At 57.4% G+C, this 46412-nt stretch carries 43 protein-coding genes, 1 tRNA gene and 1 pseudogene (1 of these 45 cut by a window edge); 19 read left to right on the top strand and 26 right to left on the bottom strand.

Annotated features, from left to right (window positions below; genetic code table 11):
• Window positions 1-158: the 5' end (the start) of a transcription initiation factor IIB gene (locus tag K6T50_RS16365; RefSeq protein WP_137685093.1), read on the bottom strand. It extends 802 nt beyond the left edge of the window; 158 of the gene's 960 nt are visible here — the first part of the coding sequence; its start codon is at window positions 156-158; the stop codon falls past the left edge of the window.
• A gap of 202 nt (window positions 159-360) precedes the next feature.
• On the opposite strand from K6T50_RS16365, the gene K6T50_RS16370 reads away from it, so the two are divergent.
• The 4 genes from K6T50_RS16370 (at window position 361) to K6T50_RS16385 (ending at window position 3185) form a co-directional block, all read left to right on the top strand.
• Window positions 361-846, top strand: coding sequence for a COX15/CtaA family protein (locus K6T50_RS16370; protein ID WP_225935435.1), 486 nt, complete (start codon window positions 361-363; stop codon window positions 844-846).
• A 104-nt stretch (window positions 847-950) separates the two neighbouring features.
• Window positions 951-1937: a thioredoxin domain-containing protein gene (locus K6T50_RS16375; RefSeq protein WP_137685091.1), complete on the top strand. Its 987-nt coding sequence runs from the start codon at window positions 951-953 to the stop codon at window positions 1935-1937.
• Window positions 1918-2361: a disulfide bond formation protein B gene (locus tag K6T50_RS16380; protein ID WP_137685090.1), complete on the top strand. Its 444-nt coding sequence runs from the start codon at window positions 1918-1920 to the stop codon at window positions 2359-2361. The genes K6T50_RS16375 and K6T50_RS16380 overlap by 20 nt, the downstream gene beginning before the upstream one ends.
• Window positions 2362-2612: 251 nt before the next feature.
• The gene (locus tag K6T50_RS16385; protein WP_225935436.1) at window positions 2613-3185 is read left to right on the top strand and encodes a CPBP family intramembrane glutamic endopeptidase; all 573 of its coding nucleotides are present in this window, start codon (window positions 2613-2615) and stop codon (window positions 3183-3185) included.
• A gap of 109 nt (window positions 3186-3294) precedes the next feature.
• Here the strand turns inward: K6T50_RS16385 and K6T50_RS16390 are convergent, their stop codons facing one another.
• The 3 genes from K6T50_RS16390 to K6T50_RS16400 form a co-directional block, all read right to left on the bottom strand.
• A complete protein-coding gene (locus K6T50_RS16390) occupies window positions 3295-3480 on the bottom strand; it encodes a DUF7333 family protein (protein WP_137685088.1) in 186 nt (61 codons plus the stop codon).
• Window positions 3481-3763: 283 nt separating this feature from the next.
• Window positions 3764-4516: a DUF7260 family protein gene (locus K6T50_RS16395; protein WP_137685087.1), complete on the bottom strand. Its 753-nt coding sequence runs from the start codon at window positions 4514-4516 to the stop codon at window positions 3764-3766.
• Window positions 4517-4619: 103 nt separating this feature from the next.
• Entirely contained in the window at window positions 4620-5204 is a 585-nt protein-coding gene (locus tag K6T50_RS16400) for a plastocyanin/azurin family copper-binding protein (protein WP_137685086.1), read from the bottom strand.
• A gap of 187 nt (window positions 5205-5391) precedes the next feature.
• On the opposite strand from K6T50_RS16400, the gene K6T50_RS16405 reads away from it, so the two are divergent.
• From K6T50_RS16405 to K6T50_RS16430, 6 genes and pseudogenes are all read left to right on the top strand, one after another.
• A complete protein-coding gene (locus tag K6T50_RS16405) occupies window positions 5392-6816 on the top strand; it encodes a cytochrome ubiquinol oxidase subunit I (protein ID WP_137685085.1) in 1425 nt (474 codons plus the stop codon).
• Complete coding sequence (gene cydB / locus K6T50_RS16410; protein ID WP_222609012.1) at window positions 6809-7813, top strand: cytochrome d ubiquinol oxidase subunit II; 1005 nt, start codon at window positions 6809-6811, stop codon at window positions 7811-7813. The genes K6T50_RS16405 and cydB overlap by 8 nt, the downstream gene beginning before the upstream one ends.
• A gap of 394 nt (window positions 7814-8207) precedes the next feature.
• Window positions 8208-8282, top strand: a tRNA-Glu gene (locus K6T50_RS16415).
• Between the two features lie 821 nt (window positions 8283-9103).
• Window positions 9104-9838 carry a ZIP family metal transporter gene (locus K6T50_RS16420; RefSeq protein ID WP_225935437.1) on the top strand — a complete coding sequence of 245 codons (735 nt, stop codon included), beginning with the start codon at window positions 9104-9106 and terminating at the stop codon, window positions 9836-9838.
• A gap of 95 nt (window positions 9839-9933) precedes the next feature.
• Window positions 9934-10583: pseudogene (locus tag K6T50_RS16425) on the top strand (IS6 family transposase).
• Window positions 10584-10675: 92 nt separating this feature from the next.
• Window positions 10676-11260 (top strand): plastocyanin/azurin family copper-binding protein, encoded by a 585-nt coding sequence (locus tag K6T50_RS16430; protein ID WP_137685081.1) that lies wholly within the window; start codon window positions 10676-10678, stop codon window positions 11258-11260.
• Between the two features lie 151 nt (window positions 11261-11411).
• On the opposite strand, the gene K6T50_RS16435 is transcribed toward K6T50_RS16430, so the two are convergent.
• On the bottom strand, window positions 11412-12485 hold the full coding sequence (locus tag K6T50_RS16435) for a sodium:calcium antiporter (RefSeq protein ID WP_321170125.1): 1074 nt from the start codon (window positions 12483-12485) through the stop codon (window positions 11412-11414).
• Between the two features lie 392 nt (window positions 12486-12877).
• Here K6T50_RS16435 and K6T50_RS16440 point away from each other — a divergent pair, with 392 nt between their 5' ends.
• Entirely contained in the window at window positions 12878-13909 is a 1032-nt protein-coding gene (locus K6T50_RS16440) for a hypothetical protein (RefSeq protein ID WP_225935438.1), read from the top strand.
• A gap of 292 nt (window positions 13910-14201) precedes the next feature.
• Here K6T50_RS16440 and K6T50_RS16445 read toward each other — a convergent pair whose 3' ends face one another.
• Window positions 14202-16736: a heavy metal translocating P-type ATPase gene (locus tag K6T50_RS16445; RefSeq protein WP_222609013.1), complete on the bottom strand. Its 2535-nt coding sequence runs from the start codon at window positions 16734-16736 to the stop codon at window positions 14202-14204.
• Between the two features lie 325 nt (window positions 16737-17061).
• On the opposite strand from K6T50_RS16445, the gene K6T50_RS16450 reads away from it, so the two are divergent.
• The gene (locus tag K6T50_RS16450) at window positions 17062-17970 is read left to right on the top strand and encodes a cation diffusion facilitator family transporter (RefSeq protein ID WP_137685078.1); all 909 of its coding nucleotides are present in this window, start codon (window positions 17062-17064) and stop codon (window positions 17968-17970) included.
• Window positions 17971-18282: 312 nt separating this feature from the next.
• Here the strand turns inward: K6T50_RS16450 and K6T50_RS16455 are convergent, their stop codons facing one another.
• Window positions 18283-18684 (bottom strand): CopG family ribbon-helix-helix protein, encoded by a 402-nt coding sequence (locus K6T50_RS16455; RefSeq protein ID WP_137685077.1) that lies wholly within the window; start codon window positions 18682-18684, stop codon window positions 18283-18285.
• 101 nt (window positions 18685-18785) lie between these two features.
• On the opposite strand from K6T50_RS16455, the gene K6T50_RS16460 reads away from it, so the two are divergent.
• The gene (locus K6T50_RS16460; protein ID WP_137685076.1) at window positions 18786-19577 is read left to right on the top strand and encodes a HoxN/HupN/NixA family nickel/cobalt transporter; all 792 of its coding nucleotides are present in this window, start codon (window positions 18786-18788) and stop codon (window positions 19575-19577) included.
• A gap of 82 nt (window positions 19578-19659) precedes the next feature.
• Here the strand turns inward: K6T50_RS16460 and K6T50_RS16465 are convergent, their stop codons facing one another.
• The 5 genes from K6T50_RS16465 to K6T50_RS16485 form a co-directional block, all read right to left on the bottom strand.
• Window positions 19660-21984 carry a heavy metal translocating P-type ATPase gene (locus K6T50_RS16465; protein WP_222609014.1) on the bottom strand — a complete coding sequence of 775 codons (2325 nt, stop codon included), beginning with the start codon at window positions 21982-21984 and terminating at the stop codon, window positions 19660-19662.
• 146 nt (window positions 21985-22130) lie between these two features.
• Complete coding sequence (locus K6T50_RS16470; RefSeq protein ID WP_222609015.1) at window positions 22131-22328, bottom strand: heavy-metal-associated domain-containing protein; 198 nt, start codon at window positions 22326-22328, stop codon at window positions 22131-22133.
• Between the two features lie 862 nt (window positions 22329-23190).
• Window positions 23191-23802, bottom strand: a complete 612-nt coding sequence (gene sod, locus K6T50_RS16475) for a superoxide dismutase (protein ID WP_222609016.1) — start codon at window positions 23800-23802, stop codon at window positions 23191-23193.
• Window positions 23803-23867: 65 nt separating this feature from the next.
• Window positions 23868-24095 carry a hypothetical protein gene (locus tag K6T50_RS16480; protein ID WP_222609017.1) on the bottom strand — a complete coding sequence of 76 codons (228 nt, stop codon included), beginning with the start codon at window positions 24093-24095 and terminating at the stop codon, window positions 23868-23870.
• Window positions 24096-24302: 207 nt separating this feature from the next.
• Complete coding sequence (locus tag K6T50_RS16485) at window positions 24303-25766, bottom strand: HPP family protein (protein ID WP_222609018.1); 1464 nt, start codon at window positions 25764-25766, stop codon at window positions 24303-24305.
• Between the two features lie 113 nt (window positions 25767-25879).
• Here K6T50_RS16485 and K6T50_RS16490 point away from each other — a divergent pair, with 113 nt between their 5' ends.
• Complete coding sequence (locus K6T50_RS16490; RefSeq protein ID WP_225935439.1) at window positions 25880-28360, top strand: amino acid permease; 2481 nt, start codon at window positions 25880-25882, stop codon at window positions 28358-28360.
• Here K6T50_RS16490 and K6T50_RS16495 read toward each other — a convergent pair.
• Window positions 28357-28713 (bottom strand): hypothetical protein, encoded by a 357-nt coding sequence (locus K6T50_RS16495; protein ID WP_222609019.1) that lies wholly within the window; start codon window positions 28711-28713, stop codon window positions 28357-28359. The genes K6T50_RS16490 and K6T50_RS16495 overlap by 4 nt on opposite strands.
• A gap of 1014 nt (window positions 28714-29727) precedes the next feature.
• On the opposite strand from K6T50_RS16495, the gene K6T50_RS16500 reads away from it, so the two are divergent.
• Window positions 29728-30033, top strand: coding sequence for a helix-turn-helix transcriptional regulator (locus K6T50_RS16500; RefSeq protein ID WP_222609020.1), 306 nt, complete (start codon window positions 29728-29730; stop codon window positions 30031-30033).
• A gap of 62 nt (window positions 30034-30095) precedes the next feature.
• On the opposite strand, the gene K6T50_RS16505 is transcribed toward K6T50_RS16500, so the two are convergent.
• From K6T50_RS16505 to K6T50_RS16525, 5 genes are all read right to left on the bottom strand, one after another.
• Complete coding sequence (locus K6T50_RS16505; RefSeq protein WP_222609021.1) at window positions 30096-30992, bottom strand: DUF106 domain-containing protein; 897 nt, start codon at window positions 30990-30992, stop codon at window positions 30096-30098.
• Window positions 30993-31079: 87 nt separating this feature from the next.
• Complete coding sequence (locus tag K6T50_RS16510; protein WP_222609022.1) at window positions 31080-31298, bottom strand: hypothetical protein; 219 nt, start codon at window positions 31296-31298, stop codon at window positions 31080-31082.
• A 75-nt stretch (window positions 31299-31373) separates the two neighbouring features.
• Window positions 31374-33161 carry an archaea-specific SMC-related protein gene (locus K6T50_RS16515; RefSeq protein WP_222609023.1) on the bottom strand — a complete coding sequence of 596 codons (1788 nt, stop codon included), beginning with the start codon at window positions 33159-33161 and terminating at the stop codon, window positions 31374-31376.
• Between the two features lie 2 nt (window positions 33162-33163).
• The gene (rdfA, locus tag K6T50_RS16520; protein WP_222609024.1) at window positions 33164-33913 is read right to left on the bottom strand and encodes a rod-determining factor RdfA; all 750 of its coding nucleotides are present in this window, start codon (window positions 33911-33913) and stop codon (window positions 33164-33166) included.
• Between the two features lie 135 nt (window positions 33914-34048).
• On the bottom strand, window positions 34049-34597 hold the full coding sequence (locus K6T50_RS16525) for a COX15/CtaA family protein (protein ID WP_222609025.1): 549 nt from the start codon (window positions 34595-34597) through the stop codon (window positions 34049-34051).
• A gap of 411 nt (window positions 34598-35008) precedes the next feature.
• Between K6T50_RS16525 and K6T50_RS16530 the strand changes: the two genes are divergently transcribed.
• Entirely contained in the window at window positions 35009-35332 is a 324-nt protein-coding gene (locus K6T50_RS16530; protein ID WP_222609026.1) for a hypothetical protein, read from the top strand.
• On the opposite strand, the gene K6T50_RS16535 is transcribed toward K6T50_RS16530, so the two are convergent.
• The 4 genes from K6T50_RS16535 to K6T50_RS16550 all read right to left on the bottom strand — a co-directional run bounded on the left by K6T50_RS16535 (window position 35333) and on the right by K6T50_RS16550 (window position 38166).
• Window positions 35333-36550: an inorganic phosphate transporter gene (locus tag K6T50_RS16535; RefSeq protein ID WP_222609027.1), complete on the bottom strand. Its 1218-nt coding sequence runs from the start codon at window positions 36548-36550 to the stop codon at window positions 35333-35335.
• Window positions 36551-36787: 237 nt separating this feature from the next.
• Window positions 36788-37321, bottom strand: a complete 534-nt coding sequence (locus K6T50_RS16540; protein ID WP_222609028.1) for a plastocyanin/azurin family copper-binding protein — start codon at window positions 37319-37321, stop codon at window positions 36788-36790.
• A 71-nt stretch (window positions 37322-37392) separates the two neighbouring features.
• Window positions 37393-37905: a winged helix-turn-helix transcriptional regulator gene (locus tag K6T50_RS16545; RefSeq protein ID WP_222609029.1), complete on the bottom strand. Its 513-nt coding sequence runs from the start codon at window positions 37903-37905 to the stop codon at window positions 37393-37395.
• A 9-nt stretch (window positions 37906-37914) separates the two neighbouring features.
• Complete coding sequence (locus tag K6T50_RS16550; protein ID WP_222609030.1) at window positions 37915-38166, bottom strand: DUF8151 family protein; 252 nt, start codon at window positions 38164-38166, stop codon at window positions 37915-37917.
• Between the two features lie 82 nt (window positions 38167-38248).
• Here K6T50_RS16550 and K6T50_RS16555 point away from each other — a divergent pair, with 82 nt between their 5' ends.
• Window positions 38249-38479: a DUF7860 family protein gene (locus tag K6T50_RS16555; protein WP_222609031.1), complete on the top strand. Its 231-nt coding sequence runs from the start codon at window positions 38249-38251 to the stop codon at window positions 38477-38479.
• Window positions 38480-38744: 265 nt separating this feature from the next.
• The gene (locus tag K6T50_RS16560) at window positions 38745-40103 is read left to right on the top strand and encodes an APC family permease (RefSeq protein WP_222609032.1); all 1359 of its coding nucleotides are present in this window, start codon (window positions 38745-38747) and stop codon (window positions 40101-40103) included.
• Between the two features lie 109 nt (window positions 40104-40212).
• Here K6T50_RS16560 and K6T50_RS16565 read toward each other — a convergent pair whose 3' ends face one another.
• The 3 genes from K6T50_RS16565 to K6T50_RS16575 form a co-directional block, all read right to left on the bottom strand.
• Window positions 40213-41463, bottom strand: a complete 1251-nt coding sequence (locus K6T50_RS16565) for a phage integrase SAM-like domain-containing protein (RefSeq protein WP_222609033.1) — start codon at window positions 41461-41463, stop codon at window positions 40213-40215.
• A 440-nt stretch (window positions 41464-41903) separates the two neighbouring features.
• The gene (locus K6T50_RS16570; protein ID WP_222609034.1) at window positions 41904-43580 is read right to left on the bottom strand and encodes a transposase; all 1677 of its coding nucleotides are present in this window, start codon (window positions 43578-43580) and stop codon (window positions 41904-41906) included.
• Between the two features lie 230 nt (window positions 43581-43810).
• Entirely contained in the window at window positions 43811-44200 is a 390-nt protein-coding gene (locus K6T50_RS16575) for a CopG family ribbon-helix-helix protein (RefSeq protein WP_222609035.1), read from the bottom strand.
• Between the two features lie 101 nt (window positions 44201-44301).
• Here K6T50_RS16575 and K6T50_RS16580 point away from each other — a divergent pair, with 101 nt between their 5' ends.
• On the top strand, window positions 44302-45156 hold the full coding sequence (locus K6T50_RS16580; protein ID WP_222609036.1) for a sulfite exporter TauE/SafE family protein: 855 nt from the start codon (window positions 44302-44304) through the stop codon (window positions 45154-45156).
• Window positions 45157-45224: 68 nt separating this feature from the next.
• Here the strand turns inward: K6T50_RS16580 and K6T50_RS16585 are convergent, their stop codons facing one another.
• Window positions 45225-46133 carry a cation diffusion facilitator family transporter gene (locus K6T50_RS16585; protein ID WP_222609037.1) on the bottom strand — a complete coding sequence of 303 codons (909 nt, stop codon included), beginning with the start codon at window positions 46131-46133 and terminating at the stop codon, window positions 45225-45227.
• Window positions 46134-46412: the final 279 nt, after the last annotated feature.

Consider the following 46412-nt stretch of genomic DNA (forward strand, 5'->3'; position numbering starts at 1 on the left):
TCTTCAAAAACCAACCCACAGCTTTCGCAGGTCGCCTCGCCGCTGTCGCTGTTCCGGGTAACACGGCCCTGACACTCGGGACAGGTGTTGTCGTTAGCAGACTTCACCTCACGGTCGCGTTCAATTGATCGTTCCTGGGTATGTTCTTGAGCCATCATACTATCGGCGTATAGGGGGTTTCCCTACAAACCGTGGGTCTTCTTAACAGTGCCGTGGGACGGCTCCTCAATGAATAGCAGGCGGTGTCCCACTCGCTGGGAATCCGGCCTAACACTTTGTCTCCAAGACATCAACTCGTCACACCGCCAGTCAGCGTCCCTACCCAATATTATGTCTCAAGCCCGACTCCGCTGGCACGACGTGCGAACCACGATTTCACAGATTCCGGTCGAGTACAGGCATATCGCCGGGTTCACGCTACTAGTGACGTATATCGTGATGCTTCTCGGCGCCTACACTAGTGCAATCGGTGCTGGACTTTCCTGTCCCGATTGGCCGACCTGCTACGGGACGTGGGTTCCCTTCCTTCAACCCGAGATCATTACTAACTCGCCATACTCTGCACTCCAAATCTTCGCTGAGTGGGCTCACCGTGGACTGGCGATGACGGCCGGGGTTCTGATCGTCGGCACGACCGTTGGAGCATGGGTGACACACCGGAATACACCGATTGTCAAATGGTCGGCCACGGCCGCTCTCGTCCTCCTTCCGTTACAGGTTATCCTCGGAGGATTGACCGTCACGGAAGATCTCCAACCGATCATCGTGACGACCCATCTCGGCGTGGCAATTCTCATTCTCCTCTGTCTCCTGACGACCTTCCTCGTCGCATATCTCCGCCGCTGATGACAGCGAGTCATAAAACAATGCCACAGATACCGACAATACAGCTCACTATGAGAGCACAACACGATGCCTATGAAATCTGCTACCTGGAGTAGTGATCACGAATGACTGCCCATACCTGCCCGATCTGTACAGATCAATTCGAAACAGCTGGAGCAGCGCGTGACCACACATGGAACGTTCACAGCGCCTGCCATTATTGTGGTGAACAACTCGGTGACGAGACTGACGAGCAGCTCTACAGACATTGGCTCGCCGCTCATCCCGACGACCTCTCACGTGTGGACTACAAACGGGCGGACGCAGCCGTCGATTCACGCACGTTCTCAGAGCGGCTCTCCGAGGGAGGTGTCGGAGCTGCTGTCGGAGGACTGACCCGCCGACAGCTTCTCCTCGCCGGCGGTGGTGCCGCCACTGCCGGTCTCGTGATCGGCGCCACCGCTCTCTCTAACAATACGAGTACTGAACCGGAGGGCGGTGCGAATGCTGGAGGTGATACGGGCGCCGTCGCCACTGCCCCGATTCCCGACTCGCCTAGCGAATCCCGGTATGCGACGATGGGGTCTGCTGATGCCGATGTCACGGTCACATACTTCGGGAGCTGGAAGTGTCCGTACTGCGCCCAGTTCAGTACGGAGATGCTTTCACAACTCGTGACGGACTACGTGGAACCAGGAACGATCGCGCTCAAGTTCCGCAATCTCGCATATATCGGTGGCGACCCATTTCTGGGCCCCGATGCACCCGCAGCCGGCCAAGCCGGGTTAGCTGTCTGGAACACCGAGCCAGCCTCGTACTGGGCGTTCCACGAATACGTGTTCCGGAATCAGCCACCCGAGAGCGACCAGTGGGCGACCGCCGAGAGACTGGTCGAGTTTGCTCAGGCCGCAGGCGTCTCCGAGACGGCGTCGATCCGCACGGCGATCCAAGAAAACCAGTACGACGACGTGCTGCGGGCGACTGACAGGGCTGCGAGCGATACCGGTGTCGACGCCACACCCACGCTCCTCATCGATGGCACGACGGTCAATCCACTCGGAAACGAAGAGCGAACAAGACAGTTGATCGAAGATGCAGCTGGATCAAACTGAGTCATGGATGTCCGACGGACGATTCTGGCTTGCAGGCGGGGCAGGCGTCGCGGCAGTTGCGACCCTGGGAAGCCTCTGGTTCAGTCTCGGCCTCGGTCTCGTTCCGTGTACCCTCTGCTGGTATCAACGTATCCTCATGTATCCGCTTGTCGTCGTTCTTGGCGTTGCCGCTCTCGAGAGCCACAACACAATCTGGCGAACGGTCGTGCCACTATCCGTGGTGGGAGCTTCAATCGCGGGATATCACTCCGTACTCCAAGCAACGACGGCCTCATGCACCTTTGCTGGTCCCTGTGCAGTCGTCCAGTGGCAGGCTCCGGTGCTCGGACTCACGATTCCGAATCTCTCACTGATCGCGTTCGTGCTCGTTACAATTACAGTCCTCGCTGGATCGAACCTCGTTGAACCTGAACGTCAGCTATGAATAAAATCACTACCGCGGGATGTCTTGGAATGAACAGCGCCGGAATCGACCTATCGAAGCCAGCTTGTAGGGTGGAGCCCTACGCTCACATCTGATTAATGTCGTCGATATCTCGCTTCCGTTCTGTCGCCTCGGCGATTGGTCTCACATATGGGTCATACGTCGCGGGGGCTATCGTAATCCTTGCCGTCGGGACGGTCGTCGGGTTGTTCGGAGTCGACCTCACGTCACGTCCAGCCCTCAGACTGGTTGTGAGCACGTTCTTCCTCCAAGGAGTGACGTTTGGGGGCATCGCCGTCCTCTATCTCAAAGGCCGTGATCTCGGATTGCGATTCGTCCCAGTTCGTCTCCCTGACAAGCGTGATGGGGCGGTGATTGTCGGGGGGAGTATAGCGATCCTGGGGTTGCTCTTTGTGGCGTCCTCAGTAATCACGGCCCTCGGTCTGAACTCGGCTCAGAATCAGATCGTCGAAGTCGGGCGACAAAATCCGAGTGTATTCCTTCTTCTCATCCCGCTCCAATTCCTATTGGTCGGTCCGGGAGAAGAACTGTTGTTCCGGGGCCTCGTACAGGGTACCCTACGTGAAAGTCTCCATCCGGCTCGTGCAATTATCCTCGCAAGCGCTCTGTTCGCATCGATCCATCTCTTCTCGTTGTCAGGGGAAGGCAAACTGGTGTACATCGGTATCGCATTCGTCCTAGCCTTAGTACTGGGAGCAGCGTACGAGTATACGGACAACCTCACAGTGCCGGCTGTGATTCACGGGACGTATAACGCGGTGCAGTTCGCAGGGGCCTATCTGACGGCGACGGGCGGACTCTAAAACAGCCGTCGCTAGGACTGCGTACCGGTCATCGAAATAATCTGAATCAACACAGCTGGCGGCTAGCATGGATCGCAACCCCGCGGATTTCGGCTACTGGGTCGGCCTGTTATGGACTGGCGCGGAACTCGCCATGTTTCATTCCCAGGAAGAACGCGATGACCGAGAAGATAATCATTGAGGGCAGAACCATCATGAAGACTGTCGAGGAAGTCATCACGGTCGTGAGCGCAATCGCCGCGACGGCGACAATAACGACGAGGGGAGCCACCGAGCGCACGAAGTCGAATTCCATATGTACTGTTGTGACCGGATAGACAAAACCGTTAACAAAGTAGATTTGCTGGAAACCGGAACTAACACGGTGTAAGCGGAAGCCCACCCCTTCACAGTAATTGCTGGGGTCGATTATCTAATATGTTCGACACCCACTCACGCCGATTCTGAAAGCCGTGCACCCGGTGCACGGGGTCCTTCGATTCCAGCGCCCAGTTTGCCAGCACTAATCGCAGCCAAATCAGCAACTACTGTTCAGCCATGGGAGGACATCAAGACTGAGTAGGAGGTGAAAGAGAGAACTACTCATATTGGGAGATGATCTCCAAGAGATCGACAAACATCGCCAACACCGGATAATCAACCTCCAGACCCTCATAGAGATACGAACAGAGGTCAGTGTAGGCATCCACGTCTGCCGACCGATCGATTCGATGAGCGTGGATTACCTCCTGCCGTTGCTGGATCCAACTCTTACATTCATCAGTCAACGTGTGAAGCGTGTCGTATCGATCGGTCAGTTCAGTATCTGAGATTCCCTGTGATTCCGTAGAATCAAGTTCTGCTATCGCCTCTCGAATCTCTTGAACTGTAGATTGCGCGTCTTTGAGCGTAGTGAATTCAGCCTTGAGCGTCTCCAGAAAGACCCGGCGGTTGTCAATACACTGCTGTGCGGCCTCGAGGAGTCGTTGTTTGATGAGCGGTGAGAACGTAGTCGCTTCTGAAATGAGAACCAGCACATCGACCCCGAACTCGGCACTGAGGCTCGCCTCGAACGAATCACCGTACACGTCGCCGTAGTGGTCGACCGCCATCACAGTATCATAATACCACGGCTCGATAGTATCACGGATCGACTTCTCTTCGGATGTCAGGCTCTGATCCACTCCAACAACGGACCGTTCGAACCGAGGAGTCTGTGTGTCGGCAGTCTGAATACGCTGGCGAAACCGTTGGAAAGCTTGACACTCGCGCTCGACCTCGCGTCGTTCCTGCCGAACACTATCGAGGGCAGCATCCGTGTATGTCGGCCACGAGCCTTGTGCGAGCGTCATCGGCAGCGTGTGTCTCCATACTGTAGGTCCGAAGCACAGTCGATGTCGGCCATATAGTGTACAAGTGATTCCGGAGCGCACAGCTCGCAGTGTACGCGGCCGCCTACCCGGAGAACGAGCTGTACGAGACGCTGCCTTGATCGACGATGGTCTGGCTTTCGGGAACGTCTCCGTCCGGCGGCATACTCCCCTCCGCGGGACCGCCGGGTTCGCCAACGACAATCCGACCAACCATCCCCAGGGACTTGTGCGGGATACAGAAATAATCGTACGTGCCCGTGGTCTCGAACGTATGCTCGTACGTTGCGCCTTGTTCACTCAGAACCTCGCTGTTGAACGCTTCCGCTCCGTCGGGAATCCGCGTCACCTCTGCTGAACTCGTTCCTTGTTTGTAGGCAGTTGCTGAGTGACTCCCACTCTGGATTTCGAACGTGACTGTCTCCCCGGATTCGACGAACAGACCGATGGGATCGAAATAGTACTCGCTCCCTTCGGTGACCATCATAACCGTGTTCGATCCCCCCGCGCCACCGGCCGTTTCTCCTCCCGAACCGCCGGTCGTCTCCTCAGTCTCGGTCGTAGTCGGCTCACCGCTACCATCACCGTTTCCAGAACTACAACCTGCGAGACTGGTTACGCCACCTGTTGCGAGAATTCCGGCTGTCTTGAGGACCTGTCGACGCTCCATACTCACTAATCAAATCCCCCAGTATAAGGGTCGAAGGCGGATTCCCAATACATAGGACACCGCCTTCATTTGACGTACCGAAGTCGCAAAGTCGGAGTGATGGCATTCTATCCGACAGGGGTCCATTTTTTACCCGATCTGCGAATCATCGTTCAGACCAATAACGACATCTGTCGAGGTGAGACCGGTGGTTGATCCCGTTCTTGCGAGCCGACTCCAGTTTGCGCTCACCACGATCGTTCACATCATCTTCCCAGTGATGAGTATGGGCCTTGCACCGTTTCTCATCTATTTCACATGGAAAGAGATTCGGACCAAACAGCCGGTGTACGAACAGCTTCGTCGGTTCTGGACACGAATATTTGCGGTCAGCTTCGTCGTTGGAACGGTAACCGGACTCGTCCTCGAGTTCGAATTCGGAACGAACTTCGCCGCGTTCTCAACGACCGCGGGGGAGCTGTTTGGCGGCCCGCTCGCCCTGGAGGGAATGATGGCATTCATGCTTGAAGCCACGTTCCTCGGTATCTTCGTCTTTGGACGGGACCGGGTGTCTGACCGGCTGTACTTCCTGTCGAGTATCGCTGTCGGGCTCGGCACCTGGCTCTCAGCCGTCTGGATCCTCATCGCGAACTCGTGGATGCAGACGCCGCGTGGGTTCGAAATTGTCGTAGAGAACGGCAATCGAATTGTGAAGCTTACCGATCCGCTCGCGGCCTATCTCAACCCACGATTCCCTTATATGTTCATCCATATGCAGAACGCTGCTGTCGAGTCGGTCGCGCTCTTCATGGCCGGCGTTGCCGCCTACTACGTGTTCCGTCACCACGTCTGGGGGTATCCGATTAAACACATCGATTTCTGGGAGAAGACGCTCAAAATCGCACTCGCTGTCCTGCTCATCACGGCCCCACTGCAAGTGATTCAGGGTGATGAGTATGCCCGCCACGTCTCCGAAACCCAACCACAGAAATTCGCCGCGATGGAAGCCGTTTGGGAAACTGACTCCTACGTCCCCGAGTATATCGTCGCGTTCCCCACGGACGTTAATGACCTGCTGAACCCCCGTACAAAAGATCTCTTTGGCATCGGCATCCCGGGTGGCGCATCCTGGCTCGCGAGTGGAGGAAACCCACAGGCAACGATACGCGGCCTCGAATCCTTCTCAACGAAAGCTCCACCAGTGGCGATCGTCTTCTGGGCGTTCCGGATTATGGTGGCGCTCGGCTTCTGGTTCATTCTGCTGGCCGTCTGGGGCGTCTATCGATGGTGGCGTGGCGAACTCTTCGAGGATGACCTGCTGCATAAGGCGTTGATGGCGTCGTCTCTCTTGGGATTCGTCGCCGTAGAGGTCGGATGGATCGTCACCGAAGTCGGGCGACAACCGTGGGTCATTCAGGGGGTAATGAGGACGAGTGCCGGCGTCTCTCCGAGCCTCACAGGCGCCGAAGCAACGTTCACGCTCCTCGGATTCGTTGCTGGGTACATCCTGTTATTGAGCCTCTACACATACGTCGTCGGTCGTATCATCCGAGCGGGACCACCACCCCGGGACGAACTCACGCAGAGTGATGCTGCCCACATCCAAGAGTCAGAGGTGACGTCCGGTGACTAATGTCGAATCGCTGGCTACGAAGCCCTTATTCGGATTGCCGCTCGCCGAACTCTGGTTCGCGCTGCTGTTTTTCATCTTTGGGATGTTCCTCTTTCTCGACGGCTTCGACTTCGGCGTAGGCGTCCTGTTTGCGACCCGTAACGACGATCACGAGAAAGAACAGCTGTTGGCGGCTGTCGGGCCGTTCTGGGACGGGAACGAGGTCTGGCTCGTCGTCTTCGGTGGGGCACTATTCGCGGCGTTTCCGTCCGTCTACGCGAATCTCTTCAGCCGGTACTATCTGTTGATGTTCGCGATTCTAGCCGCACTCGGTCTCCGAGGGCTTGCTCCAGAGATGTACGAGGAGCGTGAAGACGACCGCTGGCGGACACTCTGGGGCTATTCGTTCGTCATCGGGAGTACCGTGACACCGTTTCTGCTGGGGCTGTTCGTGATGAACTGGCTGGTCGGAGCGACCGGCCTCATCACCCCAGTGGGGGTCCTCGGTGGTGTCACAGTCCTTGTCCTCACGATTGTCGATGGTGCGGCGTTCCTCGGCCTGAAAACCCGTGGCGCTCTGCGAGATGAGATGCGAGACTACGGTATCCGAGCTGCCGTGGGCTATCTTGGTATCGCGATCATTACTCTCGGAGTGATATATGTCACTGAGCCAGGGCTGCGCTCCTCGTTCCGTTCGATCACCGTCGTCGCACTTGTGATGCTCACTGCTACCCTGACGGGAATCTATACCGTCGCGCTCCGTAGACGTCGGTACTACGCCGCGTTCGCGGCGACAGCCACACTCGTCTTCGGACTCGTGGGGCTTGTCGCAACCCTTCTGTTTCCCTTCGTGGATCGGACCGCAGGACTCACCGTCCGAGAGGCGATTATCTCTACGCTTCCACTCAATATTATGTCGATCATGGCGAGCGTGCTGCTCCCGATCGTCCTCGGCTACTTTGTCATGCTCTATTCAGCGTTCAGTGGTCCCGTCGATACCGAGGAAACCTACGGATGAGACGTATAATCAGCCAACGGCGTATCGTTGAGTTGCGTGGACAGAGTGAAACAGAAAATCAACATCGCGTCCTAAATATGGTACTCTGAACCGATGACATCGACACAGCCCAATTCGGAACCCCGATTGCTGTCTCGGATCGTAGTGACGTGGATCGAACTCACGGTCATCGGGTTTGGAGGAGGTGCAATCGGTACATCGATCGGTGGCCCACCAGGATTGATTATTTATTTCGTCACGACCCTCCTCTCAGTTGGTATCCTCTTCTACAACGTAAACGAACTCATCAAACATTGGGTGGTTTCCTCTGCAGACACCAGATAGTCGTCTGCGTCGTCGGATTCGATGTCGTGAAGTGAGTGGGTTTAACTGGATTGGCCAGTGAGCTCAAAATGCTCCATTGGTGTAGCTCGGCCAATCATCTCGGCATCTCACGCCGAGGACCGAGGTTCAAATCCTCGACGGAGTATTCTCGACCGGTCACCGACGAGGAGAAGAAAAGTCTCCCAAGAACGAAGTGAAATGGTTGGTTGACCGATGTACAGATTTGGGTCAAGAATATGCTAACTTCTTTGCGAACTAACCTTACTCGATGCACCGTTGTCGAACTCGTCGTTATCATGTTTCCGGTCGGAGCCGGTCTGGTGTTGGGAGTCAGCTTGTTTTCACTCCCGATAGTGCTCCTTGGGTGGTTTGGGAGTGGATTGGCCGGACTCATAATTGCACTCAGCGCGAGTCGAACATCGAAGAGTGATTACAGTCTCGTACAGTGGCCACGGCCACAGACACCGGGAGACATTCTGATTAATGGAATCGCGTACAATAGCGTGGTACTGCTTGGTACGGTTCTCGCACAGGTGGTGTGGCTCGCCTCGAATAGCCCACTCTTTGGCGTCGGGATCGGCGTGATATTACCGCTCTGGTTTCTCAAGCATATTCATCTCCTGGTGTTTCTGGGCGAGTCGTAATTGGTTCAGAGTATCCTGGTTGCACCAAGATACGCGCCGCCGAACTGAACAGCGTTGTACACTCCGTAATAAGTGACGGAACGGCCAAATTGTCCGTCAACTCGTAGGTTCCGTCGAGTACAAGGGGGCAAGTACAAACACGATTTCTTACGGAGATCCGTTTGCACTCTTCCGAGAGTGACCGCAGATAGACCAGGGGTCTGGAGGAGTCCTCACGGAGAGAGGGTAGATTTTCGCGCTACGGGACGGGATACTGCTAAAATCCTCGATAGCGGAGTAAGGGCTTTCCGAGTCAAACCCGAATTATGGGTAGGTCAATAGCGTGGCCACCAGCTATCTGACAGCGCTCCTATTGAGTTCGATGCCGGCCCTTGGGAACATCTCCGGTGGGCTCGTCGCCGAACGGTTCGAGATCTCCGGCGATACACTCAGCTTAGCGCTCCACGTTGCGGCGGGCATTATCCTCGCTGTCGTCGGTATCGAGCTGCTTCCGACGACGTTGGAAGCCGACCCGCCGTGGCTCGTGCTCGTCGTTTTCCTCGCGGGAGGATTCTTCTCGATCGGTCTTGACAGTCTCACAGACCTCATCGCCGCTCGAACCGGCGGGGGACGTGCAAAGTCAGGTGCCTGGGGTATTTTCGCCGGCGTCGCCGTCGATCTCTTTAGCGACGGCGTGATGATCGGAGCCGGGTCGACGATTTCGCTAGGTCTTGGACTCCTCCTCGCACTCGGTCAGGTTCCTGCCGACATTCCAGAGGGCTTCGCCACGATTGCCACCTTCAAATCGAAGGGCATCCCGCGGCGAACACGGCTACTGTTATCCCTCTCGTTCGCACTTCCAATCTTTCTCGGTGTCACCGTCGGGTACTGGCTCGTCCGTGGTCAACCTGCGATCGTCAAGTTCGGACTGCTCGCCTTTACGGCCGGAATCCTGCTCACGGTTGCCGTCGAGGAGATCATTCCCGAGGCACACAATGAAGGTGAGGCCCGTCTGGCTGCCGTCGCACTCGTGGGAGGATTCGCCCTGTTTACGCTCATCTCTATCTATTTGGAGTAGTCTCGACCTTCAGTTCTTCAGATATTTACTGAATTCGTCACTGTCTAATTAAGCCAGTTTGAGAAGTGAGCAGGTCGTTGAGTTAGTTGGTCAAGATGCTCGCAGACCCGCTCAGCGAATGCTTTGCGGCGGATTTAGAAGAAACTCGGGAGTGTTCGCCGTCCGGCTTCACTCGACCGGTTGTTCACTTAGAGAGACAACAATGATTCTCTCTGAATTAGGTGTTGAACGCTCTAATAAAGCTGTTTGGCAGTGGGTACATAGGCTGGCTGACAGCGTTCCCGACCCGCCTGAGGCGCAGCCGAAGCGGGTCGCCGTCGACAAAACCGCTGTCAAAATTAACGGTGAGTGGTCTTGATTATACGCTGCAATAGACCTCGACACGAAACTCATTCTTGACGTGGCGTTGTTCGGACGCCATGGCACCGATCCAGCGGCTGCGTTCCTGTCTGGACTTCGTGAGAAACGCGATTTCTCAGACACGACGTTTCTCGTTGATCAGTTCGGATATCGGACTGCCCTTGTTCGAATAGGATTGAACAGTCAGGTGGACTATACCGACCGAAAACTCATCGAAAAATGGTTCCACACGCTGAAAATGCGCCTCGACTATTTCCATACTTCGTGGGTGGGCAGTCGGCGGAGCGTTCGACAATAGATTGCTCTGTTTGCACATTATTATAACCATCTCAGACCGCACCAATCGCTTGCTGATCGAACATCGGTCGAGGAGGTCCTAAACTAGACAGTGCCACGTTCACATTGAAGTAAGGCTGAAACACGGATTTCGACGTATGTACCACATTCACTATTGACGCATCGTGCGTAGTGGTGTCTATGACCGAGGAGCAGGAGAACCATCCTGTATCACGGCGGGGGGTACTTCGGGCAGCTGTTGGGGGAACTGCAACGGTAACGGCGGCTTCAACCGAAGCTGCCGCCCAGGAAACAACGATTGACATGAACGACAACCTCGAATTCGTCCCCGCCGAGGCGCAGGTCGATCCGGGGACGACAGTCACTTGGGAGAATGTTGGATCCATCGAACATAGTGTCACGGCCTATGAAGACGAAATTCCCGACGACGCGGAGTATTTTGCGAGCGGTGACTTTGACAGCGAATCATCAGCTCGTGATGCGTATCCGGATGGCAGTATTGGAGGTGATGGAACGTACGAGCATACGTTCGAGACGGAAGGAGAATACGGGTATTTCTGCATTCCCCACGAATCTGCGGGCATGACGGGGACAGTAACTGTCGGCGGGGGCGGTGGCGGTGATGGTGGTGGCGGTGGTGGTGCACCCACTCTCCCGGATAGCGCAAAGACGCTCGGAATCGTCGCAGCGGGTGCGATGAGCGCAGTGCTCGGCCTTGCTTACTTCTTTATCAAATACGGAGGAGACTACGGTGAGTTTGAGTGAAGAGATGCGGGACAGCCGACACCAGGCGTACATACGTAGAACGAAGCGGAATACGGCAAAACAAACGTCGCCAATTTCCAGTATTTGGGGACCGAATCGGAACTCCACCGTATCTTCTGGAGATTAACGATTTCGGGATGACAAGCAAGTACTAGAAGAGATTTAATACACTGAGGGCCATCACGCCGATACATAGGAAGTAAAAGGCATCGAACAGCAAGACCTGCCAGTGTGTGAACCCGTGTTCGGTCGCTCCCCAGTGGGTCAGCCCCGCGTACACGGCCGGCATCAGCGCCACGAATAACAGATTCACCCAATAGAGTTGAAAGTCCTCGATCGGAACCGTGACGAGTGCGAGCGGCACGAACGCTACGGTCATCGTGACCGCGTTGTCACCGATAACGCTCGTCGTCCCGGCGGTGACCTGACCGCTTCTGACGACGCTCCACGTCGCGAACATCTCGGGGATCGCTGTTACGATCGCCGTCACGAATAACCCGCCCACGAGCCTCGAGATCCCGAGTGCAGCCACGATGTTCTCCGTCGAGAGAACGATACCGTACGCTCCCGACGCGAGGACGACCAGCCCGGCACCGGCGAGGCCGAGTTCTTTCTTGGTCCACTGCACGTCCTCCGACTCGGAGCGACCCCTGAAGAACGCCTGGCCCAGATATGCGAGGTAGGCTGCCCCCATAATCCACCCATCGATGGGCTGGAGTCCCCGCCCGGATTCCGGCAGCGTGAGGACGGCGACCAGACCGAGGATGCCGAGATACGGCAGTATCAGGACGGTAACGGCCTCCTTCTGAATCCGAAGGAGATTCTCCTGGCGGTGGCGACCGTGCGTCGCTGTTTGACCGCCAGACGACGTGCTTCCCTGTCCACCGTCGCGACGTGTATCTTGCCCCTCCGTTTCGCCGCCGAGGTCTCGCTTCCGCGAGGCGACGTAGGCGATAGTAACGATGAGTGGAATGGAGACGATGTTCGACCCGAGCATCATTCCCAGCCCGATGTCGGAGACACCGCGATAGGCACTCGTGACGTTGATGCCGATTTCGGAGCCGGCGGCAGCGATCCCGACGAGGGCACCACCTGCGACCGCGGTCAATCCCAACTGTCGGCGGAGCTTCTTAATTGGATGCGAAAGTTGTTCGGCACCCCAGTGAGCAGCGAAGACCCCGACGACCAGAATGACCGCCCACAGCCACGGACTCAGCTGGACCATACCTGTCGAACGGAGATACGTGCCGGGGATCCATAGTAGGTGGGTCGGACTAGTGGTAGAACGTGACGACGGTATAGCATCCGGTGGCGTATGTTTCTCATGGGGCTCCACAGAAGTGGCACACCGTCGTCTATGGGGTGACGCATATCTCTCCGAGTGGCTCTCTCGAATCAGTCAGGTAGAAGTGGCTCCCTGTCCAAGACCGAATAATGTCACCGGAAGAGCCTCAACCACGGGAGGGTTCCTCCCGTGGACAGACCCCTCAAATCGGAGGGTCTGTTCGGCCACTCTCTATACTTCTCGCCGCGATTGTTACGCTCACTCAGATTCCCGTCGCATCCGCCCACGGTACAACCGGAAGCGGTGGACTCTCGCAAGGACACGGACTCATCTTGGCACTGGTCGGTGCCGCCATCCTCGGCGGGTTTATCCTTCTCAAACGGACAGATCGTATCACGCCGACAACCGCTCTGTACGGCGTATTCGTCGGGATAGCTATCACTGCGCTTGGAGCCGTTCTCTTCGAGGGGCTCTCCCCGGATCCGACGTACACTGCGAGTTCGATGCCGTTCCCCCGAGCGTGGTATCAGCCACTGGCCCTGCTGAGTGGCTTGGGCATCATGGTCGCGAGCTTCGTCATTGGGTGGCTGCGCTGGCCATCCCGCCCACGGTACACGTTCCTCGGCATCCTCATGGGATTGTGGATCTCGTACCCCTACCTTCTCCCAGAATTGGCAAGGGATACACATCCACTTGGGTACGCTATCGTCCTCGGCACGCCAATTCTGATCGGCTATGTCATCTGGAAGGACGCAGGGGGTGTCATTCGCGCAGTTATGCGTGATCCGGTTGCGCGTCGCTTCGGCATCGGCGTCGGTGTCGTATTAGCATTCTTTTTTGTTACCGTGACGGGCTACCTCTCGTTTTTCCCCGAAGAAGGCTTCCCCGAGGAGGTGACGGTCGTCGTTCTGCCCGCAATCTATCAGCTGGTATCGTGGCCCACCCTCGAAATCGCGATTCCGCATCTCCCGTTCGTACACATCCCGTTCTTCCTGGCCTTGTCACCTGGCCAGGTCATCGTCGTCGGGATGCTGAGCGCTCTCATCGGGTTGAACGCCGCTCTCATCGCGCGTCACTGGCGCGTTGAGGAACGGGCTGGTATGACCGAAGGGACCGCCGGGAGTGCTGCAATCGTCGGGACGTGTACCTGTGGGTGCTGCGGGCCACTCGTCGCGAAGATCGCGGTGCTCGCTGCCGGGCCATCGATTGCTGCCCCGCTCTACTGGGTATTCGTCGATTCCGCTTCGCCGCTCAGTGCGGTATTCATCGTCGGAAGTCTCCTCTTGTTTACTGGCAGTCTGCTCTACTCGGTCCAAACAGCCCGACAGCCCGAGCAATCGGCTGCCATCATCCCAGCCGACTGAAATGCCGAATCTGCCGTGAGAACGCGGTTTGAGCGAACGTCTCAAGATGGGAAGGGAAAAGTCGACAGTACGTGTTTTTGGGACTAGCAGCGGTACTGATCGTTGTCGGCACACTCGGAACCGGCATTCTCCCGTCGACCCCGTTCTACCAGATCCTCTCTGGAGGCATCATCGTCGCAGGCTTTACGGTCGGGCACACGGGCCTCCGTGCCTTCGAATTTCTCGAATAAACCACGAAGGCCGTCTTCATCCGATCACAGCAGGTATCTGCCGCTTCGCGGGGTTGGAGCCGCTACTCGTTAAGCAGGTCTCGAAACGAATTCGCCGCGAGAAGACCGCCAGTCACCACGACCGCTCCCATCGCGAACACTGGATTCAGCAACCCCGCCGCCGCAAGGGGGATCGTGATCCCATTATAGAGCAGCGATAGCCCATTGTTCTGTTTGACACGCCGACGTGCTGCATCTGCGAGGTCGAACGTCGTCTCGACCGCCGCAAGGTCGTCATCGACGATAGAAATATCCGCGGCATCGGACGCGAGCGCGGTCCCACCGCCGAGCGAGATACCCAGATCGGCCGTCGCGAGCGCCGGGGCATCGTTCGTTCCATCACCGACCATCGCGACCTGTCCCTGAGACTGTAGCCGCCGAATCGTCGCAGTCTTGCCCGCCGGCGGAACCCCTGCAAACACGTGGTCGACTCCGGGGTGAGTGCCGAGGAAGTCAGTGGCGGCCTCGTCATCGCCAGTCAGGACGACGATCTCCATATCACGGGCACTCAACTGCATGAGCGTGTCGTCCCAGCCCGCTCGTGGCTCGTCGCCCACGACGATGACACCCTCCGCACGACCATCACGACCGACGATAACCGGAAGCTGCCCGACGTCACGGGCCGCTGTCACCCGAGTTTCGAGGGCATCGCTCACCGACCACTCTAGATCCGCAAAGAGATCGAGATTGCCCGCGAGAACTCGCGTGTCGTCAACAACCCCTTCGACGCCGGTCGCGTGGCTCGTGAACTCGGAGATGTTACGTGCTCGCTCGCGGTCGTCTTCATTCGCGACCCCACCATCGGCTCTGGGACCCTCGCCAGCTTGCCCCTCTTGAGCGAATGCGGTCACGATCGCGTCCGCCGCCGGGTGCGATGCTCGCTGCTCCAGGTCTGCGACGGCGGCCAACAGATCTGCCGGTGCATCCGCCTCAAGAACCTCCATCCGACCGGTCGTGATGGTACCGGTCTTGTCGAAGACGACGACGTCGACGTTCCGAAGGCGCTCGAAGACAGTTTCGTCGAACACGACGATGCCGCGGTCTACTGCCTCCTCGATACTCGTTGCGACGGAGAGGGGCGTCGCGAGCCCGAGTGCCCATGGACACCCGACCAAGAGCACTGACAACGCCGTCAGGACGGCGAGCAGGACGCCAGCCCCCACCACGAGTGACCAGCCGCCGGCGAGAACAGCCCCACCCACGACGACTGGAATGACGAACGACGCGAACCGGTCGGCCTGTCGCTGGACGCCGTGGTCCCCACTCTGGAGATTCCAGACCGACGTGATGAGTCGGTCGATACTGCTGGATGCACTGTCACTCACCGTGAGGACAGCGGCGCCGTTCGTGACGACCGCGCCGCCGACGAGGTCGTCACCCGCTCGCTTCAGCACCGGGAGCGATTCGCCCGTCACAACCGCCTCGTCGACCGTACACTCGCCCTCGGCAAGGACTCCATCGACCGGGATACGTTCGCCCTCACGGACGAGCACGCTCTCTCCTGGTTCGAGGTCATTCACGTCGACCGTCGTCGTGGTCCCATCGGCGTCATATCGTCGGGCGTCAGTAACCCGCGAGATGGTGAGGTCCGTCAGGCAGTCCATCGCCCGCTGCTTGCTCAGTGATTCGTAGAAGATCGCAGCGACCACACTCGCGGCAACCACGATCGTCAGGTCGTAGAAGACGTCGATCCGCCCGAGGAGAAACGCGATCGTGCTGTACACGTAGGCACTCACGACGGGGAGTGCGACGAGCAGATCCGTATTCGGCTGTCGCATCTTCAGACTGACATACGCACCCTGTAAGAGCGGAAGGCCGGTGAACACTAGGACCACACCCGTCAGGACAAGAAAGAGCGGCAGGATCAACAGGCCATCTCCACCGCCAATCCCGGACGCACTCGCGTACATGTCCAGCGTCCCATCGCCGAAGAACGACGAGAGCTGCGCTGGATAGAGGAGCACCGCGTACGGCAGGAGCATGAACGTCCCGAAAATAACGCCCGCAGCGTAGCGAAACCCGAGCACCTCGTCGATGTCTCGGCCACCCGTCTCGTCTTGCCGCCGCGACTGGCCGACGACAGTCGTCGGACCATCACTGCCACCGTCACGACGCGTTGCCGTATAGCCCAGCGGACTAAGCGCGTCACAGAGAGCATCCGCCGAGATGCTCGTGGGATCGTACTCAACGCGAATCGTCTCGGTTACGTAGCTCGCTGTAGCGTCAGTAACTCCCGTACAGTCTTCGGCAATCGACTCCAGATAGGTTTCACACGTCGCACAGTGCATCCCCTCTACGTGGAGAAATACCCGTGACTCGGCCCGCTCTCCGTGGGTGTCTGTTTCGCGTTCATCAGCGTCATCGTCAGCACCGGGCCCGGCCGTGGGTCCGTGTGTCGTCTCCGGGCGACTGGAATGCTCCTCGTCACCGAGGACGCGCTGGACGTCCTGACACCCGGTAGAACAGTAGACGCCGCCGTCTTCATCCGCGACTCGGTCATTGGGGACAGCACCACCACAGAGCGCGCACGTGGCAGGTGATGAATAAGATGGAGACATAGCTGATCACCACCGGTGAGAAGAGGTACAGCCTCGACCGCGGAACGTGGATACCGACCTCAGTCGAACGGCCATTACTGGGGGTACAGATGCATCGATATTAATGCTGTTCGGAGAGAGCGGTGCAGTCGCTCGAGGTCCTAGTGGGCTCGGGTTAGGATACGTTGGGTCAACTATCTATTGCATAGGTAGGTACAGTTATATAAAGAGCCTCTTGGTTACCCGTTGACTCTCAACGCACCGTGAAAAGTTTAGATTGAATCAAAAACTCGATTATACGCGCCTAATGAGGCCTCTTATGTGGATGTAGCAGTATCGCTATATTATGGCGGATTCACGTGTAGCCTTTCTCAAAGTCTCTTGGGCAAATGTTCTGTTAAATGCTCTCAAAATTGGTGTCGAGGGGGCACTCGGGATCCTCACAGGAAGTCTCGCCCTTACTGCCGACGCAGCGCACTCCGTTGCAGACCTCCTTGCAAGCGGTGTCGTCTTGATCTGGGGCCAGTCCGTCTATGAGGATGCAGACCAGTCACACCCCCACGGACACAACCGATTCGAACCCCTCTCCGCGCTCTTCGTCGGTGGCATGCTCGTTCTCCTCGGACTCAAACTGCTGTACGATGCGGGTCACTCAATTCTAACTGGAGTGACCGCTGAGTACAGTATTTGGCTTATTATCGGGCTCCTGTTTGCACTCGGTGATATGTACGTCTGTTACTGGTATACCCAATACAAGAATCAGGAACTCCAGCTCCCGAGCCTCCGCGCGCTTGCTGCGGACAGTCTTAACGATCTCTATACGACTGGTGCGGCTCTGGTGGGTGTCCTCGGTATGGCAGTTGGTTACCCAGTTTTTGACCCGATTGCAGGCGGCATCGTGAGTCTACTCGTTATCCACCAAGGCGTAGATATCTCGCGAGAGAATATTCAGTATCTCGCCGATAGCGCTCCTCCGGAATCAGAACAGGAAGAGATCAAGGAGCGCATCCGGGAACACTCTGCTGTTCATGGTATTCACGATTTTGTCGCGTACTACTCTGGGCACATGATCGAAGTCGAGTTTCACGCCGAAGTCGATCAAGAACTATCGGTGGTCGAAGCACATGACGTTGAATCAGAACTCCGCCGGCGCGTCCGTGAAATCGAGCCAGTCGCTGATGTCCACGTCCACCTGGATCCGGCAGGGCTCGGAGAGTGGAAAGACGCTGATGAATCAACCACCTCTCCCGCATGAACAACCCTCGATACGGCAAACTGCAGGCTCTCTCCCTGAACTAAAACACATAACCCGGTCCCCGATCCAGTAGAGTCTCCATCGCGCCGAATCTCTGTAGCGCCGGTGATGCATCGCCTCGTGTGTCATACGCATCTATTGACTCTCCGTCTCCTCATCACCAAGGACGAGATAGACATCCCGATATCCCATACAGCAGAAGACAACATTGTCTCCACCTTACGCGGTCGTCGGAGACAGTCCATCGCAACGTGCGCATATGAGAGACACGTATCGATAGGAGTGCTGATTGGAGCAGACGACTCAGTCGCTCTATTCCGTGGAGAGTTCCGGTTGGAGGAACATGACGTTCACGCGGCCGACGGCATCGAAATCACGGAGTCGGTACACCAACTCCCGGATTCGAGCTGCGGATCCCTGACAGAAAACCGTCTCGAGACACCACTCCCCGTGGTGCATGTGTTGTGTGGTGCCGATGACATCCTCGAATTCGTGCTGGACGGTATGGAGTTCGCCGATGACGAGTGTGTGCTCATAATCGAACGCCAGCGCCGCGACGGCAGGACCTTCTAACCCTTCGAGCTCTGTGTGGCGCTCGATGTATTCGTGAATCGCCTCGCGGACGGCACGGGAGCGTGATTCCAATCCTTCGTCTTGCCACGTCGTATCGAACGATTCGAGAACCTCTTGCGGAATGTTCAAACTCGTTCTCATATCTAAGCCATAGACGGCGCTCCTCAAGAGTGTCATTATTACGAACTCCCGAATCGGGTCATAACAACCGGTATAAGCGATCTCATTCTGCTATCGAGTAGATGGCAAACGGAATTCTCGGACTCGCACTCGGGGCAAGTGCTCTCGGTCTCACTCACGGGCTCGCCCCGGGCCACGGATGGGCGATTGCAGCGAGTTACGCGCTCGACAAACAGAACAAATGGTTCTACGGCGCCGCATCGAGCCTCATTCTCGGGATCGGACATCTCATCAGTAGTATCGCGATGGTAGTCGTGTACTTCTGGGCGCTCTCGTACTTCGACCTCACCCAGATCAGCTGGATGAACTACGTCGCTGGAGCGTTACTCATTGCCCTCGGGATCTGGCAATACTTCAATGGACATGATCACACCGCGCCGGATGACGATGACGACCACGGTGACCATCACGAGCACGACGGCCACGATCAAGATCACGCCCACCACAGTCACGATCATTCCCACAGCACCGACGATAATCAGGGGTGGATCGCTCGAGTTCGGCGGGCCGTCCCGTTTGCCGGCCAGTCCGACCATTCACACTCTCACGATCACCTCGACGAGACGCCAGATCGCGGGCTCTACGGCATGGCAGCCCTCGCGTTCGCCCTCGGATTCACCCACAACGAGGAGTTCGATATTATTGCGATCTGCACCGGCTCGACCTATTGCCTCGAACTGATGCTCATCTACTCGCTGGCCGTCATTACGTCACTCGTCGGTGTGACGCTGGTACTCGTGGCTGGCTACCAGCGTTACGAGGATCGGCTTGAAGACTACGCCGAGTACCTGCCAGCATTCACGGCGACGATCCTCATCGTGATGGGTACGGGATTCATTTTGGGTATCTTCTAAGTCGTAAAAACGGCCTCCTAGTGCCAGAAATAATTATCTATCCGAAAGATTTAGCCTTACGTGAATGACGAGAAAGCACTTCTCAGTCAGCAGATTGAGCGTCAGTAGGTGGAGTCGCACTTGGGAGCTCGGGGAGGGATAGGTCGACGCGCCGGAGCAACTGCGCATTAATCGCGACGATCACCGTACTCAGCGACATCAGAAGCGCACCGACAGCGGGAGACAACAGAATCCCGATCGGTGCCAACACGCCTGCTGCAAGCGGAATCGCGAACACGTTGTACCCCGCCGCCCAGACGATGTTCTCTTGCATCTTCCGGTAGCTCGCCTTACTGAGTTTCACGAGCCGAACGACGTCCATCGGGTTGTTCTGGACGAGGATGACGTCCGCCGACTGGACCGCAACGTCGGTGCCACTCCCGATGGCGATGCCGACGTCGGCCCGTGTCAGCGCCGGCGCGTCGTTCACACCGTCGCCGACCATCCCCACGAGCTTCCCCTGGTCCTGGAGTTCCTGGACTTTCTTGTCCTTGTCTTCGGGGAGTACCTCCGCGAACACCGTGTCGATGCCTAGTTCGTCGGCGACAGCGTTGGCGACGTCCTGGGAATCGCCAGTTAGCATCGCAACCTCGATGCCCAGATCGTGGAGGGCGTCAACGACGCGGAAACTCTCCTCACGGATCACGTCGGCCATCGCAACCGCGGCGATCAACTCTCCGTCACGAACGAGATACACCACCGTCTGGGCGTTCTGGCCGGCCTCGTCCGCGAAGTGCTGGAGATGGTCGGGGATCTCGCTATCGAGTTGGGTCAACAGGTTTGGCCCGCCGACGTACACTTCGTTTCCACCATCGGACTCGTCCGACGAGCCTCCGGCGAAGCCGGAGACGTCGACGGTCGCGCGAACCCCTCGGCCTTTGATCGCCTCGAAATTGGTCGCGTCGGGAATAGATAGATCACGTTCGTCAGCTGCCTCACGAATGGCTCGCGCGATCATGTGTTCGGAGTCACTCTCGACGGCCGCCGCCAGCGCGAGCACGTCGTCCTCGTCGACGCCGTCGACGGTCGCCATATCCACGACGCCGTGTTCGCCCTCGGTGAGCGTCCCCGTCTTGTCGAAGATGATAGCGTCCAGATTCCGTGCGTCCTCCATCGCGATCCGGTCGCGAACGAGCATCCCGTTCCGAGCGGCGAGCGACGTGTTGATCGCGACGACCAGGGGGATTGCGAGCCCGAGGGCGTGCGGACAGGCGATGACGAGTACCGTCACGACGCGCTCGATGACCGTCGCGTCGAACGAGACCGTGAGTGTCCACGCAATCGCCGTCACGACTGCCGCCCCGAGCGCGACGTAGAACAGCCAGCCGGCCGCGCGGTCGGCCAGCACCTGGGTCTTCGACTTGCTTTGCTGGGCTTCCTCGACGAGCCGCATGATGCCCGCCAGCGTCGTCTCCTCGCCCGTCGCACCGACGTGGACACGGAGACTGCCGTCGCCGTTGATGGTGCCGCCGATGACCTCGTCGCCGGGCTCCTTCGAAACCGGTTTCGATTCACCCGTGATCATCGACTCGTTGACGTCCGAATCGCCATCCTCGATGACGCCATCCGCCGGGATGCTCGCGCCCGGCCGGACGAGTACGAGGTCGCCCTCGGAGAGTTCACTGACGGGGACCTCCTCGGTCTCTCTATCATCAGTGATTCGCTCTGCGGTGTCGGGCATCAGCTTCGCCAGTTCGTCGAGCGCGCTGGAGGCCCGGCGCACCGACCGCATCTCGATCCAGTGCCCCAGCAGCATGATGTCGATCAGCGTGACGAGCTCCCAGAAGAACACCGACTGCGTCGGGAATACCACGCTCGCGAGACTGTAGACGAACGCGACCGAGATGGCCATCGAGATCAGCGTCATCATCCCCGGCGACCGGTCTTTCAGTTCCGGGACCGCCATCTGGAGGAACGGTACCCCACCATACGCGAAGACGATGACCGCGAAGACGGGGTTGATCCATTCGCTCCCCGGGAATGCCGGGACGGAGAATCCGAGCCACTCCTGCAACATTTCGCTGTACAGGAGGACGGGAATCGACAGGAGCATCGAGACGAAGAAACGCCGCCGGAACATCTGCTCGTGGCCTTCGTGCATCCCGCCATGACCCTCGCCGTGTCCCTGGTGGGAACCGTGGCCGTGCCCTTCGCCCCCGTGTCCGGCGTGCTCGTGCTGCCCGTGGGACGCCGTCACACTCGCCGCGGCAGGGTGAGCCTCGTCCTCCAGTAGCTCCTGTTCTACCCGTTGCTCGTCCGACTCGGCGATCGCTTCATCGTGGTCGCCGTGTTCGTGCTGGTGACTGATGGTGTCTTGCTGGTCCTCTCCTCCCGGGGAACTCTCAGCTGACTCTTTGTGGTCGTCCATAGATCATATGCTCTTTAGAGGTGGATCCGCCGGCTTCCTGAATCTTCGGCCCTGTGACCGTACAGTAGGACCAGCTCGGGCAAGCTTCAAAGACAGCGGTTGGCCGTTGTCTCGAAGCGGCCCGTGCTATCCGCAGATAGCTAGGCTCAGGCGTGAGCTGTGTACCCTGCGTCTTCGACGGCCTCCACGAGGGCAGTGACCTCTACCTCACCCTCGACGCTCGCCTGTTCGCTCTTCCTATCGACGGGCACGTCAGTCACGCCGGAGACATCTTGGAGTACCTCTTCAACCGTCTGCTCACATTGTTCACACGACATTCCTTCCACGGTAATGATCGTCGACATACAGGGGTACATACGGCCCCCTCTCTTTAGCAGTCTTACCCCTCGATCATGCTGGTATCCCATAGGGAAAACTTCGGGTTCAAAATTTCATCCCATACATAACGAAATATTCCTCCGGTTTTCTAGCTGTCGCCATCGGCATCCGACGCAATTTAGCCATTCTATTAAATTTGGAAACAATATTTATTTTTGATAGTTGATTACAAATGTCCTTCCAGACATCAGCCATCGGTGGATGATGAAGGAGTCTGCAGTCCACCAATGGCCAATCCAACTCACGTTGCGGTTTATGAGGCAGTGGTGTATTTTGTGATGAGTGGTAATAACTATGTATTTCCAATATCGGGCAGAATACCAGCTTAAGCCCCCCATTTTGTTGGACAGTTGTTCATTTTTTTACACTCCATCAAAAAGATCTCGTCGACATCGGATCGGGGTTGTAGGTGGGCTGGCATCAGTTGGGAATCCTATGGCACCTCGTTATGTATTTAAATTTGGATATCGTCAAAAATATACTATATTAGTAGAATAATAGACGACAAATTGCCACCGGCACTTAGAACTAAGCACGACTGAAAACAGATTACAAGTATTCGTTTTCGCCTGGAATTAGCTAATTCATTTCTGTGGCATGTGACGCCGACCACAGTTCGAACAGCGATAGACGAACCGCCAGCCCCCGCCGATAGTAAACCGTCTCTTGTAGGCGTCGATCGCCCCACATTCAGGACAGATCTGCGGCAGATCGTTAGGTTCACTCATCGTACTATCTACCAAGCGAGAGTATAATAGATCGTCTGACAGGGGAGTACTATTCCACATCGGCTAACCGGACCGAAGAGTGGCTGCTAAGCGCGCTGTGCTACTCGAAGTGGTCGACTGATTTCTGGTACTGCTCGGCGGCGTGATTCCAATCGACAACCTCAAAGAAGGCGTCGATGAACGAGCCGCGGTCCGGGCCGTAGTCATAGTAGTAGGAGTGCTCCCAGACGTCCAGCGCGAGGACGGGGTGGGCACCCCAGAGCGCGCCCTGGTCGTGCTTGTCGACGACGAGGTTGCGGAGCTGCTTCGCGACAGGGTCGTAGACGAGCAGCGCCCAGCCCCCGGCAGCACTCGCGGCAGCCTCGAACTCGCCTTTCCAGCCCTCGTAGGAACCGAAATCCTCCTCGATGCGCCCGCGGAGTTCACCGGAGGGCTCGCCGCCGCCGTCCGGCGACATGTTCTCCCAGAACAGCGTGTGCAGGTAGTGGCCACAGCCGTTGTGGGTGACGCTACGCATCGCACCGCCAGAGGAGCCGAAGTCGCCGCTCTCGCGGTTCTCGGCAAGCGTCTCCTCGGCGCTTTCGAGGCCGTTCACGTACCCCTGGTGGTGGGTGTCGTGGTGCCACGTCAGCACTTGCTCGGAGATATGCGGCTCGAGCGCGTCGTAATCGTACGGGAGTGGCGGCAGTTCGGGGGTGGAATACTCGGACATTGCAACTCGAATATGCTACGCCGCCCGTATAATGGTTTGCTGACCCGTGTGTTGTTCAAGATTTGTCACTGCTGGGGGTTGATTCCCTGTTCAGCTAACATCACGCGTCGCCGCCGAAGAAATTCATAACTCATGAACGTTGTAAAAGCACTCAACATCGCCAGCACGATGTAGAGGGTGATGAGGAGAACGCGGGCATGAGTGACGACTGTGGCCCAGGCGGCATCAAACGTGAGAACGACGGTTAATCCACTTCCAAGGGCAACAATGAGCTTCGCCGTGCGTTGAGTCATAATCGGTCTCTTACAGTAGGGGCACCACTCCGTATCAGCTGAAATCTGTGTTCCGCAGTGGGCGCAGGCACGTTCCCCACGGCCGTCCGAGTCAGGGGACATGACGCTGTTACAAATTCATGGCGCAAACTGCCTAACTCTTTCTACAGTACACGGTTTGTCCCCCCATCTGGTGGTACAGCTGGTTCTTGACCCCTTTGAACCAGTTCAACCTCGATGTACAATCGCCAGGTCACAGTCAACCGCCTGTATCCGTTCGAACGTCGGTGTAGAAACGAACCGTGAGACAGCACCACGATCAGTACTCGCCCCGATAACGGTTAGATCGTAGAGAGACGCATTTCGTTGGAGAAATTCTTCGATTGAACTAGTTGCAATACGCGTCTCGATGGGATCTGGGAACGACTCAATTAGATTCTCCAGTGTTATCTCAGCCATCCTTCGGTCACGTTGCCGTGACACACAGGTACACGCACTTATCCTTCCGTCGGTGGGGACGACCCGGTGGGCGAAATCCAGCATCGCATTGGCGAGTTCGCCCGAGGCACGGACCATCACCATGATGCGCTCCCATTCTGTGCGCCCGTTCGACGACCGGAAAACGACAGCATCTGTGGTGCCGTTCAAAATCGTTCGTACGAATGGGCTAGGTTCCCCCTCCTCGATTTCGTATGGACTGACGATCAGATCACAGTTCTCGGCGTCTGCTGTCGCGAGAACTGTCTCTCCGGCAGACCCATCCTCGACGGCGACAACGAACTCGCAGGGCACGTCGACGACGGAAGTGATTCGGTCTTGAAGTTGCTCAAGGTCGTGGAGTTGCTCTTCGGTGAGGCGCTCTTCAGCTACCTCAGTGACTGGTTCTGATGACTCTTCGCGGTCTTCGGAGATTACCTCTCTATCAGCATCTTCGATTGCTGCTGCCGTTTCCTCGATTGTCTCCGAACTTACCGTTTTCATGAGGACGACTTTTCCGGCGTCGTGAGCAGATGCTAGGCGTGCAGCGAACAACACGACTGACTCAGCGGCATCACCGCGAACAGGGACGAGAATCTGATCGTCATTCTGGGTAGATCGAAACAGGTAGCGCGCTCGTTCGCGATAGAAATTGCGTCGCCAGACCAGAAATACGCCGGCGACAAGTAAACTCGACACCGCGATTCCGACCACGTAGGTCACCTGTTCGGCACCGGTGAGGAGCACGAGAAGGGCTGTCGAGAATGCCGTTGGTTCTTCCAGTGACAGGCCCCACGTCATGATCCCAGTGAGAAAGATCCCGAGCACGGCTGCACCAGCCTGAACCTGGAACTGTTCTGGCGTAGCTGGATACCAGAATCGTGCACTCACCTCGAGTGCAATCCACCCACAGACTGCCCCGGCGGTCATCCCGCCGACGAACTTGCGGGACGTGGAGTAGCGGCCCTCGGGATCGGCAAATAAGGTGTACGTTCCCGAGGCAAGCGGCGGGTACACTAGAAAAGAGACGACGGGCGAGACGTTCGAGAGCCACGTCACGACGCCAATGAGAAGTGGAACGATGACCAGTGCCGAGAGGTGAAGAAGATTTTCCGTATCTTCGAGCCATCGACGGAGGTCCCTCACTTCCCGGCGCTCGATTCGACGGATACGACGTCGAACCGAATGATACCGATAGCGTATCGAATCCAGCATACCTGATTGTACCTGCGGGGGATAATTTGTGTGTCGCCTTCGTATCGACGTGAGGAAGGGAATCCAGCGATGGAACGAAACATTAGTCAGTCTGGTTCGAGAATCCCCACGAGATGACTGACGTTAGCGACGTATCGGAGACAGCCGACTCGACGGAATCGGGCGGCGATGTCGAGACGGAACTGTCCCGAGATATGAGCCTATTCGATATCACGTTCATCGGTGTGGGGGCAATGATCGGCGCTGGTGTCTTCGCACTAACTGGGTTTGCGGCCGGCCTTGCCGGTCCCGCTCTGACGCTAGCGTTCTTCCTGAATGGTTTCGTCGCGCTGTTCACAGCTGTTTCGTATGCAGAACTCGGTGCTGCCTTCCCCGAAGCCGGCGGGGGATACTTGTGGGTGAAGGAAGCGCTCGTCGATCCAAACGGATTCTATGCGGGCTGGATGAGCTGGTTTGCCCATGCTGTCGCCTGCTCACTCTACGCCGTCACGTTCGGCGTTTTTCTTACTGAATTCATCGTCTACTCCGGACTCCTCACCGAGGGATTCGCGTTGTTCGGCGTCATCGACCGGTTCTTGCTCGATAAAGTGCTCGCGGTGCTGATGGTGAGCCTGTTCGCCTACATCAACTACCGGGGCGCCGAAGAGACAGGTAAGGCGGGCGTGATTGTGACCGGCATCAAGGTGGTGATTCTCGGTATTTTCGTCGTGTTCGGTATCCTGGCGACAGTCAACACGCCGAACTGGCCGGCCAAGTTTATGAGCCATCCTAGCTTCGCGCCGAATGGAATTATCGGGATCATCGGGGCGATGGGGTTCACCTACATCGCCTTCGAGGGGTACGAAATCATCGTTCAGTCCGGTGAGGAAGTCGTTGACCCGGGCGAAAATATCCCCAAGGCCGTTTTCTACTCGCTACTCATCGTCGTCCCCATCTACATTCTCGTCGCGTTCGCCGCGATCGGTGGCATCAGTGTTGTACCGGAGCTCGCCGAACAGGCCGGCCTGGGTGCGGATGCCCCGACTTGGCAGCTCTTGGGGAATCTCGGAGAACTTGGGATAATCGAGGCCGCGGGCCAGTTCGTTCCCTACGGGGTTCCACTGTTGCTGGTTGCTGGTCTCACAGCGACGATGAGCGCCCTGAACGCAACCGTGTACTCTTCATCGCGAGTCTCGTTCGCGATGGGGCGTGATCGAGCACTGCCAGGGATTTTCGAACGCATTCATCCCGAGAAACGTACTCCCCACTGGGCGATTCTGCTGTCGGCAATCCTCATCATTGCGATGGCTGTCACTCTCCCTATCGAATCGGTGGCAGCCTCAGCAGACATTATGTTCATTCTGCTGTTCGTGCAGGTCAACTGGACGGTCATCAAGATGCGCAAGACCCACCCGGACCTCCCGCGCACCTTCGAGGTTCCGTATATGCCATGGCCGCCACTCATCGGCATCGTCCTCCAGATTCTACTCACACCGTTCCTGCTGTCGGCACTGGGGCTCGAAATCGGCTTGGGTGCGGACTCGCACGGCTTCATCGCGCTCATTACTACTGTGGTGTGGATGGGGATCGGGATCGCCGTCTACTACGGGTACTCCAACCGGAAGGAAGAGGAGAAACTCGAAGAAGAAGCACCGACGGTCGCGTCAGAGAAAGCACCCGCGACCGAGCGTGCTGACAGAGACCAGCGGATTCTCGTTCCGATTGCTAATCCCGAGAGCGTCGAGCAATTGATGCGCACGGCGTTTGACCTCGCCGAGGAACGCAATGCGGATATCGAAGTAGTGAGCGTTACGACTGTTCCCCCGCAAACACCACTCTCGGAGGGACGACAGTTCGTCTCCGGAGAACGAGAAGTGATCAATACAGCCCTGGACTTCGCAAACGAGGAGCGACCCGAAATACCGGTAAGTGCGAAGATTCGGATCGGACACGACGTCGCGACGGCGATCCTGAACACGATCAAGCAGGACGACGTCGATCTCGTGTTACTCGGATGGCGTGGACGGACGCATCGACAGGACATCGTGCTCGGAAGTAATATCGATCGAGTGGTGACTCAGGCTCGGTGTGACGTTCTCGTCGAGCGTATTGGACCGGCCAAGGATGTGGATTCGATTTTGGTTCCGACGGCTGGTGGACCCCATGCCGAATTCGCGGCGGAGATCGCCCACGCGATTGCTGTGCCGAACGAGGCACACGTCGAGGTTCTCTACGTAACGGATGGGGATGACATCGACGATGAGAACGGAGAACAGATCCTGAACAAGACGACAGCCGTCCTCGAAGGCGTCGAGACGGAGAGGACACTCGTAAGCGGGGATATCGTCGACGAAATCGTAGAGCGCTCTATCGAACACGACGTGACGATAATCGGGGCATCCCGCGAGAGTCTTCTTCAGCAACTTGTGTTTGGAGCAATTCCTGAAGAGGTCGGACGACGAGCGAAGCATACGGTCATCATGGCCAAACGAGACCTCGGGATCACGTCGCGGATAACCCGCTGGTTCAGCGGCTATCGTCGACGGAGAAATGCATCTCAAGATTCAGATGACTCACTCCCCGACCAACCATCCGATGGTCAATCGAACACCTAAGGCGTTTCCGAGACCTGCTGCCCGATGAACACCCAATGGAATCTCTCTGTTCCATCGGGATGACGCTCTCTGGTGACGTGGTACACGTAGGGACCGTGAGGGCAATCTGGACAGTCCTGTCCGCAGGGTTGACGCTTCACGACCTCAGTATAGCCGGGGTGCTCAGTCATCTCGACGATCTCTTCCCCAGGAGCTGGCTCGATCTGCTCCGTCGGTACGTTGTTGGCCTGAAGCAGTTCCTGGGCATAAATGATTGTTTCTCGAAGGTCGTGTTCACTAAGCTGTTGCAACAATGCCGCGAGGTCGTCCGGAAAGTCAGCTGGTGGAGTTGGCACATCAGCTGGATTCGTCATACTCGTTCTTCGTGGGCGTGTACAATATATTCTCGCTTCCGTGGCCGACTCAGGTTCACGTGATTCGAGAGAGGGCCCCTACCGAACCAGAGAAGAGTAGGGGTCTTTCCGAGGGTCTCGGAGCCCCGGGATGCTTCGCTGGTAGATTACATCCAGATCGAGAACGCATTCTGCCGCATATGAGGTGGCCAAAACAGGGACCTAGGCGTTGTTACGAGTCCCGGTTGACCGAGGCTCCGAGCACGGCCCACGAACGGTCAATTTTCTGGGTACATATCGCCGCCGAGACCGAACCGATGGTCTCAAGCTGTAACAGAAGGCCTATGTCGTCGCTTCTGGACCTCACCGCTATGGGAAGACTGCGTTCACTCTACCGGTTGGTACTGGGAAAGCAAGAGTACGAATGCCCCGAATGTGGAGAAAAAGCTGATTCGCGACTCGAAGAATGCGAGAACTGTGGTTGGCAACTGCTGTGATAGATATCCTCGCTCGATCGAGTTTCTGGCACCGTCGGTGATTCGTGCTGTGTGCGATCCCCGAGAATTGCTCCAGTCGTAGGAATAATCTCCGCGAATTCGAGATCCAGATCGATCTACATCCCCAAGCCAGACACGGGACTCCTTGGCACGGCGTCGAGAAATATTCCAATAGTCCCGGTAACAAGCAATCCACCACCGATGCGAAATACCGTTGCTGCGAAAGGCAAACCGAAGCGACCGCTGACACAGCGCATATCGGATCCGACCGAACGAGCTGAGGTAGACGTTCCTGTTCACGGTAACCCTCGACACCGAAGCTCGCGAAGGCTTAAAAAAGACCGGAAGTAGAAGGCCCGATGACAGTCGGAAGTGAGTAATGGGCCGATTTCGGGGGGGGGGATCGGGAGCAGGTGCCTCTGCCTGTCATCGGGACGGCACGCTGACTTCGCACGTGCCGATTGGGCGTTGTCCGTCCCTGGTGATACCGATTTCGATGTCACAACGATTTCGTCCCTGCAGGTTTCATTGGGGGTCGATGAACGGATTGACTGCCTTCCAGCGTGACATCCTGTACGTGATCACCGGTATCGAGGAACCATACGGCCTGGCAATCAAGGACGAACTGGACGGGTACTACGAAACAGAAATCAATCACGGGCGGTTGTACCCAAATCTCGATGCGCTCGTCGAACAAGGATTGGTCGAGAAGGGCAAACTCGACGACCGAACGAACCGCTATACGTTGACATCACAGGCACGGCGACTTTTTGGGGAACGTCGCGACTGGGAGAACGAACGTATCTCCGGCGGGACGAATGGTCTGAACGTGCTCATTGAATGAGGACTCCAGCACAGCCGGAGAGCACAAATCAGTCCGATCCAATAACAACCACTTAGAGGTTGTCACGAAGACGTCGATGGTGACGTCTGAATATTGAGCGTCTTTTGAATGATCTGCCGTGACGCCATCGAACAGAGGAAATACCAGACTATCCACGTCCGCATCGGTCCAAGCAACGGCTCTTGCCAGGAGACGGCGCCCGCAAGCGGCACAATCAATCCAGTCTCGCCGACACCGAGGTGACCACCACGAACCTTCCAGCGGAGCCAGAGGAACACGGGGATCGTCAACAGCATAATCCAGACCATCGGGCGGAATTGTAGTTTAAACATACCCAGCTGGTCGCCGGCGGCCTCCATCTGTTCCTCCTGGATCTGTTCGAGCGCCTCGTCGTCTCCGCGGTCTTTGGCTGCCTCTTTCCGCTCATTCAGGTCCTTCATCCGCTCCTGATACGCCTGCATCTTCTCGTGGTCCATCAGCCGAGCCTGCAGAACGGTTGAATACAGCCCGGTAACGATCGCGAGGACGATGATGACCGCGTAGAACGGGAGCAGCTCGGTGATCGGCGCGAGAAGAATGTTGTCGAACGACGCGATGATGTCGCGGATACCAGTGTTCCAGTACCCCGCAAAGAGGACGAGTGCTGCCACCCCAGCTGCTTTGTCGTACCAGGCCCACGACCCAGACTCGATTTCCTCTACTCCTGCTCCGGATGAACGATGACCGTGCTCCTCAAGTGTCTGGCGGACACGCTCGGGATTCGCCAGAGTGAATCCCGTTCCACCACTAACTAACACGCCTGTTTCGATCAAGCGGCCCCATTGACCGCTCGACAGCGCATCGCTGACGTCGGCCCATTGCACTTCTTCGTTTCCCTCCTCGCTGCGCTCGAACACGGTCGACAGGGCCTCACGCATCGCTGAATTCTCGAGGAGCGCCTCTAACTGCTCTCCTGGCATTCCGATGTCCGAGAGTTGGACTAGATAGTTATCAACTCTTCTCTTCGACGGTCTACCGACGACCGCAACCTGCTCGGACCCACATCATCAAATATCGATTTCGACGACCTCCGTCGATTGACAGTCAGGACACGTGAGTTCGTATTTGATATGGCCTGATTTTGCCGTCGTCTCGACGTGGGTGTCCCACTCACTGTGAAGGACGCTATCCTCGAAGCCACAGTTGCTACACACCGTTTGCTTGTGCTCCAGGCTTTCGGTAAATGCACGGATGCCCTCCTCGTGCGCCTCCGTAAACTCGCTCATCTCAGTGGCAATAGAGGAATTGGGTACTTATGTCTGGTGAGCGAGCAACCTCAAGAAGTCACGAGTGAGGGTGTACTACGATGCTGCCCCGACATCCGAGGCGTTCGACACGACTTGCCAGTCGGATGGGGACAGTTCGTTTCCGTCGAATCCCTCATACTCGGGATACGCTGTAAGGACGAGGTATTCAGTCCGATTCGAGAGGTATTCGACGAGTATCTGGAGGTTCTCACTAGCGAGTCCTCCAAGCCCGTCGAGCAGCATCACCGGCACGCGATCGCCGACCTCGAACGCCTCGTGGCCAGCGACCGCAGCCACGATACCAAGAAGTTCCCGCTCACCCTCACTCAACGCGTCTAACTGAGCTTCCCGTCCCTCGCGTGCGACGACGAGATCGAACGTGCTCGTGAGGCGAGCCGTTTCGAAGCCCGTGTCGAACTGTTCGAGCAGATCAGCGAGTGCCGACGAAAATGCGTCGCGCGTTCGCCGCTTGATTTCCTCTTTCCGATTCCGAAGGTCGGTGATTTCGTCTGTCAACGAGTCGTACTCCGCTTCGAGCATCTCTCGCTGGTCCGCGTGAGTCTCCGTTTCCTCCAGATCTTCCCGAGCATCGGAAAGCTCCGCCTCGGTATACTTGATCTCGCTCTCGAGGTCTGTAATGCGGTCTTCGGTCGAATCGACTTCCTCCGCGAGTTCCTCGATTCGTGTGTCGAGCTCCTCTCGGCGCTCCCGAGCCGTTTCGAGACCCTCTTCAGTCTCTGCGAGGCGGGATTCCAATTCACCGATACGATCGGTCAGGTCAGTCTCACGACGTCGTGCTTCCTGAATCTCGTCGCGTTTCGCTTCCAAGTCCTCCACACGGTCTCGAATCTCGATGGCCTGCGAGCGGAGTTCCGAAATGCGATCGTCCACCGCCGACAGGCGTACCTCAATGCCGTCGCGTGTGGCGTCGTTCCCGCAGAGCCAACACGTCACCGAATCCGCGAGCATATCGTGCGAGACGTCGGTCAGTAATTCGACACGCCCCTCGTCAAGTACGCGTTTGTTAGCTTCGTAGACCGACTGCAACAGCTCCGTATCCCGCTCGATGTCACGAAGATCGGCGTGAAGATTTTCGAGTTCGTCCTCGACGTCAGCATCTGATGGGACGGTGAGCGACTCGAGTTCGGCCCGTTTTTCTGACAGCGTCTCGCGAACGCGCTCGGCGGTCGTTTCGAGACGGTCGATTTTTGAGGTTAACTGATCGCGTTCCGCGCGGAGGTCACTCAGCTGGTCGCGAGCATCGCTTTCGCTAGCAGGCGTTTCATCGATTTCTTCTCGTTCGGCCTGCAACTCCTCGAGTTCCTCTTCGAGTCCGGTGACGCGCTGCTGAAGCTGTGGAAGACGGTCCGCTGCCTGTTCCGCCCGTTCGAGTTCCCGTTCGACCTGTTCGCGTTCGGATCGCAGGTCCGCGATCTGTTCGTCGATGTTCTCGAAGTCTAGGGGCCGGGTGAGCAACGACTCCAGGTTCTCGCCAGTTCGCACAGCCTGTCGGATAGCGTTCTCTTCATCAAGGAACGCGAACAGCTCCGCACAGACGCGATCATATTCGTCCGTCAGATAGGGCTGGCCGGACCGTGAAACGGAACCGTTGGTCCGTTCTAACTCGACGGTGATCTCGTCATCGTCCGTTTGCAAGACGACCCGACCGGACGACTGACCCTCGGTCAATGGCGTCGCGGTTCCGAACGCCGTCTTGATACCCGCAATGAAACTCGACTTCCCCTGCCAATTGCTCGCCCGAACTGCATTGATGCCCGGCTCGACATAGGCCTCACCCTGCCGAATACCGGCGATATTCCCGATTGAAAGGTGCCACGTCATAATTAGAGAGCAACAACCGCTGCTTCTATGAGGGACAGTTCTCCGAAGAGAGTAGTCTCCAGCGCCTCAACAGCCATAGATGGAAGTGTAACCGCCAACGACTGGTTCCGAATACGTTCCGTCACCGGGTCATCGGACTCCGGCTCGGCGTGTGTCTCGCAGACGTAGCCGCGTTCGACGGCGTCTTCGAACGGCACCCGGACCGAACAATCCGGGCAGCTCAGTTTGACCTGGACGTCTACCTGTGCCCGATCGGCATCACGGAGTCGGCTCTTGGACGTGAGAGACGACAGAACCGATCGCGCTTTGTCTGCGGCTCGTTCTCGAGCCATCTGGACGGTGTTCGCTTCCCAATCGGTTTCCGCTGGTGCCGTCTCCTTCTCGGCGTCGAGGCATCCCTTGAGGTGATGGCGCATCGTACTCCAAGAGACCATCTCGTCAGTGATCTCGTCGATATCGAGTCCGTTCGTCGCGAGGTCGGCAGCGAGTTCGTCACGCTGGATGTCTTCGTCGCCGTTAATAACCTCGTATTCCCGTTCGAGATGCACACTCACCGTGTCTCGACCGTGTTCGTCGTACATTCGTTTCAGGAGTCGCTTGTTGAACCACTCGGTGAGTGCCTTGTAGCCGTCTGCAGAGCGACCGTCAGAACCGGTCCATCGCGCCACGAGATACTCATCGACCGACTCGTACCCCGGGTCGGGCACGGTCAGCCCGTGGCGTTCGATGAGGGAATCGACCTTGCATCCCATTGTTTTGTTCTACCGGAAGGGTGGGTCTGCCCGGTAATAAACGTGATTACCGGCAGGCACACCGACGGCACGAGGATTCTAATTGCCGCCTCAGTACCCAATAGATGATGATCGTACTCGCGAAACGGGTCGCGCTTATTGAGGGGGGCTTTGGTGTTCTCGAGCGTCGTACCACGCTGCCAGCGTGGTTGTCTGGAGACTCAGCAGGATCAAGATTGCGACACCGAGGTGGCTCGTGACGATGGCCGGTCGCAACGACTGCGTCACCGTGAGGCCGCCGAGGACAACTTGTACCGGAAGGAAACCCAGCGCCAGTGTCGCCGACCAGACGACGAGGCGATGCTCACGGTGGGACCGCCATGCGGCGAGGGTGGTACCGAGAATCAACAAGCCAGTCACCATCGCTAGCCCCCGATGGGCCCACTCGGCAAAGATCTGTACCGCTGTGTAGGGCGCACTCGCGACAATTTCCGGGTGGAGAAAGGGCACCACCGTCCCGTAGCACGTCGGCCAGTCCGGACAGGATAATCCAGCGCCGATCGCACTCGTGTAGGCACCGAGCAACATCAGTATATACGTACAGACGAGGGTGAACCCTGCGAGATGCCGATACCTGAAGGGAATCCGCCGGCGACGTTGTTCAATCTGTTCAACGAGCGTGTCCGTTGGTGAATGCTCTGTCATATGTCGTTTGTAGTGTGAAATTTGTAGGCGTAGTCGGTGGGCTCGCAGGTCTCGGTTAACCTCGATGGATACCGAACATACAGACGTTCGTCTTCGGGGAGGTCTCCGCTGCCATAAGAGGTCGCGCGATCATCAGTGCCACTGGACGTGCCAAAACAGCCTGCACAGCCCGCCCCTACACGTCGGATGTGCGCGAGGATATCACGACGAATCATTCTCTCCGAGCACGCCCATTGATGAAGGCGATCTAATCGACGGGTTAGCAGAGTGCCTTCAAACGAATTATGGTTCGCCTCTCGAAGGAGCAGAGAAATCGACCTGGTAGAGCTCCTAGCCCATCATTCTCATCGCGTGACAGGGTTTCGCTCATAGCGTCGTGGCTTTTACCCGCGTTGAGAAGCGACACCCTTTATGGACCTTCAGGTTGCTGGTCTGGAGGATCTCGAAAAGAGAGTCGGGAACGCACTCGATCGAATCGGTGAACTGCAGGCGGGCACCCGAGTCCAGTCGGATGCGTTCTTCTCGCAGGCGTTTATGGACGACCACACTGATTTCGACTCGTTCGCTGCGTTTTGTAATCAGAGTCCGTGGCCGCTCGACGATGTTAGCGACGTACAAGACGTCTCTCGTGAACCGCTTAATGAGTATATCGCCGCCACAACCGATTTCGAGACGTGGGAGGGGATGAAAACGCAAGCTGCGGAGGAAGAAATCATCGACCAGATCGTCTCCTGACTATCCGACGCCGGGCACCGTGTTCAAGAGGTGATACAGTCCATAGCTGACGAGGCCCGCTCCTACCATCGAGCCAACCCACGATCCGATCGTAATGCCGACTTTGCGGGGTGAGACGCCACTTGTCCCCGAAGAACTGGCAGCGAGGCCGCTCCCCACGATACTCGCGATCATCACCTTGTTGAATGAGATAGGAATTCCCAGCACAATCGCGAGTTGCGCGATCAGAAACGCGGGAATCAGGGCTGCAATCGATCGTCGCGGTCCAAGTGATGCATATTCGTTTGAGACGGCCTGGACGAGTCGTGGCCCCCGTATCCAGGCACCGAGGAGTATTCCGCCTCCGCCGAGTGCCAGCAAGTAGATCGAGGGCAGCTGGAGGTCCGTCTCGAAGATCGTCTCCAGGGGGCCGGTCGCCAGCCCGACTTGCGTGCCACCACTCGTGAACACGACGACGAGTCCCAGCACAACGAGGAACTGATTGATGCCGGCCGTCTCGTCGCGCTGCAACAGTAGACGTGTCCCGGCGAGCCCGAGCAGGCCAAACGCAACACTCACGGCGACCATCCCGAACGTGTAGGATCCGCCGACGCTTGTCGGGAGGAACTGGTACGTGGTCGCGAGGTAGCGGGCTACCGATCCCTGTGTGCCGCTCGCGGTCGGGATGATTGTCAGCTGGATATTCGCCAACGCATATCCGACTGCACCACCGAGAAGCGGGATTCCCACAGTTTCGGGGACAGCGTCACTTCGAAGGCCACGCGCGAGCCCATATGCGAGAACTCCCTCAACGACGGGTATCGCGAACCAGAACCCGAGGATGACGACGTATTCGTGGATAGCGAATCCTCCGCCAAGAGCAATACCGGCCCCGATCATGGCCCCGGTGACGGTGAACGCGGACGGAATGGGATAGCCGTAGGAGTTTCCGATCGTGATGAGCGTCGCCGCCGTCAGAAGCGCTGCCGCCGCCGCGAGCGGTGTAATCGTTACCCCGGTGACGAGATCTTTGCCGATTGTCTCGGAGATACTGCCTCCCTGAAGTATTGCACCCAGTCCGGCCACGATCCCGACGATCAGGGCCGCTCGGAGAACTCCGAGTGCGTTCGCCCCGACGGCGGGCGCAACGGGGGCTGAGTTACTATTCGCTCCGACGGTGAACGACATAAACAACGCTGCTATCAGCGCGATACTCAACACGAGAATGACAGATGCCATCGAATTATCCTACCTCACATTAGCGATGTCGTGGTCACTTGACCTCCGGCCCACAGTACCGCAATTTTCCTGTCTCTGAGTCAGATTCGACACGGTTTGAAAGCACCGATGTGAAGTGTATCAGCTCGTCTTATTCCGATAGTCGCGATAACTAATGTTGATATTCTATCGAGTTGTCCCCACAGGCAGAGGAGGTCAAGAGGATAGGAGTTCGACTGGAAGGCGTTGGACAATATTTCAGTTGCTGAATTCGTCGTACATCACTGCTCCTTGGTCGACGATGGTCTGGCTGTCCGGAACCTCACCGTCCGGTGGCGTACTGCCCGCCGCTGGGCCACCAGGTTCGCCGACGACGACACGGCCGACCATCCCGAGACTCTTGTGTGGGATGCAGAAATAGTCGTAGGTCCCCGGTACCTCAAAGGTATGTTCGAAGGTGGCACCGCCTTCCGACAATGTCTCACTATCCCACCCTTCGGCGCCGTCCGGGATCCGCGTCTCGGCCGCCGGTCCTGTGCCCTCCTCGTACGCCGTCGACGAGTGGGTACCACTCTCGATCTCCCAGGTGACCGTTTCGCCCGTCTCGACGAACAGCCCGATGGGGTCGAAATAGTACTCGCTACCATCGGTTATCATGGCGATTGTGTTCGTCTCCGAAGGGTTGGAGGTTGGCGTCGAGCCGCCACCATCTCCACCTGTGCACCCAGCGAATGTCGCGAGGCTCCCAGTCGCTATTGCACCGGTCGCTCTGAGGAATGAACGTCGGTCCATATCTCGGGTATAACAGTCTGCGCCGAAAGGGGATTCTGGTATAGACATCGAATCTCGAGATAACTACGCAATCACCCTTCGATGAGGGAATCCACGAGGCGCGTGAACCGGTCAAGCATCCGGTCGGAAAGCGACGGGGTGACTTCCTTGAGGAGTCGAACTGTCTCAGTCGGCTTCGGCACGACCAACGTCACGTGATTGTTCTTGTCCCGCTGTTTCACGACGAGGTCCTGCTCGACGAGATGGTCGAGATGCCACTCGAGGGTACTTCGAGCGATGTCGAGGGCGTCTACGACGGAACCCGGAGTGGAGGAGCCATGCTCAAGCAAGTAAAACAGGATATCCCGAGCCGTTTCACGACGAACGACGGCGATCGCTCCCCGTTCCCCCTCGTCATACTCGGGCGTGTAGTAGTGGGTCCGACCGTAGAGATGTTCCTCGACGATTTGGTCCTGACGCTGGAGTTTTTTGAGGTGGTACTGCACCTGGCCGGGCGCGAGATCGAGCGCCCGCGTAAGCGCGTTGAAGTGCTTGCCCGGGTGAGTAGCAAGATAGTCGTGAATCCGATCCCGTTGGTGTGTCACGACCTTATTTCAGCCCTCGGCAAGCTCGCGCTTGACCTTCACGTAGCTCTTAGCCGCTTTATCTGTGGCCAGGAGATATGCGAATACCAGGACGACGCATCCAATGACAGCGGCCCACCCAGCAAGGAGGGTTTGGCCGCTCTGGGCGGTCGTGAGTGCGAACTGTTCGATGTACAGCCCCGCCACCGACAGGCCAGCAGAGCCGAGACCGAACACGACGAGTTCGAGTAGTTCCGGAAGTATCTCGAGCGCTGAATCCATAGTTACTATTGAATCTGGAATCAGCGGGCTTCACGTTTTCCAAATAGAAATCTACTTGCCGTTGAGAGTGCCACTCCGATATATGCAAGGGCGATACGGTAATCTTGACTATTCACGGCTCACAAAGCTGAGTTTCTTACTCGGCATCGGGATGTTCGTGGTAGGTGAATTCGGCGAGTTCGGAATTAGAAAGGCCGGGATGTCCGTCCCAGCGTGGGAACACAGCCTGTTGATGACGATGGCGGCAATCGGCATCGTAGTCGCACTTCTCTCGCCATTCGTGTTCGGTATCGTCCTCCCCCTGACCGAATAGACGTCTCGTCGTGATCGCCAGCCGGCTGGCGGATAACGGACTACTAGACGACCTACCTCGAAAATCAGCTGTTTGCCGAAATCTGGTTCTGAAACAAACACGCCGTGGACGACGCCTACCCGGAAGAATCCGTGGCTCTGATCACGGAGATATTAATTTCTAGTATGAGCGTTCTTCTTTGTCACTTTGCAGCACCAGCGAAGGATTGACACCTCGCAACCCACTACAAATCCGGGAGGAGCAGATTCGAAAGAGATCGATAGCTATGAGTGACAGTCTCGGACTGAAAGAAGGCGTCTCGATGGCGCTCGGCGGCATGATCGGGGGCGGCATCTACGCCGTCCTCGGCGTGGTAGCAGGAATAACTATGTCCGCCATCTGGTTCGCGTTTCTGGTCGCCGGTGTCGTCGCGATGTGTGCGGGCTACTCGTACAACAAGCTCAACAGCCTCACGGACAATCAGGGAGGCTCTGTGACGTTCGTCCAGTGTTATCTCGGCAATTCCACGGTCGCCGGAATCGTCGGCTGGACGCTTCTCTTCGGCTATATCGGATCGATGGCGATGTACGCCTTCGCGTTCGGAGAGTTCACGGCCGCGTTCGGCGTGGTCCCGACGAGCATTATTGCGAATGTCCCGATCCGGCCGCTCATCTCGGTAATGGCGGTGGCTGGATTCGTCGGCCTGAATTTGCTCGGGGCGCAAACCACCGGCACGACAGAGAACGTTCTCGTCGCGCTGAAGGTCGGCATCCTCGTCGTGTTCGGTCTCCTGGGGTTGGTGTATGCATTCGGCTTCAGCGGTGCCCCGTTCGAGTACGGCGTCAGCCATCTCGGCGGATTCGGTCCGATTATGGCGGCTGCTATCTCCTTCGTCGCGTTCCAAGGGTGGCAGCTCCTGTACTACGATCAGGAAAGCATCGAGAATCCTGTCGACACCATCCGGAAGGCAGTGTACGTCTCCATCCCAGTCGCCGTCGCCATCTACATTTTGGTAGGGATGGTGACGGTGAACCTCGTGCCGCAAGCCCTCGAGTCTCATTCACACGTCGCCTTGAAGGACGCCGCTTCGATGATGATGCAGCCCTACGGGCTGGCGCACGTCGGTGCGGTCGTCCTCGCGTTGTCTGCGTTGTTCTCGACGGGGAGTGCGATAAACGCAACCCTGTTCTCCTCGGCGCACTTCGCCAAGGGGATGCTCAGTGATGATCTGCTCCCTGATCAGATCGGGAATTCAGGCACCGACGGTATCCCCGAACGGACGGTTCTAGTCCTCGGTTCCCTCACCGCGGCGTTCGCATGGTACGGGAGCCTCGGCGCTATTACCTCGTTCGCATCGCTGTCGTTCATACTCGTGTTTGGGTCGATGAGCTACCTTGCGTTCCGCCAGCGTGACCACGATGAAGTCAACGCCGTCATCCCGGCGGTCGGGACTGTCGGCGCGCTGGCGTTCTTCCCGCTCATGCTGTACAACCTCTACACTCGCGAACCGAATACGTTCTATATGGTGCTCGGTATCGCGGCCGTCGTGCTCGCTGTCGAACTCCTCTACTTCGAGCGTGACCTCATCGAGGAGGAAGTCACGCAATTCGAACCCGATGTCGGGACTGTTTCAGAGGGCGACTAACCCATTATTCCTCTTCGACGATGTCAGGCAGTTCGTCCGTTAGCCCGCTCAGGTTCCCCGGTGAGATAGCCGGCTGTCTTTTCGGGCAGGTTCTACCTACCAGAACGTCTCATAAATCGGACTGTGAGAAGTTGGCCGAATCGACCTCTTCAAGAGCTTCCGTAGCGACATCGCCTAATTCTCCAGCTTCAATGTGTGAGTATCGCTCCCGAACCATCTCCTCCGAGTTATCGAGATACCGAGCCGCCACCGTGTATCCGAACGCGCGGACTAGCACCTCGCCCATGCCACGACGGCCACCGTGCGGAGCAAGATAATCGTGTTTCGGATGGTCAATTTCGATCTCTGCGGTCTCCGAGAGCCGTTGGAGAATCGACCGTGCGCCGTCCGTCGTAATCGACGGCGGCTGAATGTCCTGATTAAGCGCCAGCAGAAGGTCGCGGGCGTACTCATCACGCCTCTCAGTAATTCCCTCTGGGCGTTCCCCACGGTCGGAGAACTCATCCTGGACGAGCTCCGCGAGCGTCCGTTGGTCGAACGTCGGAAACACCGGCCATCGTTCCGTCGGTGGGTCCATCAGCTGGCGATAGCTCCGCAGCGGCGAAATTACTGGGTCAGGGAGGCTCGCGGCGTCCCACTGCTGTTTCTTCCGGTAGACGTCCATACTCCCGTCGTCGAGCGAAAGGTCCTCCCAGCGAACGCCGCGCCGGCGCGGATCATTCGGGTCCCGGAGGAGTTCGCCGACGCGGACGGCGGTGTACGCGAGGACGAACACCAGCGCCCGGTCACGAGCCGCCTTCAGCGCCGCGTAGCGTCCTCGCTGCTTGTCGAGGGGGTCAGTATCCTCTGGGAGTGTCGTGTACGCCTCGACGGCGTCGCGGGCCCGTTCGTCGACGTGGCGGGTGAGGGCGTGGCGCTGTTCGGACGTCCAGGCCTGCTGGTCGCCGGGCTTGCGGCCGTCGTCCTCCGGTAACGGCGCCATCGCACTCGCCCGCTGCGCGTAATGTGCTTCGAGATATCCTTCGTTGACGCACCAGCCACACCACGCAGAGATATAGCGGTAATAGGTTTGTACCGTGTTCTGCTTGAGTCCCCGATCTCCACCGAGATGTCGGGCGTACTCCCGGAACACGCGTTCGTCGAGATCGTCGAAGGTCGGCCCGCGGTCGACGTCGTCGGTAACGATCCCGGTCCAGTCGTCGGCGCCGCGGTCGCCGGCGGCCCACTCGGCGAACCGCTCGAGCTCGCGTCCAGCGTTACGTCGATAGTTCCCGCCGTCGCCACCGCGGCCTTTCCCCTTGTCCTGGAGGTAGCGCTCGAAGCTGTCGTCGAGCGGTGTCGAAAGCGCTCGTTCAGACATCAACCGGCCCTCCACCGTCCTGCGGGCCCGGTCTCGGCGCCTCTACCCCAGGGGAAGCGCCATTGTGAGGCGGTTGCAGCATTCGTGCTTCACCGACGGCGGCGGGGTACTTCAAAGTGGTCGTGATTACCAGTGTAATCAGAACCAAATGTAATATTCCTAATACCGCCAAATTCGACGGATTTGAGAGCTGTGGAGCGTATATCGGCAAGTATAAATCATATACCGCTATATCATTTTCCTGGCGTTGGAAGTTGAGACTACAGCGGGTTTAGCGGGGCTGTGATGCGTGGTCTCAGCCGAATCAGTGAACAGAAACTGCTTCAGATCTCTCTTCGTTCGCTTCTTCGTGTCGCACTAGCAACCAAATAGTCGTTTTCCCGAGATTCTCGATAGCGTTGCCACTCAGAAATCTGCGCTGACCCAGAGCGAGGACCCTGCTATCCGATTCCTGTCTCCTTCTTCAGCAGCGTCAATGTGTTCTCAGCCGTCACGACCGGCGCGTGCTCGTACTCACCAGTCAACTCGACTTGGACGAGTAAATCCACGGCTCGCCAAATCGAGTACAGCAGACACGCGAACGCGAAATAGAAGAAACGAAGCCCAAAATCCTTCGACGTGGTGGCAGCCATGAACCGTTTGATCGACTTGTACCCGCTCTCAATCTCCCAGCGGTAGCCATACTCCGCAAGGTGACCACTCCCCCGATTCGTCATGAACACCGAATACTGCCGGTGATCGTCGTGCTCTGAGTCCTCTTTCCGGCGGTAGATCAGCGTGGTCTCGTGCCACTCGTTCTTTCCGAGATGGAGTTTGCGGTCGGTTTCGTACCGATCCTGGTTACGCTGGAGTAACCGCTTGGCCTGGGCTTTTTCGCTGGTCTGCATCCGCTTGGGAACGACGTAGGACAGCCCCCGCTGGCTGATCATCTCCAAGACGTGCTGACTATCGAACTCCCGATCCATTAGGACGTTATCGACGTGAACGAGGTCTTCGGCGGAGTCGAGCAAGTCCTCGACGATCGCTTTGCGTGACTCGCCTTTCCGCACGGGGCGAGCATCGAGGACGAGCGGGACAGCGTTACCGACCAGCTGGACTGTCGCCCACTGGTACGCGTACTCGTGGGTCTTCTCCTTCGTTCCGATGATTTCGTTCTCGTGGTCGGTCCTGTCGCCGGTGAAGGGATCGGCTTCGGTGATGTCAATTGCGATGATGCCAGCCCGAAAGAACTGCTCTGTCTCCGCGACCTCGTTCAGGAGCCTATTAACTGCCTGTCGGTACATCTCTCGAACCTGTTCAATCGGAAGGTCACGAATGTGCTCGCGATGGGCGTGTCCCAGCGGTGTCCGGTCGCGGGTCGACTCGTAGACAAAACTACGAGCCCCCTCGTTAGCAGCCAGCCTCTCTCGAAGCCCCAGATAGGTCTGTAAGTCCCAGTAGGCGTTCTCGTGGATCTCACAGCCCTCACCTCGATCCAGCGAGAATGCCGGGAAGACGACACGGCTGACGTGGTCCGTAATCGATGCCGCTTCGTCAAGGACAGCTTGACCGTCTGGGTCCGATTCGTCCGCTTTATCCCCGTGAGATGGACGATGTCGGTCTGGATTCCGCGGAACAGTAACATCCGCGTTCTTGGCTTTGATGAGGATGGTTCGCGCGGCTGTCTTGACTGTACTGCGAAGCTCGGCAGTGAACCGTTTGTGCCAGCTGCGCCACAGCGTCGACTGGTCTGGAACGGTCTCTAGACCGAGTCGGCCGCAGAGATCAGGGCGTTGAGCGAGATACTCGACGAGGGCAGTCTCGTGTTCCCACCCGTGGATTTCTTTGAGTATGAACCCGCGGAACAGGTGTTCCATCTCGTACTGAGTCGCCGAAGTATAGCGATCATGTGGTGCGAACTCAAGATAAGTCACCGGCAGTCGACAAACGAAGTCCTCCACTGACTCGTGAGCGTTATGTTCGAACCAGACGCTCGCTACTTTTCGAACGTCTTCCTCAACGGCGGCCAACGTACTTCGATCGTAGAATGGTGTTGAGTTGTAGCTGGGCCAGTCGTAGTGAGGGTCTCGTGCGATGTGGCGGAACACTGTCCGCTGCGAGTCGCGCGTTGCGGTCATTACTGGGCACTCTCTAGCGAAAGGACGCTTTGTTTAGCTGTGTGAGAATCGACCCGGGACGACAGCAGGCGTAATCAACACTGTTGTGACTGGATAGACGAGTTTGCTGGATGGATGTCCAAATAACCGTCAGCTACGCCCGAATATGCCAAGCCGGAGAACCAATCCCCAGAGAACCAATCGGTACAATACTCTATACAGGACATCCGTTGAGTGCTGTGGTAGTGAGATCAGTTTGCTTGAAGGAAGGTGACGTTGGCGCGACCGACAGCGTCGAAGTCACGGAGCCGATAGGCAAGTTCACGGATACGAGCGGCTGGGCCGCGACAGAACAGCCCCTCTAGGCACCACTCGCCCTGGTGGGAGTGGCTCGTCGTCTCGATTACGTCCTGGAACTCGTGTTGGACGTCGTGGAGTTCTCCGATGACGAGGGTGTGTTCGTAGTCGAAGACGATCATAGCGACGACCTCACCCTCGAGCTCTTCGAGTGTCTGATGGCGTTCGACGTATTCCTGCATCGCTTCGCGAACTGCCCGAGATCGCGACTCCATACCCTCGGCTTCCCACGTCTCATCGAACTCGTCGAGTAACTCCTGTGGGATATTGAGACTGGTGCGCATAGTCCGTATTGGCCTGGCGGCCTCTTAGTGGCCGTTATTACGGAGTCCTCGAATCGTTCTTAACAATCCATACCTACCGTGGAATCCTCGTTTTCACTACTGTGTTACACAACGACGCATTGTCTCTCTTGCTGGGGGCGGTCGTCCTCGGGGCCGTTCACGGTGTCGAGCCCGGCCACGGCTGGCCTGTCGCTGCGGCGTACGCGCTCGACCAGACGAACAAGTGGCTCTACGGTTTCGTCTCCAGTCTGATCATCGGTGTCGGCCACCTCATCAGTAGCCTGGCGATAGTGGCAGTGTTCTTCTACGCGAAATCGTACTTCAGTCTCACGCAGATCAACGAACCGGTCACTCTCTTCAGTGGCATCCAGATCGGCGGTCCTGTCAGTCTCGTCGCTGGGATACTCCTTATCCTGCTTGGTATACGAGAATACACGGGACACTCTCACGACGACGGTCATTCCCACGGCGAGGCGGGACACACAGACGAAGCGCACGAGCATGGTCATGAGACGGAGCATACCCACGAGGACGGCCACGATCACGGGAACGTCCACGACCATGACCACGAGACTGCCTCGACGGCGATTTCAGGGGGATTCACTCGAGTAAAGAACCGCATTACGGGCGGCGGGCACTCACACGATCACGGGGAACTCAATCAAGCAGCAGAGCGCGGGCTCTTCGGGATCGCGTGGTTCGCATTCATTCTCGGCTTCGCCCACGAGGAAGAGTTCGAGATTATTGCGATGTGTGCAGGGTCCCAGTACTGTCTCGAACTGATGAGTGTCTATGCGATCACCGTCATTCTCGGGATCGTCGGCCTGACCATGCTTCTCGTGGCGGGCTACACGCATTACGAGGAGAAAGTGGAACAGTACACGCCGTATCTCCCGCTCTTCTCGGCCGCGGTCCTCATCCTCATGGGGCTCGGGTTCATCACTGGGCTCTACTGACCACACTCATCGGCAACCAAACTCGGCAACCAACGAAGATGGGTTGTAGTTTGTACGGGGATACGGGTTCACGAAGGCGAAGTTACCGAATCATCAGCGTCCTTCCATTCACCGAGTCCAGCCGGATCGAGATGGACGTGGACGTCTGAAACTGATTCGACCTCACGGACGCGCTGGCGAAGATTTGATTCGAGATCGTGTGCCTCCACCACAGTTAGATCTTTGTCTACTTCAGCATGGAACTCGACTTCGACCATGTGCCCGGAGTAGTACGCAACGAAATCGTGAATCCCGTGAACGGCGGAGTGCTCTCGAATCTGCTGTTTGATTTCTTCCTGTTCTGATTCGGGTGGTGCACTATCAGCGAGGTACTGAATATTCTCACGAGAGATATCTACGCCTTGGTGGATGACGAGCAGACTCACAATGCCGCCCGCAATCGGGTCGAAAATTGGGTAGCCGACAGCCATACCCAGAACGCCCACAAGGGCTGCACCTGTGGTATAGTGGTCATTGAGGCTGTCAGCGGCAAGCGCTCGAAGACTTGGTAACTGGAGTTCTTGATTTTTGTATTGCGTATACCAGTAACAGAGATACATATCACCGAGTGCGAACAGGAGTCCGAGTATGAGCCAAATACTGTACTCGGCAGAGACTCCAGTCAGGATCGAGTGACCTGCATCGTACAACAGTTTGAGTCCGAGCAGAACGAGGACGCCACCAACGAAGAGCGCAGAGAGTGGTTCGAATCGATTGTGTCCGTGGGGATGTGAGTCATCAGCATTGTCGAAGGCGGATCGACCCCAGATCAAGACGACACCGCTTGCGAGAAGGTCAGCAACGGAGTGCGCTGCGTCAGCGGTGAGTGCTAGGCTCCCGGTGAGTACCCCCAGTGCGCCCTCAACACCGATTTTGAGGGCATTTAAGAGAACATTGACCCAAGAGACTTTGAGAAAGGCCACGCGTGCGTCTGACATAGTATGGTGATACTGCTACTTCCTCATAAGAGACCTCATTAGTCGTGTATAAGCGAGTTTTTGATTCAATCTAAACTTTATTCAGCGCCACTGAAGGTCGTCGGCTAACAAAGAGGCCTATCACAAGACTGTGGCTACGTATGCATTGAGAAAAGCGGTCTCAACTACTGCCTGGCGTCGCTTCAGGCCAAAGGATATCAGCTGTGGTCAACTCATTTACCCCGATTTTCGACGGACGGCGGGAGGACTAATCATACCGGTTTGGAACTTAGAGAAGCT

This window comes from Halobaculum magnesiiphilum (genome assembly GCF_019823105.1).
Taxonomy (GTDB): domain Archaea; phylum Halobacteriota; class Halobacteria; order Halobacteriales; family Haloferacaceae; genus Halobaculum; species Halobaculum magnesiiphilum.

Excerpts from the sequence above, each read along its gene's own strand:
- K6T50_RS16455 (WP_137685077.1), bottom strand. The coding sequence starts at position 18,684 with ATGAGAACGAGTTTGAACATTCCGCAAGAGGTTCTCGAATCGTTCGAT.
- K6T50_RS16560 (WP_222609032.1), top strand. The coding sequence starts at position 38,745 with ATGAGTGACAGTCTCGGACTGAAAGAAGGCGTCTCGATGGCGCTCGGC.
- K6T50_RS16515 (WP_222609023.1), bottom strand. The coding sequence starts at position 33,161 with ATGACGTGGCACCTTTCAATCGGGAATATCGCCGGTATTCGGCAGGGT.
- K6T50_RS16400 (WP_137685086.1), bottom strand. The coding sequence starts at position 5,204 with ATGGAGCGTCGACAGGTCCTCAAGACAGCCGGAATTCTCGCAACAGGT.
- K6T50_RS16555 (WP_222609031.1), top strand. The coding sequence starts at position 38,249 with ATGCAAGGGCGATACGGTAATCTTGACTATTCACGGCTCACAAAGCTG.
- K6T50_RS16460 (WP_137685076.1), top strand. The coding sequence starts at position 18,786 with ATGGCAAACGGAATTCTCGGACTCGCACTCGGGGCAAGTGCTCTCGGT.
- K6T50_RS16505 (WP_222609021.1), bottom strand. The coding sequence starts at position 30,992 with ATGCCAGGAGAGCAGTTAGAGGCGCTCCTCGAGAATTCAGCGATGCGT.
- K6T50_RS16435 (WP_321170125.1), bottom strand. The coding sequence starts at position 12,485 with ATGGTCCAGCTGAGTCCGTGGCTGTGGGCGGTCATTCTGGTCGTCGGG.
- K6T50_RS16500 (WP_222609020.1), top strand. The coding sequence starts at position 29,728 with ATGAACGGATTGACTGCCTTCCAGCGTGACATCCTGTACGTGATCACC.
- K6T50_RS16470 (WP_222609015.1), bottom strand. The coding sequence starts at position 22,328 with ATGTCGACGATCATTACCGTGGAAGGAATGTCGTGTGAACAATGTGAG.
- K6T50_RS16530 (WP_222609026.1), top strand. The coding sequence starts at position 35,009 with ATGGACCTTCAGGTTGCTGGTCTGGAGGATCTCGAAAAGAGAGTCGGG.
- K6T50_RS16390 (WP_137685088.1), bottom strand. The coding sequence starts at position 3,480 with ATGGAATTCGACTTCGTGCGCTCGGTGGCTCCCCTCGTCGTTATTGTC.
- rdfA (WP_222609024.1), bottom strand. The coding sequence starts at position 33,913 with ATGGGATGCAAGGTCGATTCCCTCATCGAACGCCACGGGCTGACCGTG.
- K6T50_RS16525 (WP_222609025.1), bottom strand. The coding sequence starts at position 34,597 with ATGACAGAGCATTCACCAACGGACACGCTCGTTGAACAGATTGAACAA.
- K6T50_RS16570 (WP_222609034.1), bottom strand. The coding sequence starts at position 43,580 with ATGACCGCAACGCGCGACTCGCAGCGGACAGTGTTCCGCCACATCGCA.
- K6T50_RS16465 (WP_222609014.1), bottom strand. The coding sequence starts at position 21,984 with ATGGACGACCACAAAGAGTCAGCTGAGAGTTCCCCGGGAGGAGAGGAC.
- K6T50_RS16395 (WP_137685087.1), bottom strand. The coding sequence starts at position 4,516 with ATGACGCTCGCACAAGGCTCGTGGCCGACATACACGGATGCTGCCCTC.
- K6T50_RS16535 (WP_222609027.1), bottom strand. The coding sequence starts at position 36,550 with ATGGCATCTGTCATTCTCGTGTTGAGTATCGCGCTGATAGCAGCGTTG.
- K6T50_RS16540 (WP_222609028.1), bottom strand. The coding sequence starts at position 37,321 with ATGGACCGACGTTCATTCCTCAGAGCGACCGGTGCAATAGCGACTGGG.
- K6T50_RS16430 (WP_137685081.1), top strand. The coding sequence starts at position 10,676 with ATGACCGAGGAGCAGGAGAACCATCCTGTATCACGGCGGGGGGTACTT.
- K6T50_RS16575 (WP_222609035.1), bottom strand. The coding sequence starts at position 44,200 with ATGCGCACCAGTCTCAATATCCCACAGGAGTTACTCGACGAGTTCGAT.
- K6T50_RS16485 (WP_222609018.1), bottom strand. The coding sequence starts at position 25,766 with ATGCTGGATTCGATACGCTATCGGTATCATTCGGTTCGACGTCGTATC.
- K6T50_RS16375 (WP_137685091.1), top strand. The coding sequence starts at position 951 with ATGACTGCCCATACCTGCCCGATCTGTACAGATCAATTCGAAACAGCT.
- K6T50_RS16495 (WP_222609019.1), bottom strand. The coding sequence starts at position 28,713 with ATGACGAATCCAGCTGATGTGCCAACTCCACCAGCTGACTTTCCGGAC.
- K6T50_RS16380 (WP_137685090.1), top strand. The coding sequence starts at position 1,918 with ATGCAGCTGGATCAAACTGAGTCATGGATGTCCGACGGACGATTCTGG.
- K6T50_RS16450 (WP_137685078.1), top strand. The coding sequence starts at position 17,062 with ATGGCGGATTCACGTGTAGCCTTTCTCAAAGTCTCTTGGGCAAATGTT.
- K6T50_RS16445 (WP_222609013.1), bottom strand. The coding sequence starts at position 16,736 with ATGTCTCCATCTTATTCATCACCTGCCACGTGCGCGCTCTGTGGTGGT.
- sod (WP_222609016.1), bottom strand. The coding sequence starts at position 23,802 with ATGTCCGAGTATTCCACCCCCGAACTGCCGCCACTCCCGTACGATTAC.
- K6T50_RS16565 (WP_222609033.1), bottom strand. The coding sequence starts at position 41,463 with ATGTCTGAACGAGCGCTTTCGACACCGCTCGACGACAGCTTCGAGCGC.
- K6T50_RS16490 (WP_225935439.1), top strand. The coding sequence starts at position 25,880 with ATGACTGACGTTAGCGACGTATCGGAGACAGCCGACTCGACGGAATCG.
- K6T50_RS16510 (WP_222609022.1), bottom strand. The coding sequence starts at position 31,298 with ATGAGCGAGTTTACGGAGGCGCACGAGGAGGGCATCCGTGCATTTACC.
- K6T50_RS16585 (WP_222609037.1), bottom strand. The coding sequence starts at position 46,133 with ATGTCAGACGCACGCGTGGCCTTTCTCAAAGTCTCTTGGGTCAATGTT.
- K6T50_RS16550 (WP_222609030.1), bottom strand. The coding sequence starts at position 38,166 with ATGGATTCAGCGCTCGAGATACTTCCGGAACTACTCGAACTCGTCGTG.
- K6T50_RS16480 (WP_222609017.1), bottom strand. The coding sequence starts at position 24,095 with ATGACTCAACGCACGGCGAAGCTCATTGTTGCCCTTGGAAGTGGATTA.